Source organism: Bradyrhizobium sp. HKCCYLRH3059, assembly GCF_051168035.1.
GTDB lineage: Bacteria > Pseudomonadota > Alphaproteobacteria > Rhizobiales > Xanthobacteraceae > Bradyrhizobium.
In genome coordinates this window covers 454,771-511,163 of record NZ_JBNPUF010000006.1, presented here as the reverse complement: position 1 = coordinate 511,163, position 56,393 = coordinate 454,771, and the positions used below count along the sequence as shown (strand labels likewise).

Below are 56,393 nucleotides of genomic sequence, written 5' to 3'. Positions count from 1 at the left end.
CTTGTTGCATCGCGCCGCCGCACGCATCGCCAGACGAATCCAGCGACATCAGCGACGTCATCTGCGCTTATTGCAGCGATGGGCCGCAGCAGCAATATCGGCGTTCGCAGCAGGTCATGCGCAGCGCGAGTCTCGGCCACGGCGAACGCCCGTCAGCTCGGGCTGGCCGGGGGTTCTGAAGGGCCCGCGGCTGCCGCAAATTCGAGGATTTGGCGCCAAGTCATTGAACTCTCTACGCATATAAATATTCCATAATATACCTTATGCGAATTGGCCATGGACGGTGGAAGCCGCACATCGGCCCGCCCAGCGCACGTCGGCGCCTGTGCGAAATCGCCCCCGCCTCGTCACCCCGCAGTCTTCGTTTGGTCAAAGCCCAGAGGTCAAAACCGCATCCTTCAGGATTGGGCACGGGCGTATCGTGAATGGGATCCGAAGACATGCCAGTTCAGTCGACGTCGAAGGAAGTTGATCCGGGTGATGTCGCGCTGCCGCCTGACGACGCTGTCTGCGAGGAGATCTATCAGCGGGTGCTGGCCGAGGTGCGCGCACGTATCGATCAGCGGATCGCCGACATCGAGGCCCAGGCCGCTGCTGATGCGGTCGAGGCTGTCGAACCCGCTGCGGGCAGCGAGCACGTGGAAACGCCTCCTCCGCCCCGGCGCCGGCCCGTATTGCGGGCCATGATCACGCTGATGGCCTCGGCCGGGCTCATCGGCGCTGCCATCACCCTGGCGCGGGACCATACCGAGACCATCACCTCCGTCACCGACCGGATCGAAGCGGCGGTTCAATCCATCCGGCGTGAGAACGCTCAGGCGGCGAATCCGCCGGTGGCACTGGAGACGGCGGCGAACGGATCGAGTGCGGCCGAGACGGCCCCTGCCTCACCATCACCAGCCGTTTCACCAACACCGGAGACGTCATCATCGACCTCAACGCGCGCCAGCGATCCATCCTCCGCGATGGCGGAGGCTACGCCGGAGCATGACGTGCCGTCTGCTCCCGACCGGGACGTCGCGCCGCTGATCGACAAGATCGCGCATGACTTGGCCGAACTGCAGAGCGGGTTTCAGGAGTTCAAGTCCGGCCAGGAACAGGCCAACCGCGATCACGCCAGGGCGATCGAACAGCTGCAGGCCAGCCAGGACCAGCTCGCACGCGCGTTCCGCGCAGCGAAGACCGAGCCGACGACCGTCGGCGCCGCGGCGCGCCTCGCGCCCCGGCCGCCACAGGCGCGCCCGCCTCGTTTCCCGTAGCTCCGAACTCATGAGAGATCCGGGCAGGGAGCAGGGATGTCCCTGCTCCCTGCCCCCGTCCCTCACAGATAGTTCGCCGCGGCTTCGGCCTCGAACCGATCCGGCGGGCCTTCCCAGACGATCTTGGCATGATCCAGCACGTAGACGCGGTCGGCGTGCGGGAGCGCGAAGGTGACGTTCTGTTCGCCGAGCAGCACCGTGATCTTGGTGGTCTCGCGCAGTCGATCGAGCGCCTTCGACAACGTCTCTAGGATCACCGGCGCAAGTCCGAGCGTCGGCTCGTCGAGGATCAGGAGCTTCGGCTTCATCATCAGTGCGCGCGCGATCGCCAGCATCTGCTGCTCGCCGCCGGACAGCGTGCGCGCCAGCTGCGGCTGCCGCGACTTGAGGATCGGAAACAGACCGAACAGCCATTCGAGCCGCTCGGCACGCTCGGCGTCGGACAGCGCATTGCCGCCGAGCTCTAGATTTTCGCGCACGCTCATGTCGCCGAACAATTCGCGCGTTTCCGGACACTGCACGATGCCTGAGCGGGCGATCTGCGCCGCCGTGCCGCCGGCAAGGCTGCGCCCTGCCCACTTCACGTCGCCCGAATACGGCACCAGGCCCGAGATCGCGTTGAACAGCGTCGTCTTGCCGGCGCCGTTGAGGCCGACGACCGAGACGAACTCGCCCTCATGGACGTGCAGCGAAACGTCCTGCAGCGCCTGCGCCTTGCCGTAGAGCACGCCGACCTTGTCGACCTGCAGCGCCGGCGTGACGTCCTTGAAGCTGGCCTCCGGCCGCGCGGTCGAGACCAGCGCGCCGCCGAGATAGACCCGGCGGACGGTCTCGTCCTGCATAACCTCGGTCGCCCTGCCCTCGGCGATCTTCTCGCCGAGATACATCGCCAGCACGCGGTCGACCAGCGCCGACACGCTCTTGACGTTGTGGTCGACCAGCAGCACCGCGTGGCCGTCGTCGCGGAATTCGCGGATGAGCTCGGAGAAGTCGGCGACCTCGGACGCCGTGAGGCCGGCGAAAGGCTCGTCGACCAGCACCAGCTTCGGGCTGCGCGCGACAGCCTTGGCGAGCTCGAGCCGGCGCAGGTCGGCAAATGCCAGCGTCGGCGGCCGCCGGTCGATGACGCTGCCGAGGCCGACGCGCTCGGCGATCGCGCGTGCGCGCGCATCGACGTCCTTGTCGGCGAACAGCCGCGTCAGCTTGTCCGGCAGCAGCGCGACCTTGATGTTCTCCAGCACGGTCTGGCGCGCCAGCGGCCGCGAATGCTGGAACACCAGCCCCACGCCCATGCGCGCGATGCGGTGCGACGGCAGGCCGGCGAGCTCGATGCCGTCGAGCCTGACCGAGCCCGCGGTCGGCCGCTCGACGCCCATGACGCTCTTCATTGCGGTCGACTTCCCCGAGCCGTTCGGCCCAATCAGGCCGAGGATCTCGCCGGGATGGATCGAGAAGCTGAGATTCTTGACGGCGACGAGGCCGCCGAAGCGCTTGGTGAGGCCGCTGACTTCCAGCATCGGAGCGCTGCTCATGCCTTGCGTCATGCCTTGGCCCCTCCCCTGATCATGCCGAGGAAGCCGTCGGGGAAGAACAGGATGACCACGAGCGCGATCACCGAGACGATCAGGGTTGCGAGCTCGCCGAGCGGCCGCAGCAGCTCGCCCATGCCGATCAGGAAGATCGCGCCGATCGCGGCGCCGATGACGGTGCGGCGGCCGCCGAGCACCGCGGCGATGATGATCTGCACGCCGACGCCGACATCGACAAAGGTCGAGACCGAGGCCGTGCCCATGTAGAACACCATCAGTGCGCCGGCGAGCCCGGAGAAGAACGCGCTGACGACGAAGGCGGCGAGCTTGTGCTTGGTGACATTGAAGCCGAGTGCGCCGGCCTGGATCTTGTCCTGCCCGCTCGCCTGCAGGATCAGCCCGATGGCGCTGCGCGACAAGCCGAACAGGATCGCACCGCTCACCAGCATGAAGCCTAGCGCGATCCAGTAGTTGGTCTTGGCATCGATCGAGATCACGTCCGGCACGGCGAGGCCGATCTCGCCGCCGGTCAGCCCCGCGGCGACGACGATGAAGTTCTGCAGCATCAGCACGGCGACCAGCGTCGTCAGGCCGAAATACGGCCCGCTGACGCGCAGCGCCGGCAGCGCCAGCACGACGCCGCCGACGACCGCCGCCAGGGCGCCGGCGGCGATGCACAGCCAGATCGACAGGCCCGGCGAGAAGTGCGCATCGAGAATGCCGGCCGTATAGGCGCCGACGCCGATCAGGAAGGTCGGTCCGAAATTGACCTCGCCAGCGAAGCCGAACAGCAGGTCCCAGGACATCGCGAACACGGCCGTGTAGTACGCGACCGTCAGCAGCCCGAGGACGTAGCCTGAGACGTAGGTCGGGAGGACAAGAGCCACGATCACGGTCAGGAGCGCGATCCAGAACAGCCGCGACGTAACGAATGCAGGCATGCTCACCTCCGTCCGAACAGCCCTTGCGGGCGCAGATACATGACGACGACGAGCAGCAGCAGCGCCGGGATCGTCCGGTAGGCCGGCGAGATCAGATAGGCCGTTCCGGTCTCGAGATAGCCCACCACATAGGCCGCGATCAGGGAGCCCGACACGCTGCCGAGGCCGCCGAGCACCACGATCGAGAACGCGCTCGCCGTCAGCGGCCCGACGCTGTAGGAGCTGACCCCCAAGAACATGCCGAGCAGGATGCCGGCCACCCCCGCCAGCAGGCCGTAGATGGCCCAGACGGTGAGGTAGATCGACGATAGTTCGATGCCCAGCAAGGTGACGCCGCGCGGATTCATCGACGCCGCCATGACAGCCTTGCCGCGCCTGGTGCGGTTGACCAGGAACCACAACAGCCCGATGGCGACCCAGCAGATCACGGCGGTGAAGTATTCGTTGCGTGGCGTGCGCACGCCGAACACCGTGGTGACGCCCTCGACGATCGGCAGCACGGTCTTGGCATTGTTGGTGAAGAAATATGCGATCGCCTCCTGGATGATGATGCCCCACAGCAGCGTCGCGGTCAGGATGAAGATCTCCTTCTCCGATTCAGCAATCACCTTGGAGCGCTGGATCGGCCTGACGGCGATGAAGTAGGTGGCGAAGGCCAAAATGAAGCCGGCGAGGATTCCGATCAGCGCGCCGGTGTAGGGCCCGACACCGAATTCGCTGGCGGCAGCCCAGGCTGCAACCGCGGCGCCGACCATGATGGCGCCGTGGGAAAGGTTGAGCACGCCCGAGACACCGAAGATCAGCGTGAAGCCGGTCGCGCCGAGGGCATACAGCGCGCTGATGGCAAAGCCATCGATCAAGATCTGCCAGAAAAGCATTGAAAATCGACCTGCAACGTCAGACTGAGGCACCAAGAAAATGGGCCGCTCCTTGAAGGAGCGGCCCGCGATGCGTCAGTTGCTGGCCGCCTTGAGCTTGATGAAGGACGGCCAGGTGGCGGTGCCGGCGGCGAGCTCCTTGGGCCAGACGTTGACCTGCTTGCCGTTCTGCCATTGCAGCATCAGCCCGGTGATGTAGCCCTTTCCGGTCCGCAGCGCGTGCGGGTTCGGGTCGCCCTTCGGCTTGAAGGCGATGCGGCCGATCGTCCCGACATAGTCGGTCGCTTCCATCGCCTCGACCATCTTGTCGGGATCGGTGCCGCCGGCCCGATGGATCGCATCCGCGATCATGTAGACGTCGTCATAGGAGGTGTAGCCGGCATAGGACGGGAAGTTTCCGAACTTCTTCTGATAGGCCTCCACGAACGGCAGCGTCTTCGGCGTCACCGCGACGCCCGGTCCCGACACGGCATTGTACATGACGCCCTCGACGGCGCCGTTGGTGTCTTTCCAGAAGGTCGAGTTGGTCGCCTGCGAGGAAATGCCGAACATCGGGATCGGCACCTGCTGGCTCTTCCACTGCACGGTCGGCTGGGTGCCGACATGCGAGATGCCGGTGATCATGACGTCCGGCTTCAGGCCCTCGATCTTGTTGAAGATCGGCGTGAAGTCGGTGGTGTCAGGCGACATGCGGATGTGGTCGACGACCTTGAGCCCGATCTCCGGCAGGCATTTCTCGTAGCCGGCGTCGAGCGGCGTCGTCCACGCCGCGTCCTCGCTCATGATCACCGCGGTCTTCATCTTGTAGGGCTCGACCAGCAGGTCCTTGGCCGCGTCGCAGACGAGGCCGGCCAACGAGGTCGAGGTCAGATAGCCGTGGAAGGTGTATTTGAGCTGGTCGTAGTTCTTGGCGATGTTCTGCGTGATGACGTCGGACGCTGCACCGGGCGTGATCATCAGCGTCTTGAGGCGCCCTGCCCACGGCTCCAGCGCCAGCACGACCTCGGAGATGTAGCTCGCAATGACCGCGTTGACCTTGTCCTCGCTGACGGCGCGCTGGAAGGCCCGCACCGATTCCGCCGAGGAGGAGTGATTGTCGTAGACGACGATCTCGATCTTGCGCCCGTCGATGCCGCCCTTGGCGTTGATCTCCTCGGCGGCCAATTGCGCTGCGGGTGCGATCGACGAGCCGGCGACGGCCTGTGCCTCGGAGATGACACCGATCCTGATCGGGTCTGCGGCCGAGGCGGCCGAGGAGACGAGCGCAGTTGCGCAGCTCGCAAGCAAGATGGACTTGAGCGAAATCATGAAACCTCCCGAATCCTTATGCCTCTGACGGGCAGGCTCGACTTTGGTCTCCCATATGCCAGTGAGCAAGGGAACATCCGAGACGTGCTCTGCGCTCAGCGCATTGTGATAGCGCGCCGCGCTCATGGCTCACGGTATGTCTTACAGGACTGCATGGTTCCTGCGCGCCGCCCAAATATATCCGCTGCATTGCAGCAGCGGCTATTCCGAGTTGAAGAGGGCCACGTCCTTACGACGAGGCGATCCCTTACGACGGGGCGATTCCTTACGACGAGACGGTGCCCTTTGACCTACATGAAGCTTCTCGACTGAAGCGGCAACCTCAACTCAACCAAACTGACGCACGTGCCCAAGCATCTCGTGCACGTCGTAGGTCATGACGGCGAGAAGCGCCGCGAGCGCGAGATAAGTCCCGGCATATTCGAGCTTCGTCTGCAGCGTCGTGCCATAATAGGCGACGTTCTCGGGCGCGCCGGGATCGTAGCGCCAGGCCTTCATCAGTTGCGGGGCTGCGAGGATGGCGATGATGATCAGCATCGGGCTCGGCCGATAGAGCATCAAGGCCAGCAGCATGGGAACGCCAAGCAGCCAGATGCGCGGACTCAGCACGCTGGTGACGCGGCCGCCGTCCAGCGGCGAGATCGGCAGCAGGTTGAACAGGTTGAGGAACAGGCCGAAATAGGCGATCGCAAGCAGCAGATTGCTGTCGTCCGATCGCGCCCACAGATAGACCGCAAGCGCGGCCGCGGTCCCGACTAGCGGACCGGCGAGTGCCACATAGGCCTCCGTCTCGACGTCGACCGGCTGCTCCTTGAGCGCGATCCAGGCGCCGACGAACGGGATGAAGGCGGGAGCGCCGACGTCGAGGCCGCGCTGACGTGCGGCGACGTAGTGTCCCATCTCATGGGCAAACAGGAGCGCAATGAAGCCGGCCGCATAGCGCCAGCCCCAGATGCCGGCATAGACGACCAGCGACAGCAGCATCGTGCCGCCGCTCATGGCGAGCTTCCCCCATTTCAGGCCGGAGAACAGGATCAGCAGGAGAGCCTTCACGTCGGCCCGCCCGCGTTGTCGCCGCGCGGCTTGCGGCGCAGGAAGTTCATGACAGCGGCCCCGGCGCCGACGACGGCGAAGATGATGATCTTGGCGAACTTCAGGACGAACGCACCGGCCAGCGCCAGCAGCCCGAGCTTCTTCGCGGCAACGCCGCCGACCAGCGCCAGCAATCCATATTCGGCGATCCGATCCGTGCTGGCGCTGAAGTCCTCATAACGCTTGCCGGCATTGTAGGAGAGATCGGACAGCAGCTCGTGCGCCACCGCCTTGTCGCCCGCGATCCGCTCCGAGCCGGACAGGAGGTTCAGGCTGAAATAGCCGTCACGCCCGAGTGCGTAGGTGTTGTAGTTGACGTTCTTCGGCGCATCGTCGGGCTGGCCCTTCTCCTTGGCGAGCAGCGACCAGACGAGACGATGCGTCGTGGCGTCGTAGGCCGGCGGCTCGACCCAGCCGACCACGGCCATTTCCGGAAATCCGCGCGCCGCACGGTCCTTGTTCGCCTCGTCGGCGCCGGCGCGAAGGTTGCTCAGCAGATCGTCCGCGTTCCAGCTCTTGGCGTCGTCGTCTTTGATGTAGCCTTCCTTGATGTGCTTGATCACCACCATCCAGTCGTCGTTCTGGCGTCTGCCGACGACCAGCCCGACGAAGGTCGCGTCGTTGACGACGTTGCCGAGCGCGCGAAGGACCCGCAGGCCTTCGTTCTTCGGGACGTAGAAGTAGTCGGCCGGCAGCTTCAGCGTGCCCTGGTCGATCAGCACGATGTCGCTTGGTCCGTCGGTGCCCGCTTGGCTCGCCGCCTGCCAGGCCGCCATCAGTTCAGCCTTGCGCGTGGCCTCATCCAGAGGCACGGCCTGCGCGTGAGCGGACAGGACGACGAACGCTGCGCACAACATTGCGCGCGCAATGACAATCAAGCTTTGCACCGGCCCCAATCCCCCCAAGAACATCGGTCGGATAGTACCTCGAAGGCTCGGCAGCGCGCAACAAGAGGGCGATTCAGGCCTCTCGAAGCGATCGACTGGCGCTGCAGCGAGGGAGAGATGGTCCGAAAAGGCCCCCTCCTCGTCACGACGCTGTCTTGCTTTCGGCCAAAGCGGCGGGTCGAGTCACGTTTGAAAATTCAAAGAGAACATCGGCGTCGGCGGCGGGCCAAGGGTTTGGGGATCAGCAATGCAGTCCACACAGAACGTGCAACAGATTGATCAGAGCGAGATCGGCCTCGCCCCTGGGAAGCCCGAGAAGACAAGCTATGATCAACTGTACCGGCGGGTCCTGCGTGAGGTGCTGACCCGAATCGATACGCGGCTCGCGGCGATCGAGAGGCCCGGCGTGGCGGCGGATGCCGCGGCGGCAGCGAGCACGAGCGGGGCGGCAGACGCCGGGGCCAGCCGCTGGGCGCGGATGAAGGCACCGCTCGGCAGGCTGCGCGGGCGCAACGCCGTGGGTCTCGCTCTGCTGGTCGTGCTGGTCGGTGGCTCGGTCGCCTGGTCGCAGCGCGACGCCGGCACCTCGCTGATGGACCGTTGGATGCCGGGCGCCAGCGAAGCTCCGCAGGACGAGGCGTCAGCCCAGCAGGGTAGCGAGGATGCCATGATGTCGAATGCCTCGCTGAGGGGAGCGGAAGACACCACCGGCCCCCGCGAGCCCGCGACGTTGATGCAGAGGATGGCGCGTGACATCGCCGATCTGCAGCAGGGCATCGAACAGATCAAGTCGACGCAGGATCAGGCCAGCCGCGATCACACCCGCGCCATCGAGCAGCTACAAGCCGGCCAGGATCAGCTGATGCGTCTGGTGTCACGAATGTCCAACCAGTCGGTGCAGGCACGCGGCACGGTGCCCCCAGGCCCGCCCCAGCAGATCATCGTGACGCCGCAGCAGCGGACCACCACGGGAATGGCCCGGCCGCAGCCGGCGCAGCCGCAGGGCTCGACGTTCGGGACACTCTTTACCCGCAACACCTCGGGCATTCAGCCGCCGATGCCGCGTTGATGGTGTGATCGGCCGTGCTCACCGGTGGCGGTCTTGGCCGCCGCCGATGCGCGCTTGCCGATCGGCCCCTTATCTGCCTCTTACGAGCAGGTGTGAACGCGCCCGTCGTAGCCGCGGTAGGTGCCCTTCTCCGCGTCATAGGTGCGGAAGCTCTTGCAGTTCACACCCCGCCTCTTCGCCTCCCGCTTCATTTCGCTCTTCTGTTCGCTCTTGGGCTTGCGGACGCGTTGCTCGCGCTTGGCGGGCTTGGCGTCGTCCTCGGCATGTTGGGCATGCGCGTGGCCGTGCCGTCCGGGCTTGGCCGACGGGGACGCGGTGTCCTGCTTCGCAGCCGCCTTCCCCGGCGTGGCCGCGGAAGAAGCTGCGGCCGGCGGCGCGGATGTCTTGGGCTCGGCCGGCGCAACCGCGGGCTTCACCTCGGCGGCGGCAGCCGGCTTTTCGGCGGGCGCCGCGGCTGCGGGCTTGCTCTCCGCAGCCTTCTCTTCGGCTTTCTCCGGTGCGGGCGCGTCCTTGGCGACGGCGGCGGGCTGAACGGCCGGAGCGGGCTCTGCCGGTTTCGACTCGGTCACGGCCGGCTTCTGGCCGACGTCGGTGCCGGAGTTCGGTTCGACCTTGGTCTCGGATTTGGCCTCGGCCGGCTTGCTCTCGGCCGCAGCATCCGTCGCGGCTTTTTCGGTTGATACTTCGTCCGCCGGCTGCTGGCTCGCGCTGTCTGTGGCCTGAACGGGCTTGGTGTCCGCAGCGGCTGGCTCGCCGGGCTTCTCGGCCGTCTTCTCGGGCTCGGCCGCAGGCTTGCCGGCGGCATCCGAGGGCTGCTCGGCGGGCCTGGTTTCAGCAACCGCGGGTTTCGGCTCGGACTCTACGGGCTTTTCGGCCGTCGGCGCGGCAGACTGCTCCGTGGCGGGCTTGGCCGCATCGTTCGCGGCTCCCTGGGCCCAGGCGCTGGAGCCAGCGATCACTCCGAGGACGCAGAACAGAACGCCCGCGCGGACGGCTGGCGGACAAACAACGGAAACTTGCATGCTGGAAAACTCGCTTGAGGGGCCGGCAGATTGCCGGTTTACGTCATCTGCAGCCAGCTTTCGCCACGAAAACGGCATGCGCGCAAAAGAGTCGCACGAGGTGTGCTTTCCGCATCATGGATTTGCAATCGCGGCGTGAAGGCCGGCGCGCCGACACTCAGTGCGTCGGATGCCGACGGCACATCGGCCGCCTGAATGGCGCGGATTGCGTCCGGCTGGACCCCGGGTGGCGTCGCGGCGCTTCACACGCTCACGGCGTTCCGGCTTATCACGTGATGGTAGTACGACGCGCTGAGCTTGGGCGTGCGCACCTGGGTGTCGAAGTCGACGTGATAGATGCCGAAGCGCTGCTTGTAGCCGAACACCCACTCGAAATTGTCCAGCAGGCTCCACAGGAAGTAGCCCTTCACGGGCACCCCCTCGGACGTTGCGCGCTGCAGCTGGGCGAGATAGTTGCGCAGATACATCACGCGGTCGAGGTCGTGGACCTTGCCATCGGCGGTCAGCTTGTCGTCCGAGGAGGTGCCGTTCTCGGTGATGTAGATGGTCTGGAGATTCCAGATCTTGGCGGCGAGCTTCGGCACCCAATAGGCCGTCTCCGGACCGAGCAACAGCCAGGGTGAGCTCATGTGCGGGAACGAGGACGGCATCGGCAGCACGTCGAATCCGGCCGCGCGGTCCGACGCGACGACATAGGCTTGCGGCGCGTAGATGTTGAGGCCGACGAAATCGACCGGCGCCGAAATGATCTTCAGTTCGTCGGCGGTGAATTTCGGCGCATCCTTGCCGGACCACGCCAGGAAACCCTCCGTGTAGCGCCCCTCGAGGATGACGTTGAGGAAGCCGGCATTCAATTCGCGCGTCGCGATCTCGGCGGCGCGGATGTTCTCCGGCGTGTCGATCGCCGGCAGGCAGGCCGTGATGTTCTCGGCCATGCCGACGCGCATGCCGGCGCGCCCGCCGGAGCGGATGGCCTGGACGGCGAGGCCGTGCGCCAGCGCCACGTGATGGCGCGCCTGGTTGACCTGCTGCTGCGGCAGCTTCAGTCCGGGCGCGTCGACGCCGAGGCCATAGCCGAACGGAACGAAGCGGCCGCATTCGTTGATGGTGAAGATGGTCTTCACACGGTCGCCGAGATGCTCGGCGACGTAGCCCGCATAGTGCGCAAAGGCCCTGGCCGTGTCGACCGAGAGCCAGCCGCCGACGCGGTCCTGCAGCGCCTGCGGCAGATCCCAATGATACAGCGTTGCGTACGGCGTGATGCCGTTGGCCAGGAGCTCGTCGACGAGGCGGTTGTAGAAGTCGAGGCCCTTCGGATTGGGAGTCAGCCCCCCGTCGGGAAACAGCCGGGGCCAGGCGATCGAGAACCGATAGGCCCGGCAGCCGAGCTCCTTGATCAGCCGCACGTCGTCCTTGTAGCGGTTGTAGTGATCGCAGGCGACGTCGCCGGTGCTGCCGTCCTCGATGTTGCCCTGCAAATGCGTGAACACGTCCCAGATCGACGGCCCACGGCCATCGGCCGTTGCTCCGCCCTCGATCTGGTACGACGACGTCGCCGTCCCCCACACGAAATCGGCGGGAAACCGCCGCCCGGCATCCTCCTTCACCGCGCCCTCCTCCGCTTGCGCCGGGCCATTGGCCGCCCCGAGGGCGGCCAGCCCGGCCAGCTTTGCAAGATCACGGCGGGAGACGTCGTTCGGCATTGATGAACCTCAAACCTCTGTTGCTATCGTGCCCGATCGGGACGGCGAAAGCATCACGAACCATATCTGCGCTCCGATTTGAACAGTCCGAGGTGGCGGCAAGGGAGCGGCCTCGATCACATCTGCGTCCGGAATCGGCGCGTCAATGACCGACGGCGCCGCGCTCGGCATTGTGACCGCCGCACGGCTGCGGCGGCGTTGAAACGCGACTGCTCGCACCGTCGGTTTGTAACGTCCTCGGCTCGACAGCGGTGCCCGATTACGCCTATGGTTGTGCCATGACGGATCACGACCACCATCACGACCATCCGCACGATCACTCGGACCTGTCCGAGACCGATCTGCGGGTCCGCGCGCTCGAAAGCATCCTGACCGAGAAGGGATATATCGATCCCGCTGCGCTCGACGTGCTCATCGAGACCTATGAGAGCAAAGTCGGTCCCCGCAACGGCGCCCAGGTCGTGGCGCGTGCCTGGACCGACCCGGCCTATCGGGCACGCCTTCTTGCCGACGCCACGCCGGCGATCGGTGAGCTCGGCTATGCCGGCCGCCAGGGCGAGCACATCGTGGCGGTCGAGAACACGCCGGATCTGCACAACATGGTCGTGTGCACGCTGTGCTCCTGCTATCCGTGGCCCGTGCTCGGCCTGCCGCCGGTCTGGTACAAGTCGGCGCCCTATCGCGCCAAGGCGGTGAAGGATCCGCGCGGCGTCCTGAAGGATTTCGGCTTCGACTTGCCGCCGACGACGAAGATCCGGGTGTGGGATTCGACGGCCGAGGTCCGCTATTTCGTGCTGCCGATGCGTCCCGCGGGGACCGACGGCTGGAGCGCGGAGCGGCTCGCCGAGCTCGTCACGCGCGACAGCATGATCGGCACCGGCCTGCCGAAGCAACCGCACGAGGTCGGCCGCTGATGGATGGTGCGCATGACATGGGCGGCGTCGCCGGCTTCGGCCCGGTCCGCCCCGAGCCGAACGAGCCGGTGTTTCACGCCGAATGGGAGCGCCGCGCGTTCGCCATGACGCTGGCGATGGCGACCCCCGGCGGCTGGAACATCGACATGTCGCGGTTCGCGCGCGAGAACCGTCCCCCAGACGACTACCTCGGCATGAGCTACTACCAGATCTGGCTCGCGGGCCTCGAACGGCTGATGCAGGAGCGGCATCTGGTCGACGCCGATGAGATCGCCGCCGGCAAGGTGCTGCATCCGGCCAAGCCCGTCGCCAAGATCCTCACTGCAGATGCCGTCGCGCCGACACTGCGTCGCGGTGGCCCGACCGAACGCGTGGCGACGCAGCCGGCGCTGTTCGCCGTCGGCGACAGTGTTCGGGCCAAGGACATCAATCCGTCGACACACACGCGGCTGCCGCGCTACGTGCGCGGCCATCTCGGCCGCGTCGCGGCGGTCAGAGGCATGCACGTGTTTCCGGACAGCAACGCCCATGGCGGCGGCGAAGATCCGCAATGGCTCTACACGGTGGCGTTCAGCGGTGCCGAGCTGTGGGCCGATGCGCCCGATCCGCTGCTGGAGGTTACGGTCGACGCTTTCGAGCCCTATCTGGAGCCAGCCCGATGAAACCGGACCGTGAGGCGGCGGTCGCGGCGACGCGCGCCCTGCCCGGCATTCCCGTCGATGACAGCGGGCCCGTGTTTCGCGAGCCGTGGGAAGCGCACGCCTTCGCGATGGCCGTCACGCTGCACGCCCGCGGGCTGTTCACCTGGCCCGAATGGGCCGCCGCGCTCGCGGAGGAGATTTCACGCGCGCAAGCGGCCGGCGACGCCGATTGCGGCGATACGTATTATCGACACTGGCTGGCGACGCTCGAACGTCTGGTCGCCGAGAAGGGCGTCACCTCCGCCGATGCGCTCGCGCGCTACCGCGACGCCTGGGATCACGCGGCCGATCGCACCCCACATGGCAAGCCCATCGAGCTCCGGCCCGAGGATTTTGCCGGCTGAGCGTTTCGCAAGCGTCGCGAGGATGCTTAATGCCCGGTGAGCGGGCGATCCTGCTTTTGATGGTGCGGTCTTAACGGCCGGCTATTCATGCCGCGAACAGCCGTATTCGTTCGAAATTGAACATTCATCAGTGCATCCGTAGCGTCCCGCATCTTCTTTGCTGAAGTTGAGGGGACGTTGAAATGCCCGCGCCAGAGTTCGCCACCATCGTCGACACGCTCGCCGGCGTGCGTCAGGACTATCACGAGAAGCTCAAATCGATTCCGCAATACGAGGCCTTCCTGCTGATCGAGAGCTCGACCGAGAAGGCCGCCGGAGCCCTGCACGGCACCGAAGCGTCGGGCTCCTCCATCGCCACCGACGTGATCGACTCGCTGCAATATGCGCGCAACCGGTTCGAGCAGCACATGGCCTCGATCCCGGAATATCGCGTGCTGGTGGCGATCGACCGCGTGATCAAGGAGATCTCGCAGCATCTCGGCCTCGCGCCGCATGATGATGCCGCGGCCACAGAGAGCCTTGCCGCGGCCGCCGAACAGCCCGCCGAAGCCGCCGAGGCGGTGGCCAGCGCTGCGAGCGCCGACACGGATGCTCCCGCCGAAGAGGCCGTGGACCCGGCGCCGGAGCAGGCAGAAATGGCCGAGGACGAACCGGCCGCAGCGGAGCCGGTCGAGGCCGAGGCCCCGACCCTGCGTATCGTCGACAAGCCGGCGAAGTCGCCGTCGATCGTGCCCGCCGATCACGACGGTGCCGCCCACGACGACGACATCGTGGTGCTGAACGCGCCTGCCTGGGAGAAGAGCGGCAGGGACGCCAGTCACGACATCACTGCGCGCCTCGTCGCGCAGGCGGCCTCCGCCGCAGCCAATGAGGCCGATGACGGCCACGACCTCGCCGATGCGGATCTCGTCATCGTCAGCCAGCGTGAGCCGTCGGACAACGAAGCCGCCTGAGCGCTCGTCTGTCGCGCAACTCTCCGCGGGGCCCGAGGGCCCCGCTTCCGATTCAGGATGGCCCGCCCGCCGCGATGTATTCGCGCCATCCTTTGGCGCGCAGCTCGCAGGCGGGACACTGTCCGCAGCCATGCCCCCAATCGTGCCGCGCGCCGCGCTCGCCGAGATAACAGGTGTGCGACCGGTCGCGGATCAGGTCGACGAGGCCGGCGCCGCCGAGGTCATGCGCCAACTGCCAGGTCGCGGCCTTCGACAGCCACATCAGCGGCGTGTGCAGCTCGAACGCGCGCGCCATGCCCAGGCTCAGCGCGCTCTGCAGCGCCTTGATGGTTTCGTCGCGGCAGTCAGGATAGCCCGAATAGTCCGTCTCGCACATGCCGCCGACGATGTGGCGGATGCCGCGGCGATAGGCGAGCGCCGCCGCAAAGGTCAGGAACACCAGATTGCGGCCCGGCACGAAGGTGTTGGGCAGGCCGTCAGCGCCCATCTCGATCGCGACGTCGCGCGTCAGCGCCGTCTCGGAGATCGCAGCCAGCGTTGGAATGTCCAGCGTGTGGCTGTCGCCGAGCTTGGCCGCCCAGTCGGGACGCAGGCGCGCGATGCCCTCGACCAGCCGGTCGCGGCAGGCGAGCTCGATCGCATGGCGCTGGCCGTAGGCGAATCCGATCGTCTCGACGCGCGCGAAGCGGTCGAGCGCCCAGGCCAGGCACGTCGTGGAATCCTGCCCGCCCGAGAACAGCACCAGGGCTGTCGTGTCCTGCTCACTCATGGCCCCCCGCTTAGCATCATCGACGGGTCGGGCCAACCCGCGGAGCGATCCCGCGTAATCGCCCTTTTTGCTGGGAGCCGCGCGCGGCTTGGGGCATACAGGACACGATCGAACGATGCTGTCAGGACCTGCCCATGATCCCCTCCCGCGACATCTCACGCCTGATCGAGATCATGGCGGCGCTGCGCACGCCGGTCACCGGCTGCCCGTGGGATATCGAGCAGACGTTCCGGACCATCGCGCCCTACACCATCGAGGAAGCTTATGAGGTGGCCGATGCGATCACGCGCGACGATCTCGACGATCTGCGCGAGGAGCTCGGCGATCTCCTGCTGCAGGTGGTCTATCACGCCCGCATCGCCGAAGAACAAGGCGCGTTTGCATTCGGCGACGTCGTCGAGGGCATCACGAAGAAGATGATCCGCCGTCATCCGCATGTGTTCCCGGACAAGGACGGCAACGTCACTCAGCCCACCAAAGGCACATGGGACCGCATCAAGGCCGAGGAGAAGGCCGAGCGCGCCGCGCGGCGGCCGCCCGAGGCGCAGACGGGCAAGTCCTCGCTGCTGTCAGGCATCAAGGCCGGACAGCCTGCGCTGGTCCGCGCGATGGAGCTGCAGCGCAAGGCCGCGACCGTCGGTTTCGACTGGAACGATCCGCGCGCGGTGTTGCAGAAGATCCGCGAGGAAGCCGACGAGATCGAGGCCGCGCTCGACAACAAGGATGCGACCGAGCTGACCGAGGAGACCGGCGATCTCCTGTTCGCGCTGGTCAATCTTGCCCGCCATGCCGAGGTGGATCCGGAGACCGCATTGCGGGGCACCAACGCCAAGTTCGAGCGCCGTTTCGCGCACATCGAACAGGCGCTGACGGCCAAGGGCCGCACACTCGAACAAGCGTCGCTCGACGAGATGGACGAATTGTGGAACGAGGCGAAGCGACTGGAGAAGTAGCGTCCCCGTCTCCGAAGCCGTGATCAGCCGCCCTTGCGCGACAGCACGGCCTTTGCGATCTCGACGAAGCGCTGCGCGGCCGGCGACAATCCAAAGTCGGCGCGGCTCAACAGCGAGACATGCCGATGGATCGTCGGCTGCGACAGCGGGATCGCGGCAAGCGTCGGAAATTGTGCCTTCGGCAGCATGTGCGCGGGCAGGATGCTGATGCCGGCGCCCTCCGCCGTGAGCGCCAGCGCGGTCGTGATCAGCGACACCTCCCACGCCGGCTTCAGCGCCCGCCCCGTCTGCGCCAGCGCTTCGTCGATCTGACGGCGGATGCGCGTGCCGTGACGCATCGTGATCAGATCGGAGCCCATGATGCCGTCCCACGTCAGACGGCGGTGCTTCTCGAACCGACCGTCCTTGATGCCGATGGCCGAGAGCCGACTTTGCATCAGGGTGTCAATCCGGACCTCCGGCACGCCGTCGTCCTCGACGCTGCCGAGGCCGAACTCCGCATGCCCGGCCATCACGATCGCGAGGAGTTCGTCGGGCGCGACATCACGCAGATCGATCCTCACCTCGGGATGGCGCGATCGAAACGTCGCAAACACGCGTGGCAGCAGCGCCGACGCGACGCCCGCTGAGACCGCGATGGAAATTCGGCCGGCCTTGATCTCGGCAAGGTCGCGCATCCGCTGCGACAGCCCCTGCGTCCCCGCCAGGATGCGTTCCGCGGCGGTGATCGCCTCACGGCAGGCCGCCGTCGGGTGCAGCGCCCGCGTCGTGCGATCGAACAGCTTGAGCTGAAAGTTCTCCTCGATCTGCCGGATCAGCAGGCTGATCGCCGACTGCGTGACGCGCAGCTCGGCGGCCGCCCTGGTGATGCTGCCGAGCCGATACACCAGGACCAGGGCCTCCAATTGCCGCAAGGTCGGGGGCATTAGCTTTCCTCATGAATGAATGAGAATTTTGTGGCTAATCGAAAGAGTTTGATCATGCAACATATTTGCAAACAGCCGGCGGCTGCTGCGAAGCGCGCCAGGCAACAACAAGCACATGGGGAGGGACATTTGACGCAAGCGATCAATCTCACGCGCTACGTCGACGATCGGCCGCTGTCGGGCTTCCAGATCAGGGTGATCTGCCTGTGCGCGCTGGTCGTCGGGCTCGACGGCTTCGATGCCCAGGCGCTCGGCTTCGTCGCCCCTGCCCTCAGCAAGGACCTGCATCTGGCGCCGGGCGCGTTGGGGCCCGTGTTCGGTGCGTCCCTGTTCGGCGTGATGATCGGCTCGCTGGTGTTCGGCGCGCTGGCCGACTATCTCGGGCGCAAATGGCTCGTCGTCGCCGGGGTTCTCGTGTTCGCGCTTGGATCGCTGGCGACCACCCAGGCCACCAGCGTATCCGACCTCGTCATCATTCGGTTCCTCACCGGCCTCGGGCTCGGCGGCGTCCTGCCCAACACGATCGCTCTGACCGGCGAATATTCGCCGCAGCGTCGCAGGACCCTGTTGATCATGCTGATGTTCATGACGGTGTCGCTCGGATCGGCGATCGGCGGAGCGGTCGCGGCGAAGCTCATCACCGCCTATGGCTGGCAGATCATCTTTCTCATCGGCGGCATTCTGCCGCTCATCCTCTGTCCGGTTCTCATTATCTGGCTGCCGGAATCGCTCTCGCTGCTGGCTCTCGACGACAACAAGAATGATCGCGTGCGCGCGCTGCTGAGGCGGATCGATCCGTCGGACCGCCTCCCCGCCGACGCGCGCTTTACGATCATCGAGGAGAGTGGCAAGGGCTTCCTGCTGCCGCAGTTGTTCACCAAGCGGCGCCTGCTCCCGACCCTGCTGCTGTGGGTGATGTTCTTCATGAACATGATGGACATCTATTTCCTCAACAGCTGGCTGCCGACGCTCACACATGGTGTCGGGCTTGACGTCCAGGCGGCGATCGCCGTCGGCATCGCCTTCCAGCTCGGCGGCATGCTTGGCACCGTCGGGCTCGGCCTGCTGATCGAAAAGTTCGGCTTCGATCGCGTCCTGTTCGCGACCTACGTTGCCGGCTTCCTCTCGATCATCACCATCGGTATCGCGGGAGCCTCGTTGCCGGTTCTCGTGCCGGCCGTCTTCATTGCCGGCGTCGCGGTGATCGGCGGACAGATCGGCTGCAACGCCTACGCGGCGCGCATCTATCCGACCTACATCCGCGGCACCGGCATCGGCTGGGCACTGGGCATCGGCCGCTTCGGCTCGATCCTCGGCGTCACGATCGGCGGGTTGATGCTCGCGGCGAAATGGGACGTGTCCTCGCTGTTTCAGGCCAGCGCGGTGCCGCAGCTGTTCTCGGCACTGGTGATCCTGGGCCTTGCCGTCCTCGGCATGCGCGGCAGTCTTCCGACCGCCGAGGGCACGCAGAGGGATGCGCTTTCGACAGCCGAGCGTGCCTAGGTTCAGAGCAGAAGAGAGCTGACATGAAGACGATTCAAACCCAGGTGCTCATCGTGGGCGCCGGTCCGGTCGGACTGACCGCCGCCATGGATCTCGCCTCGCGCGGCATCGAGGTCGTGGTCGCGGAGATCAGGCGCGCCGGAGAGCCGCCCAACGTAAAATGCAACCACGTCTCCGCGCGCTCGATGGAGGTGTTCCGCCGCCTTGGCATCGTCCAACAAGTGCGCGAAGGCGGCCTGCCGGCCGACTTTCCCAACGACTGCGCCTATCGCACCACGGTCGTCGGCCGCGAGCTGACGCGCATCCCGATTCCGTCCCGCAAGGACCGCTATACGGCGACCGGTGGACCCGACACCGATTGGCCGACGCCCGAGCCGCCCCATCGCATCAACCAGATCTATCTCGAGCCCATCCTGTTCGCTTGCGCCGAGGCGCAACGCGGCATCACGATCCTGAACCGCGTCGAGGTCGATCGGTTCGACCAGGATGAAAACGGCGTGATCGCGCGGGCACGCGATCTCGACGCCGGCCGAGACATCACCATTTCGGCCGATTATCTGATTGGCTGCGACGGTGGCCGCTCCGCGGTGCGCAAGCTGATCGGCGCGCGGCTCAGCGGCACCGATGTCGTGCAGCGGGTGCAGTCGACCTACATCCATGCCCCTGCGCTGAAGGACCTGATCACCCAGAAGCCGGCCTGGATGACGATGTCGCTCAACCCGCGGCGCTGCGGCACCACCGTCTCCATCGACGGCCGCGACAACTGGCTGATCCACAACCACCTCGCGGCCGAGGAAGTCGAATTCGACAGTGTCGATCGCGATTGGGCGTTGCGCACCATTCTCGGTGTCGACGACCGTTTCGAGTACGAGGTCATCAGCAAGGAGGACTGGATCGGACGCCGCCTGGTGGCGGATCGCTTTCGCGATCGCCGTGCCTTCATCTGTGGCGATGCGGCGCATCTGTGGATTCCCTATGCGGGCTACGGCATGAATGCCGGGATCGCCGATGCGGTCGACCTGTGCTGGATGCTCGCCGGCGTGCTGCACGGCTGGGCTGCCCCTGCCCTGCTGGACGCCTATGAGGCGGAGCGGCAGCCGATCACCGAGCAGGTGTCGCACTTCGCGATGAACCATGCGCTCGCCGTGATGAGCCAGCGACGCAGCGTGCCTGCCGAAGTCGAAATGGACGGCCCCGTGGGCGATGAGGCGCGCCGCAAGGTGGGACAGGCCGCCTACGACCTCAACGTGCAGCAATATTGCTGCTCCGGCCTGAACTTCGGCTACTACTACGACCGGTCACCGGCCATTTCGTACGATGGCGAGACGCCGCCGCCCTACGGCATGGGCCATTTCACCGCGTCGACCGTGCCGGGCGCACGCTCCCCGCATGTGTGGCTCGCCGATGGCCGCTCGCTGCTCGACGCGCTCGGCCCGGCCTATACGCTGGTCCGGTTCGATCCAACCATCAATGCCGAGGCGCTGGTCGAGGCCGCAGCCCGCCAGGGCGTTCCCTTGACGCTCGTCGACGTCGACCGGGCCAAGGGCGGCTACGACTTCGCTGACAGCCTGCTCGTGGTGCGACCGGATTCGCACATCGCCTGGCGCGGCGCGGCCGCACCTCAGGAGCCCGACGACCTGTTGGACCGCCTGCGCGGCCTCACAACCCAGGCTGAGGCCGTGCGCCGTGACAATGCCGTCGTCGCCTGATCCTCGCCACCGCGCCATGACACGCCACACCACCGCGCACTACTTCCTCGAGGCGCTCGTCGAGAGCGGCATCGACTACATCTTTGCCAATCTCGGCACCGATCATGTCTCGCTGATCGAGGAACTTGCACGCTGGGACAGCGAAGGTCGACGGCACCCCGAGGTGATCCTGTGCCCCCACGAGGTGGTCGCGGTGCACATGGCGATGGGCTATGCGAGCGCGACCGGCCGCGGTCAGGCCGTGTTCGTCCACGTCGATGCCGGCACGGCGAACGCGTGCATGGCCATTCAGAACGCCTTTCGCTACCGGCTGCCGGTGCTGCTGTTCGCTGGGCGGGCTCCGTTCGCGCTGCATGGCGAGCTGCCGGGAGGACGTGACACCTACGTCCACTTCGTGCAGGAGAGCTTCGATCAGGGCAGCATCGTGCGGCCCTATGTCAAATGGGAATACACCCTGCCGTCGGGCGTCGTCGTCAAGGAGGCGGTGGCCCGCGCTGCCGCGTTCATGCACAGCGATCCGCCCGGCCCGGTCTACATGATGCTGCCGCGAGAAACCCTTGCCGAGACCTGGGACGAACAGGCGATGCCGGCCTACCCGGCCGCGCGCTATGGCAGCGTCAAAGCGGGAGGCATCGAGCCGGAACGCGCGCAGGCGATCGCGGACGCGCTGATGAAGGCGGACAATCCGATCGCGGTGACCGCATATCTCGGACGCAGTGCCGAGGCGGTTTCTGTGCTGGAGCGACTGGCGCTGGTCTGCGGAATCCGGGTCGCCGAGTTCAATCCCATCACGATGAACATCTGCCAGGACTCCCCTTGCTTTGCGGGCGCCGATCCTGCCGCGCTTATTGCTGGCGCCGATCTCGGGCTGCTCATCGACATCGACGTCCCCTTCATTCCGCAGATGCTGAAGGCGGCCGATCGGCTGCGCTGGATCCAGATCGACATCGACGCCCTGAAGGCGGACATCCCGATGTGGGGATTTGCCACCGACCTCCGCATTCAGGGCGATTCGGCCGTCATTCTTCGGCAGGTCCTGGAGCTCGTCGTCGCACGTGCCGACGATACATATTTGAGGAAGGTGCGCGACCGGATCGCGAGCTGGCAGCCAACCCGCAAGGCCGCGCATGCGAGACATACGTCGGCGGCCGCGCAGAAGGGCTCAATCGGCGCGATCAACCCGGCCCATTTGTTCGCGCGGCTGCAGGCGCATCTGTCGGAGCACGACATCGTTGTCAACGAGGCGGTCCGCAACGCGCCGGTCCTGCAGCAGCAGCTTCGCCGCACCAGGCCGATGACCTATGTGGGCCTGGCGGGCGGCGGCCTCGGCTTCAGCGGCGGCATGGCGCTCGGACTCAAGCTCGCCAATCCCTCAGCGCGCGTGGTGCAGATCGTCGGCGACGGCGCCTATCATTTCGCCGCGCCGGATTCCGTCTACGCCGTAGCGCAGCAATATCAGCTTCCGATCCTGACCGTGATCCTCGACAATAACGGCTGGCAGGCGGTGAAGGCATCGGTTCAGCGCGTCTATCCGGACGGCGCGGCACAGCAGACCGACTCATTTCTTTCCCGGCTCTGCACCGGCCGTCAGGACGAGCAGCGTCGTCTCGCCGACATCGCCTGCGCATTCGGCGCCCATGGCGAGCGGGTCGACGATCCCGAGGCGCTCGATGCAGCCATCGAACGCTGCGTCGCAGCCGTCGATGGCGGTCGCGCCGCAGTGCTGCACGTCGACATCACGCCGCTTTAGTTCGATCGAGCGCGACCAAATGGCGGTCTGATCCGGCGCGACGGTCAGTTGTGCAGAGATGTAGACGACCAGTGCGGCCTACCCACAGCAGCAAACAACAATCCGCTGCACCACGACATCACGTTTGACGCTATCAGCGCGTACCGCTCTTTCTGCGCGGTACCTGTGACGATTGGCGAGAAGCCCAGCGGGATCGAGGCCACGCTTCTTGACAGTCGAGCGGTGCCAACGACGATCTACAACACCTCCTTGCCTACATCGAACTCGCCCCTGCGGGCGCGGCCACTCTGGACGTGGTCTTGCCTGAAGGTGTCGACAGCTGTGGAACGACACGGAGAAAGCAACTGGACACGAGGCATAAAACGCATCATGCGGAGCTTCGAGACAGACCAGGTGAATCTTCCAATCTGGCTAGGGACGCCTCTAGATCAGCGATTGCGCTCCCATATCGCGCGCTTGCCACGCTCCGGGCCCTAAGCAGGTGCGCCCGCGCTTCCTCCAGACGCTTCACGTGCAAGCAGGCCCGCACACGTGCAGCATGTATCGGAAACCTATGCCCTCCATAGCGACTGGCGCGTTCGAAAAACCGCATTGCGAGATCCAGATCAGATCTACAACGAGCAGTTAAGGTGCCTAGCATCGTCCAGAACTCTGCTTCATCGACACCGAAGAGCACGTCGTGGCCGAATGCGTCTTGTCCAAAAAAGCGCCGCCGCGCATCCGTCAAGATGTTCGCGAGTTGGTTCGGAGCTTCGAGATCCGTCTCAAACTTGGATAACAGATTAATATCGAACCACTTTTCATCCACAATGGAACTGCAAGCAATCCAAGCCTTGAAATTGTGGGCATGATCGAAGCCCTGACGCAATGCCTCCGAAAGAAACGAGAGTGCATCATTCACAATTGTCAATCCTCTGCTTCGATCTTGCGAATATGCAGCAGTCGAAGCCTCGCCTATGACGTGTGCCACACGGCTCAACGCAGGACGAAATCCGAAATCGATGCCCGTCCAAAATGCGTCTATCGACTTGGTATATTGAAATGTTTGTCGATAGAAGATTGGACGATATTTCGCAGCCGCGCCGTACTCTAAAAGCTCGGGGCTCTCTAAGGTTTGGCCTATAGCGGCTATTCGTTCATCGTACTCCGCGACCGACCTCAGGGGGAGCAATCTTGCTTTCGAGTATTCCACGAGCAAAGACTGCAGCAACGCCGACGAGGATCTAACGAGAGAAAGGCTGCGTTTCGCGCAGCGTTCAGCTTCGCTGAACGAGCGTTCTTGGTGTGATTGAAGTCGCTGCAAGCGACCTCGCCACCTGACCACGGATGACTTTACAATTAAACTATAAGCCAACGCGTCACGATCGTCAGCTGAACTACTAACGGAATCGAGCTTGTCGTTCAGCGACTTCGCCAGCGTTAGCTTTTTCTGTGCATCGAATACACCGTATTCATCCCTTAAGAAAAGCAGCATAAGCGAAACCGCGACGGGCACTTTTCGCGGGTCCACTATCGTTTTCAGTATAGCGATGCTCGCCTGCAGCCCCTTCTCCCATCGAGACGAGGAATAGTCGTTCTCCAACGACGTAGTTTTGAGCTCAAGTCGCGCCAGCTCCACCCATTGCACGGCAGTTTCAACCAAGGGATTGAGCGCAATGTCGCCCAGGACACGCTCTGCCTGCCGGAGAAGACTGCGCCCCTCTTTTGGTCCACTCAGGGTCGCCTCATTCATCAGGTCATATATTCGACCGACCCTGACATCTTGCGCCAACTCGTGGTGGTCGAACCTAAATGGACTACTCTGAAACAAGTCGTCCACGAATCTGGCGACGTGACGAGCCTTGTTAATGACCATCTGGAAAAGAATCGCCGGCGGGTATTCGCTCGGCTTCTCTTGATCGATCAGGTGATGGTGCTTTCGGCAAAGCAGCATCAAGTTGTTCTCAGAATCGAGATCGACGTGCGGAAACGACGCTTTGAATTCGGATCGACTACCCTCATTCACCGGCAGGATGTGACAGAGCTCGCCGATCATCTCGATGTGCCCATTGGACCATCTTGCTGCGATTTCCCCACAAGCCCCGTACTCACAGCGGCCAATCGATCTCATAAAGATCGAGGTTCGGACACTCTGTCGGATTTTTTCTCTTGAGGCCATACGCGCAACCCGCATGTCGCTCGACAAAATAATCTGATTTAGACAAAAGGCGCTTCTGAACGGCGTGGCTGTTGGCAGCTCTTGATACAAGGCAATATTGAGAATTAACACGTTTTAGTTGTAAGTTTTCCATGTGTAAAGTCATCTGCGTCTATGAGCGGAGATGGCTGTGAGAGCCGTTCAATCGGCTGCATCCGTTTGATTCTGCTGCGCGATGATGCTGATGTGGCTTACTAGGCGACCGCCGGAGACGCTCAAAGAATATAGAGAATAAGCGCTCAAATCAGCTGATTTGGATGATTGCCGCTCGATCGCGGGGCAATCGATAGTGGTCGGGTACCTTTACTGTTTCACGCCACCCGCGGCACGCCGTGATAGCGCTCGACCACGATGTCGCGCTTGGTGGCGTCGACGCGCACGGTCATGTCGTAGCGGCCTTCGTTCAGCTCCTTGGCCAGCACCTCGGCGTTGCGATGCAGCCAGGAGATGCCGGCGCCGTCGGCCGCGTCGATGGTGAGATCGAGCGTGGTCCGCGCCGCCGCGAGACGGTCCTCGATCGTCTGCAGGAGCGCGTCGACGCCGTCCCCGGTCTGGGCCGAGACCAGCAGGCATGGCCGCTCCGGCGGCCGACGCCCGGCGATGTTGGCGAGGTTCTCGCGCGCTGCCTGGTCGAGACGGTCGATCTTGTTCCAGACCTCGATGATGGTGTCGGTGGCCTCGGGATCGATGCCGAGCTGGCTGAGCACCAGCTCGACATCGTGCTGCTGCGCCTCGGCATCCTCGTGCGACATGTCGCGGACGTGCAGGATCACGTCGGCCTCCAGCACCTCCTCGAGCGTGGCGCGGAAGGCGGCGACGAGCTGCGTCGGCAGGTTGGAGATGAAGCCCACGGTGTCCGACAGCATCGCCTTGCCGCCATGCGGCAGCGTGATCGCGCGCAAGGTCGGATCAAGCGTCGCGAACAGCATGTCGGCGGCCTGGACGTCGGCGCGCGTCAGGCGATTGAACAGCGTCGACTTGCCGGCATTGGTGTAGCCGACCAGCGCCACGACGCGATACGGCACGCGCTGGCGTCCGGCGCGATGCAGCCGCCGCGTCGCCTGGACCTTCTTCAGCTCGTTCTCGAGCCGCGTGATGCGGTCGCCGATCAGGCGGCGGTCGGCCTCGATCTGGGTCTCGCCGGGACCGCCCATGAAGCCGAAGCCGCCGCGCTGGCGTTCGAGATGGGTCCAGGACCGCACCAGACGGCTGCGCTGATAGTTGAGATGCGCGAGCTCCACCTGCAGCGCGCCCTCCTTCGTCTTGGCGCGGCGGCCGAAGATCTCCAGGATCAAGCCGGTGCGGTCGAGCACCTTGGTGTTCCAGGCCTTCTCGAGGTTTCGCTGCTGGATCGGCGAGAGCGCGCAATCCATCACCACCAGCTCGACGCCATGGCCGGCGATCACGCCGGCAATCTCTTCGACCTTGCCCTTGCCGAGATAGGTCGCAGGGCGGATTTGCCCGATCGGCGCGAGAATGGCCTCGGCCACCGTCAGGTCGATGGCCCGCGCGAGGCCCGCCGCCTCGTCGATCCGTGCCTCGAAATCACGCATGTCGGATTGGCCTGCTTGCGCGCCATCGTCGCCGCGGCGCGCTCGCAAGTAGGGGCCGACCACGATGACGAGCCCGGTCCCCTTGTTGTCATCCGGCCTCGACAGGCCGATGGTCCCTTCGCGATCGCGGGGTTCCAATCAGGTCACTCTCACGTCAGGTCACACTCACGCAGACGCGTCCTCGCCGCCCTCGAACAACTGGATCGGCGCGCCCGGCATGATGGTGGAGATCGCATGCTTGTAGACGAGCTGCGAGTGACCGTCGCGCCGGAGCAGCAGGCAGAAATTGTCGAACCATGTGACAATCCCCTGCAGTTTCACGCCATTGACCAGGAAGATCGTGAGCGGCGTCTTGGTCTTGCGGACATGGTTGAGAAAGGTGTCTTGTAGGTTTTGTGCGCGGTCGGCCGCCATTGTTGTTATCTCGCAGTCTTGTGCTTTTTCTTATTGAACCTTCGATGACCCGATCGCAGGCCCCGGATTCATCGAGGTGACCCATGGTCCATTGAGATCCCCCTCGAGGGACCATGGGATGCCGGATTAGAAGACAGGCGAGCATATTAGGCAAGCCGCTTGCAAGGAGGCCGGTTCCAAAAGAACCGGATTCATCCGTAAAATTCCGGAAATGGACGAATTTTCCAATGTAAATTCGTCCAGTCGGCAAGTTTGGCCGAGCTGGAGCCTCAGCCGACGCCGAGCGCCTTCAGCTTGCGATGCAGGGCGGACCGCTCCATGCCCACGAACTCGGCCGTGCGCGAGATGTTGCCGGAGAAGCGGCTGATCTGGGCGATGAGATAGTCGCGCTCGAACACCTCGCGTGCCTCGCGCAACGGCAGTCCCATGATGTGCTCGCCATTGTTGCTGGTCGGCATCGCCGGCACCATCGATCCCACATCCGGCGGCAGCATGTCGGCGGTGATGATCACCTCCGGTCCGCCGGCGGCCAGAATCATGACCCGCTCGACGTTGTTGCGAAGCTGACGGACGTTGCCGGGCCACACATGCGACTGCAGCACGGCCATGGCGTCCTGGCCGATCTGCCGCTTCGGCAGGCCGGTCGTGGCCGAAATCTGCTCCATGAAATAGTCGATCAGCTCCGGAATGTCCTCGCGGCGCTCCGATAGGGGCGGAACCCTGATCGGCACCACCGACAGACGGTGATAGAGATCCTCGCGGAAACGGCCGGTGGCAATCTCCTCCTCGAGATTCCGTGCGGTCGAGGAGATGATGCGCACGTCGACGTGCACCTTGGTGGTGCCGCCGGCGCGCTGGAACGTCTGATCAACCAGCACGCGCAGGATCTTGTTCTGCGTCTCGCGCGGCATGTCGGCGATCTCGTCGACGAACAGCGTGCCGCCGTGGGCCTCTTCGAGCGCGCCGGTCTTGCGCGCCTGCTCGCCATTGGACTGCTCGATGCCGAACAGCTCCTCCTCCATCCGCTCCGGCGTGATCGCGGCGGCGTTGATGACGACGAACGGGCCCTCGGAGCGCGGCGACTGAGCGTGCAGCGAACGCGCGGCGAGCTCCTTGCCCGAGCCGGGAGGGCCGACGATCAGGATGCGGCTGTTGGCCTTGGCGGCGCGCTCGATGGTCTGGCGCAACTGGTTCATCGATGGCGAGCGGCCGGTCATGCTGCTCGCGGTCGGCGCCAGCTGCTTGAGCTCGCGCACCTCGCGCTTGAGCCGGGAATTCTCCAGCGCACGCGTCGCCACCAGAATCAGCCGGTCGGACTTGAACGGCTTCTCGATGAAGTCATAGGCGCCGCGCTTGATCGCGGCGACCGCCGTTTCGATGTTGCCGTGGCCGGAGATCATCACGACCGGAAGGTCGGGATGGTCCTTCTTGATCTGCTCGAGGAGCTGCAGACCGTCGAGCTTGGAGCCCTGCAGCCAGATGTCCAGGAACACCAGGTTGGGACGGCGGCTCGTGATCTCCGCGAGCGCCGAATCGCTGTCGCGCGCGGTTCGCGTCGTGAAGCCTTCGTCATCCAGGATGCCGGCGACCAGCTCCCGGATATCGGCTTCATCGTCGACAATCAGAATATCACTCGCCATGGGTCACGCCTGTCTCGTCAGCTGCCGGTTGCGGCTTGGATTTTTGGTTCATCATTGGTCGTTTGAACCGTGTCAGCGGTTTCGCCGCCGGCCTCGGTCTTCGGCGCATTGTCAGACGCCGCCGCCTGCTCCTTCGCGCCCGTCTTCGCGGCCTGGCCGGAGACGGCAAAGCGCAGCCGCATCCAGGCGCCGCGCTGGCCGGCGCGGAAATCGGACGCGTCCTTCAGCTCGAGCTTGCCGCCATGGTCTTCCAGCACGCGGCCGACGATCGCGAGCCCGAGGCCGGTGCCCTTGGCGCGCGTCGTGACATAGGGCTCGAGCAGCCGCTGCCGCGCCACCTTCGGCAGGCCGATGCCGTTGTCGATGACGTCGATCAGCACGTCCTCACCCTCGCGCGAGGCGACCACGTCGATACGGCCCTTGCCGAGCTCCGCCTCGGGCACCACCTCGATCGCCTCGGTGGCGTTCTTGATGATGTTGGTCAGCGCCTGCGAGATCAGGCGGCGATCGAACTGCGCGCGCAAGGGGTCCTGCTTGATCTCGGTCTCGATGTCGATCTCGGGATGCGCGACCTTCATCAGGAACACGGCCTGCCGCACGGTGTCGGCGACGTCCTCGCCCTCCATCACCGGCTTCGGCATCCGCGCGAACCGCGAGAACTCGTCGACCATTCGCCTGATGTCGTCGACCTGCCGCACGATCGTCTCGGTACATTGCTCAAATATCGCCTTGTCCTCGGTGATGACCTTGCCGAATTTGCGGCGAATTCGCTCTGCGGACAGTTGAATTGGCGTCAGCGGATTCTTGATCTCATGCGCGATGCGCCGCGCGACGTCGCCCCAGGCCGAGGTGCGCTGCGCCGACACCAGCTCGGTGATGTCGTCGAGCGTGATGATGTAGCTGTCGCGCGCCTGGTTCGTCTGCTCGGCGGTGACGCGCACCGACAGATTGCGCTCGTGGCCGTCGCGCTGGATCGTGATCTGGCCCTGCACCAGCCGCTGCTTGCCCTCGCGCGCGGTCTTCATCATGTCGTCGAGCTCGGGCAGCACGTCGGAGAGCGGATGATCGAGCACCTCCTGCTCGGCATGTCCGATCAGCTTCTCGGCCGAGCGGTTGAGGATGCCGACGCTGCCGGAGGCATCGACGCCGATGATGCCGGCGGAGGCCGACGACAGCACCGCCTCGATGAAGCGGCGCCGGCTGTCGATCAATTCGCTGGCGCTGACCAGCTCGTCGCGCTGGGTGCGCAGCTCCTGGGTCATCTTGTTGAAGGTCTGGCCGAGCTGGGCGAGATCGCCCTCCGAGCGATGCACCGGGACCTGGACGTTGAGATCGCCGGTCGACACGGTGTTGGCGGCATTCATCAATTGCCGGATCGGCGCCACCAGCCAGTTGGCGAAGTTCAGCCCGATCAGCACCGAGGCCATCAGGATGGTCAGCGCGATCACCGCGAACATCAGCGCGAAGGCGATCTGGATGCCGAAGCGCCGCGCCTCGACCTGGGCGTATTCGGCGACCGACAGCTCGGTCTGCTTGAGCTGCTCGACGACCTGCGGATCGAGCGGACGCGCGACGTAGAGGAAGGTGTCGTTGAACGCGCGCAGCCGGATCACCGCGGCGACGTAGTTCGACTCCGGCAGGACCGCGATCTCGGGCTCCTCCTCCCGGACATTGTTGAGGAACTCCGGCGCCGGCGGCGAATAGGCCAGTTGCACCCCGCCGGTCTCGGCCCAGACGATCGGGTTGGTGTTCTTGTCGATGATCATCGCGCCCGGCAGGTTGCGCGAGGCGGCGCTGGCAGTCAGCAGCTCGCGGAAGCTGGCGCGGTCCTGGTCGAACAGCGGCCTGGCGCGTGCGATGTCGGTCGCCATGCCGATGATGTCGCCGCGGATGAACTGCGCGTGCTCCTGCATGTAGGCGCGCGCGATGGTCAGCGAGTTCTGGATCGCGACTTTCGCTGGTCCGGAGAACAGCCGGTCGAGGCCGCGATCGATGGTGACGTTGGCCGCCACAGCGACCAGCACCGCCGGCAGGACCGCGATCACCGAGAACAGGCTGACGATCTGCACGTGCAGCCGCGCCGCCGCCCGGCCGCGCCGGCGGGCCTGCACCACCTGCCAGACCTCGCGGATGATGATCCCGACCAGGACCAGGATCGTTCCGGCGTCGATCAGGTAGAAGGTCTTGACCACGTCGGTCGTGGGCTCGACCGGGGTCAGCCCGACCAGCACGATGAAGGTGAGGAAGGCCGACAGCAGCGCGAGCGCCACGGCCACCGGCGCCAGCCAGGTACGCCAAGTCCAGCGCCGGCCCTCGGTGGACGACGCATCGAAGGGGGTGGCCGATGTCTCTGCGCTGGTCATTCCGGCAAGGTGGGTGATGCTGAACGCGGCACGTCCGGGAATCGGACTGATGCATTCCTACCACGCTGTTGCCAAATTGCGACAAATCCGCGGCGCCGGAGCGCGTCGCGGATTTGTCTACATTAATTCTCACCTGAGGCGGGTCCAAGCCCGCCGTAGAGGTATCATATCACCATCAAGCGCCGCTGCGGTACACTTGAATGTCGAGGTCGCGGATCTTCTTGCGCAGCGTGTTGCGATTGAGGCCGAGGAGATCGGCGGCGCGGATCTGGTTGCCGCGCGTCGCCGCCAGCGCTGCCGTCAGCAGCGGAATCTCGATCTCCTTGAGGATGCGGTGGTACAGCCCCGGCGGCGGCACGCCGTTGGGAAATCCCTGGAAGTGCGAGGACAGATAGGCCTCCACGGCTCCGCCCAGATTGTCGATCGAGGTCGGCGTGTTCGAGCCGGTGGTCACCGCCGGCGGCGCCAGCTCGCCATCGATGACTGACGCCGTGATGACGTCCTGCGGATACAGCGCGGCCAAACGCCGGGCGAGATTCTCCAGCTCGCGGACATTGCCCGGCCAGCGGTGCTGCTTGAGCCGCTCCAGCGCCGCGGCATCGAGCTTCTTCGGCGGCAGCCCGTCCTTCTCGGCCAGCGCGAAGAAGTGGCGGACGAGATCCGGCAGGTCCTCGATGCGTTCGCGCAGCGGCGGCAGCCGCAGGGGCACGACGTTGAGGCGGAAGAACAGATCTTCCCGGAAAAGCCCCTGCTGGATCAGGATGCGCAGGTCCTTGTTGGAGGCGGCGACGATGCGCACGTCGGTCTTGATCGGGGTGCGGCCGCCGACGGTGGTGTACTCGCCCTGCTGCAGCACGCGCAAAAGCCGCGTCTGCGCCTCCATCGGCATGTCGCCGATCTCGTCCAGGAATAAGGTGCCGCCCTCGGCCTGCTCGAAGCGGCCGGAGGCGCGGGTGTTGGCACCGGTGAAGGCGCCGCGCTCGTGCCCGAACAGTTCCGACTCGATCAGGTCGCGCGGGATCGCCGCCATGTTGACCGCAACGAACGGGCCGTTGCGGCGCTTGCCGTAATCGTGCAGCGCGCGCGCCACCAGCTCCTTGCCGGTGCCGCTCTCGCCCGAGATCATCACCGTGAGATCGGTCTGCATCAGCCGCGCCAGCACGCGGTAGATGTCCTGCATCGCCGGCGAGCGGCCGACCAGCGGAATCGATTCGAACTCGCCGTCGTCGGGCTGGCTCGCCGCGCGCTCCTTCGGCTCGGCCAAGGCACGGCCGACGATCGCGATCAGCTCCTTCAGGTCGAACGGCTTCGGCAGATACTCATAGGCGCCGCGCTCCGACGCCTTGATGGCGGTCATGAAGGTGTTCTGCGCGCTCATGACGATGACCGGCAGGTTCGGCCGCATCTTCTTGATCCGCGGCAGCAGGTCGAACGCGTTCTCGTCCGGCATCACCACGTCGGTGATGACGAGATCGCCCTCGCCCTGGCTCACCCAGCGCCACAGCGTCGCGGCATTGCCGGTCAGCCGCACCTCATAGCCGGCGCGTGACAGCGCCTGGTTCAGGACCGTGCGGATGGCCGTATCGTCGTCGGCAACGAGAATGCTACCTGCAGGCATAGGTGGTCCTCAATTTGATCCCTGTGAGGCATGCAACGGCGTCCCCGAAACGTCATCGCCATGGCTGTGATTTGGGCTTTGGTCTGGTTGTTTGGTTGCGCTGTACATCGGCATCAGCACCCGGAAGGTCGTCTTGCGCGGCTGCGACTCGCACTCGATGATCCCGCCATGGTCGCCGACGATCTTCGCGACCAATGCAAGTCCGAGGCCGCTTCCGGTCGGCTTGGTGGTCACGAACGGATCGAACAGATTGGGCATCAGGTCTTCCGGCACGCCGGGGCCGTTGTCCCTGACGCAGAACTCCAGCGGCAGCGACACCCGCGATTTCTTGCCGGGCACCGACAGGCGCACGCCCGGGCGGAACGCCGTGGTGAGCTGGATTTCCGCATCCGAGCCGAGATCGACGACCGCTTCCGCGGCATTCTTGACCAGGTTCAGGAACACCTGGATCAGTTGATCCTGGTTGGCGAGCACCGGCGGCAACGACGGATCGTAGTCCTCGACGAAGCGGATGTTGCGGGCAAAGCCGGACTGCGCCAGCCGCTTCACGTGATCGAGCACGGAATGGATGTTCACGGGCCCGCGCGCCACCGGGCGGTCGTCGCCGAACACCTCCATGCGGTCGACCAAAGTGACGATGCGGTCGGCCTCGTCGCAGATCAGCCGGGTCAGCATGCGATCCTCGGAGGAGGCCTGCTGCTCGAGGAGCTGCGCGGCGCCGCGGATGCCCGACAGCGGGTTCTTGATCTCGTGCGCGAGCATCGCGGCCAGTGCGATCACCGAGCGCGCGGCGCTGCGATGGGTGAGCTGGCGGTCCATCTTGTCGGCGATGGTGCGCTCCTGCAGCATGACCACGATATGGCCGGGCCGCTCCGGCAGCGGCGCGACGTGCAGGTCGACGAGCCGATCGGCGCCGGTGCGCGGCGTGCCCAGATCGACCTTGTACTCGTTGACCGGCGCGCTGGTGGTGCGGACCTGATCGATCAGCGCCAGCAGCGGAGAGCCGAACGGCACCAGCTTCTTCAGCGACTGCCGCTGCAGAAACTGGGTGGAGGAATCGAAGAACGATTCCGCCGCCATGTTGGCGTCCATGATCATACCGTCCGGGCCGATGACGAGGACCGGATTCGGCAGGGCGTTGAGGATGGCGTCGCCATCCGATGGAAGTCGCTTGCGCTGTTCTGCGGCTGAGCTCATGCGGCTGCACTCCAGGCAAAATCGTCGAAGGCCTCACGCAGCGCCCGATGCACCAAGGACGGCTGCTCGGACGTCAGGATACGGTCGCGCCAGGCCTTCAGTTTTTCGGCCGGCGCTTGCGCGTGCTGGGCGGCGACGTCGAGCCCCCAACTGAGATGCTTGCGGGCGTGGCGCAGGCCGACACGCGCGCCATAGTGACGGCAGATCTCGTCATAGAGCGCGGTGAGAAGACTGAGCTGCTGCGCCAGCTCCGGCGCGCCCTCTTCCGCACCGCCCTCGAGTCGGCGGCCGATCTGGCCGGGCAGCCAGGGCTGGCCTTGCGCGCCGCGCCCGATCATCACGGCATCGGCGCCGGAGGCGTCGAGCGCCTCGCGCGCGTCCTCATAGCTGGTGATGTCGCCGTTGACGACGACCGGCAGATCGACGGCGTCCTTCACGGCGCGCACCGCGCTCCAGTCGGCTTCGCCCTTGTAGAACTGCTGCCGCGTACGGCCGTGCACGGTGATCAACTGCACGCCCGCGGCCTGCGCGCGGCGCGCCAGCTCCGGCGCATTCAGGCTGCGCTCGTCCCAGCCGAGCCGCATCTTCAGGGTCACGGGCACATCGACTGCCTCGACCGTCGCCTCGATCAAGGTCAGCGCATGATCGAGATCGCGCATCAGGGCCGAGCCGGACTGGCCGCCGGTCACGTGCCGCGCCGGGCAGCCCATGTTGATGTCGATGATCTCGGCGCCGCCATCCTCGGCGACCTTCGCGCCCTCGGCCATCCAATGCGCCTCGCAGCCGGCGAGCTGCACCACATGCGGCCCGACGCCGCTCGCCTCGCAGCGCAACCGGGATATCCACCGCCCGCGCACGAGATCGTCGCTCGCAGTCATCTCGGACACCACCAGCCCGGCGCCGAGCTCGGCCGCGAGTCGGCGGAACGGCGCGTCGGTGATCCCCGACATCGGCGCGAGAATGGCCCGGTTGGCGAGCGAAACGTCGCCTATCTTCAAGGCTTTGGCTTGTGTATTGGCCGGACCGGTCACGAACGACTCTTAAAGCTCTTTGGACGCATCATCGCGTCTGCGCTGCACTCTCAAGCACAAATCTTGTGCAGTCAAGCGTCATGCCTACACTTTAGCCAAGACGATCGGCATTTCAAGTGCAGCGCAGCAAAATATGCTTGTTCGGCAGTCATGGTAAACCCGTGAGCCGCCGGATTTTTGCATGGCTCGGCAAGGTGCTCGCAGGCGGCAGGTGCGATCGCCCCCCCCTCAACGCGCCAGCGGATCCCGGCGCTTGTGTCGCGATCGCAGGTGCCGTTCATGCGACGTGTGATCCTGCTCGCTTAACATCTTCTGCAGATGTAAGAAGCCGCGAACCCCATCATCCTCATCAGCATCGATACCCTGTTCCCATGACGACTTCTCAGCGGACTGCAGCCATTCTCGTCGCGGCCGGACGTGGCCTGCGCGCCGGCGCCGGCGGTCCGAAGCAATATCGCATGATCGGCGGCCGCACGGTCATCCATCGCGCGCTCGCCGCCTTCGCCGATCACCCCGAGGTGGCGGTGGTCCAGCCGGTGGTGAACCCCGACGACATCGACATCTTCAACACAGCCGTCTTCGGCCTGCGCCACGAGGCCCCAGCGCATGGCGGTGCGACGCGACAGGCCTCGGTGCTCGCGGGCCTGGAAGCGCTGGCGCTGCACAAGCCCGACATCGTGCTGATCCACGATGCCGCGCGTCCGTTCGTCACGCCCGCCGTGATCTCGCGCGCGATTCGAGCGGCCGGCAAGACCGGTGCGGCGATTCCCGTGGTGCCGGTCACCGACACCATCAAGGAAGTCGGCACGGGCGGCGACATCACCGCGACACCGGAGCGCGCGAAGCTGCGCATCGCCCAGACGCCGCAGACCTTCAAGTTCGACACGATCCTGGAGGCACACCGCCGCGCCGCGCGCGACGGCCTCACCGAGTTCACAGATGATGCGGCGATCGCCGAATGGGCGGGATTGACCGTCGCGACCTTTGAGGGCGATGTTTCCAACATGAAGCTCACCACACCGGAAGATTTCGTGCGCGAGGAAGCGCGCCTTGCCGCGCAGCTCGGCGACATCCGGACCGGCACCGGCTACGACGTCCACGCCTTCGGCGAAGGCGACCATGTCTGGCTGTGCGGCCTGCGTGTGCCGCATAGCAAGGGGTTCCTTGCCCACTCCGACGGTGACGTCGGTCTGCACGCTCTGGTTGATGCAATTTTGGGCGCCCTGGCCGATGGCGACATCGGCTCGCACTTCCCGCCCTCCGACATGAAGTGGAAAGGCGCCGCATCCGACCAGTTCTTGAAATACGCCATCGAGCGCGTGACCGCCCGCGGCGGCCGCGTCGCCAATCTCGAGGTCACGATGATCTGCGAGCGCCCGAAGATCGGCCCCCTGCGCGACCAGATGCGCGCCCGCATCGCCGAGATCACCGGCGTCGACATCTCGCGCATCGCGGTGAAGGCCACCACCAGCGAGCGGCTCGGCTTCACCGGCCGCGAGGAAGGCATCGCAGCGACGGCGAGCGCGACGATCCGTCTGCCGTGGAGCGCCTAGAGGCGCACCACCCTGTCACCGTTCATGGAGCTTTCGATCTGACGGTCGGATGAGGACAACGCAGCCATGGCCAGCGAACGTCAAATCGGCTCTACCAGCGCGCTGGCCCGCTCGCTGCTCGACCTCTGCCGGTCGCGCAAGCTGATGATCGCGACCGCCGAGTCCTGCACCGGCGGCCTGGTCGCCGCGGCCCTGACCGACATCCCCGGCTCCTCCGATGTCATCGACCGCGGCTTCGTCACCTACTCGAACGAGGCCAAGCGCGCGATGCTCGGCGTCGAGGCTTCGACGCTGCAGACCTTCGGCGCCGTCTCCAAGGAGACCGCGATCCAGATGGCGGTCGGCGCGCTGGAACGCGCCGACGTCGACCTCGCCGTCGCCATCACCGGCATCGCCGGCCCCGGCGGCGCCACCCCCGGCAAGCCGGTCGGCCTGGTCCATTTCGCCGTCGCCGCCCGCGACGGCCGCATCACCCACCGCGAACACCGCTTCGGCGCCATCGGCCGCAGCACCGTGCGCACCCGCTCGGTGCTGGAAGCCCTGCGCCTGCTGATGGAGCTGGCGCGGCCACAGGTCGCTGCCAAGCCGAAACGCGCGGCGGCGACGCGACTACGTCCGCGCGTGGCCCGCACCCCGCGGCTGCATCCGGTCAAGCGGCCGAGGCGGCCCCGGACGTAGTTGGAAGTGACGCGCGCGGCTCTCGCCGCATCGTCATCGCGAGCGCAGCGACGCGATCCAGTTCTACCGACCTGCATCGTCGAGCTGGTGCTCCTGACGGATCGATCGCGAACCGAACCGCGGCTGGAATTGCGCATCATCGGCGCGGTCGAGGTCAGGATCGGACACCTGGACCGCATGGACGGTTTCCGTCTGGACGTCAGGGACATCGGTCATTGGCACCGGGAGAGAATGCGCTTCGAGGTGGTCGATGACGAATCGCAGTTGCTATCTCTGCAATGTGCCGATTTTGAATTCCTCCTGATCGGTTACGCTGAAGGCACGATCAATTGAGCATCGAAAGTGCGCCTCGCAATGATGATAAACGGAGAGTTGCCGCACGATCTCGAAAGCGTGATTTAACAATGTTGTCATGAATCAAGCTTGGGCTGGCGTTGAACCGTCAAGGACATCGCGACGACGGACGCGAAGCGCTCCTGACAGCATGACAAGCTCGCTAGACCATCGCGCACCGCGAACTTGATCGACGCAACCCTCGCGAGAGCGCGCCGAGCTACATGTCAGGAGGAGATCATATTGCTAGACCGCACATTCGCTGCCCTCTCGTTCGTCCTCCTACTCCTGACCTCCTCCGCCCAAGCCGCTGGCTTGCAGCTCTTGGAGGTCGATCACGGATTCCACGGCATGATCTGGACGCCTTGCGCCGCAGACGCCGGTAGCGTGCCGGTTGGAAGCCTCGCGATCCCAGGGCTGGAGACACTGCCCGGGGTAAAGAATTGTCCAATCAATGGCACGAAGCTGCCATTGGTCGTCATGTCCCACGGTCGCGGCGGCTGGATCGGTGGAAACCACGATGTTGCGGAAGCGCTGGCGGACGCGGGATTCATCGTCGCGGCGATCAACCATCCCGGCGACAGTGTCGGTGACCTGGCGCAGCGCGACAGCCTGTCGGTCTGGCTCTCACGGCCGCAGGACATCATGCATCTGATCGATTTCATGTTGAACGATTGGACAAGCAGAGCCGCGATTGATCCGGACCGGATCGGCTTCTTCGGCTTTTCGCGCGGTGGCTACACCGGAACCGTTCTCGCCGGCGTCGACCCGGACTTTCAAAGGGTGGCGCACTACTGCACGCAACAGAACCCGTTCTGCGAGCAGGTCCGCAATGGCGAGTTTCCCAGAAGCTGGCCGCACGACGAGAGGATCAAGGCGGCCGTGCTGGCCGACGCCGCCCACACGGTCGGATTCACGCGAGCAAATCTCGCGAGCATCAAGATTCCCCTCCAGGTCTGGCGCTCGGAGCTCGGCGGCAACGGGGTCGATCCGGAAGGGACCGCCCGCGTAACCGCGAGCCTTCCCGGCACGCCCGAGGTCCACACCGTGCCCGCCGCGCATTTTGCTTTCCTCGCGCCGTGCTCCGCGGAGCTCGCGGCCGCCGTCCCGCGCATCTGTGCTGATACGCCTGCGGATTTCGACCGCGCGGCGTTTCACCGAGAGTTTGACGCCCAGGTCGTCAGGTTCTTCTCCGAGAAGCTGGGCAAGTAGGATCCGTGGCAGAACCTGCGTTCCGCCGCGTCGCTCTCAAGCGCGCCAGAACGGGCGCCGGCACAGCCGCCGCGCCTCGTCGCGTGTCAGGCCGTAGTCCTGCAGCACCTCGTCGGCGATCCGCGGCAACTCCCGGGCGAAGCGGCGGCGCTCGCGCCAGCGCTCCCACCAGAGCCGCAACCATGACGCGGGCTTGAGGTCGGCGCAGCTTTGATGGGGAGCCGGTGGCGCCAAGTAGTAGATCTTGGCGCCCGGCCTGGGCGAGATGGGATGGCGCGACAAGGGATCACGACCGAGCGCGCAGAGCCCCGGCGATCGCGAGGCGCCGCGGAGCATACGCTCCTCGATGGCGATGACCCTCGGATCGTCGGTCGTGCTCGGCATGGCGGGCTCCCCTTCAAATGAAGAACCTGCCGGCAACAAAAAAGCCGCCAGGTCCCTGGCGGCTGTTCGGATCAAATGCTGCAAATCGTCAGATTGAGCGCGATCCTCCCGCCGCCAGCGAGCTACGGTGCGTGATGCGACCAAAACGATGGGGGGCGGCGGTGATCATGGCCGGCTCTATAGCCGATCCATCTGAGGTTGTCATCCATCGAATGGATGCGAGGCCGAGCGGCCTCCCCCAAATTTGCTCAGGACGGAAAAGCACCGACGGTCCGCGCAAGTTGCCGCGCCAACGGTCCAGGCAGAGCCTCATCGAAAATCCGGCTCAGCGTGCGGTAATACCAGATCGTGCCATCCCTTCCACCGGTGAAGCGTTGCCACACGACGTCGCCGACCTCATCAAGGTCGCTCGCGATCGCTTCCGCGTTGTCAACCTTGTCAGCGAGCGAGACCAGCAGCGATGACACCGGCTTGAGCGGCAGCCGGGCGAGATAGGCTTCCTTCCGCGGGCGCCATTCGGGTTTCGGATCGACCCAGGAATCCGTGCAGTCCGCGACGATCCCGGCGACGCCATCGCCAAAACGCCGGCGGATCTCATCCAGCGTGGCCTGCCCGCCCTGGTCCTCGGCGGCGTCATGCAACAGGCCCGCGATGGCCTGCACCTCGCTGCCGCCCGCCGACAGCACGCGGCTGGAGACGCTCAGCAGATGCGCGATGTAGGGTACGTTGCTGCCCTTTCTCAATTGGGTCCGGTGCAGCCTTGTCGCATAGACGAGCGCTTCGTCGTAGAGATGAGAGAGTGACATTGCTTGCTTTCTTCTCTGGCTGACGCAGGGTCAGACCGATGGTTCGTCGTTGGTCACTATCGGCATTGTTCCAATCATTGGGCACCACGTCGAGCATCATCCTAGCCGACCCGTCGGGCAAATCAGCTGGCGTGCGCAATAGCGGAGAGCCCGTTTCCGGTGTCTTGCTGCGATCAAAGCGCATCGCGAGGGCGTGCGCCAAGACACTGATTTCCTCAATCCGTTCAATGTCCGACTCACTGTCCAGTCCTACCGACGAAAATATTCTCGTTTCTATTTTCCAGAACTCGTGTTTCCCTCCCCTCATCCCGCCTCGACACGAGGGGCGTATCGCGATCGTCACGACACGCGAGGTGGGAAGGCGATGGCCGCCGAGGGGCCGCAGCGCGTCTTGGACGTGCGGACGAACGGCTCTTGGCGGACGTGAAGTCGCAGCGTCCTGACACCCCGAAGCTGGTGTCACGCCGGTGGAGATGATGATCCGCCGGTCACGGGGGCAAAACAGCCGGTCCCCGGGGAGACTGCGTATAAGCGTGAAGACCGTCGCGCGGGGAATGCCGGGATGTCTCGGCTGCACCTGTGGTACCTGCCGCCTGCATTTTTTTCCGCAGGCGGGCCGTGGGGGCGGCGAGCTCCCGGCATTCCCTGCGCCCTCGTGATCTGAGAGGGCCGATCGAGATGCACAGCCCGGGCGTGATGGCGCCGCGGAGGATGCGGCTGCCTGTCCGCTCGATGCCGTCCCCCATCATCCAGATCGCCCACGATTATCGTACGCGCCGCCCTGGCCTAAAGGTTTTGGTTAATTTTGTCCTGCTACGTCTCGCGCATTCTTCTCTGACAGTGGATTCGGGACCCCATGGCTTTCTTCTCCGGCAAGTCGGCTGATCGCACGCATAACCTCCTGATGACGGAGCTGTTCGAACGTCATCGCGACGCCATCCTGGTGATGTCCGACGGCAAGATCATCGCCTGCAACGAGACCGCGGTCCGATTCGGCGGCTTCCGCAGCAAGCAGGACCTGCTGTCGCGTTCGCCGGCGACCATGGCGCCGGAGTTCCAGCCCGATGGCAAGCGCTCCGCCGACGTGGTGCGCGAGATGGATGCCAAGGCCAGGCGCGAAGGCCACGCGACGTTCGAGTGGACCACCAAGCGCGCCGACGGCAGCCCGGCGCTGGTCCAGATCACGCTGGTGCCGACCCAGGTCGAGGGCCAGACCTACGTCATGAGCTTCCGCCGCGATCTCTCCGACCTTGTCGCCGCACGCGAGGAGAAGAAGCGCGCGCTCGACCGGATCGCCAAGGATTTCGAGACCTCGGTCGGCGCCATCGCCAATGCGATCTCCGGCGCCTCGCGCGAGGTCGAGACCACGGCGGCCTCGCTGACGACGACCGCGGATCAGGCCGCGCAACGCGTGGCGCTGGTGGCGTCGGCGTCGAACTCCGCCTCCTCCAACGTGCAGTCGGTGGCCGGCGCCACCGAGGAGCTGTCGACCTCGGTCAGCGAGATCAACCGCCAGGTCGCGACCTCCTCGACCATCGCCGCCGAGGCGGTCGAGGCGTCCTCGCGCACCAACGACCTCGTCAACAGCCTGGCGGACGCGGCGGCCAAGATCGGCGCGGTCACCGACATGATCAACGCGATCGCGAGCCAGACCAACCTGCTGGCGCTGAACGCGACCATCGAGGCGGCACGCGCCGGCGATGCCGGCCGCGGCTTCGCCGTCGTGGCCTCGGAGGTGAAGAGCCTGTCGAGCCAGACCGCCAAGGCGACCGACGAGATCAGCGCGCACATCAGCGCGATGCAGCGCGCCACCAGCGATACGGTGGCTGCGATCCAGGGCATCGGCGGCACCATCGGCCAGATCAGCGAGATCGCCAAGACCATTGCGACCGCGGTCGATCAGCAGGGCCACGCGACGCAGGAGATCGCCCGCTCGGTCAGCCAGGCCGCCAGCGGCACCCGCGAGGTCGCCACCAACATCGGCTCGGTCAGCCAGACGGTGGAATCGGCCGGCGGCGCCGCCCGGCAAATGCTGGGCGCAGCCGGCCAGCTCGCCAAGCACGCCGACGAGCTGCGCGGCAAGGTGAAGGACTTTTTGACCGCCGTGCAGGCGGCGTAGGTTTCGGTCGCGGCTCGACGTGTCCGCGATTGCACGGCTCCGCGAAGATGTCGCGGAGCAGCTGTTTGAAGACGTGGATAGGATTTTGAAGCCAAGTTGCGCTGGCCACGGCTTCGTGGGTGCAACTTGCTGTGAGTTGGCAGGCCGCCAGCCTCACCCTCCGCTGTCATCCCGGGCAAGCCGCAGCGGCGCAACGCGCCGCGGAGGCGCCGACCCGGGATCCATACGCCGCAGCAGATGTGGTTAGACGAGCTCGGAGTTACCTGCCTGCCGCCACAAGCAGTCCTGTGGTTATGGATCCCCGCTTTCGCGGGGATGACGACGGAGGGTGAGGCGCCCTCTATCGTCTACCACTGGAAGACATGGAGAAAGACTTACGTCGACGACACCGCGGGCTTGCGGCCGTAGATCGCATCGGCGCGCTTTTCGAACGCCGCCGACATGCGCGCGAAGACGGTGTCGAACATCGAGCCCATCAGCATCGCCAGCATGCGGCTCTTGAACTCATAGGCGATGAAGAACGTTACCTCGCAGGCGCCCTGCTCGCGCGGCTCGAAGCTCCAGCGGTTTTCCAGGCTGGAGAACGGCCCGCTGACATACTCGACCAGGATGTTGCGCTTGGCCCGATCCAGCGTCACCCGGCTGGTGAAGGTCTCCTTCACGAGCTTGAACGACACCGTCATGTCGGCGACGACGACCTCGGTGCCGTCAGGCTTCTGGCTGCGCTGGCGCACCACCAGCTTCTCGCACAGCGGCACGAACTCCGGATAGCGCTCGACATCGGCGACGAGGTCGAACATCTGCTCGGCCGTGTGCGGCACGCGCCGCTTGTTGGAAAATCTCGGCATCTCGTCTCGATCAGCGCGCCATGGCTTCGCGCGCGGCCTTCAGCTTGGCGAAATCCTCGCCGGCGTGGTGCGAGGAGCGCGTGAGCGGGCTCGCCGACACCATCAGGAAACCCTTGGTGTAGGCGACGGTCTCATAGCCGGAGAACTCCTCCGGCGTGACGAAGCGCATCACGGCGTGATGCTTCTTGGTCGGCTGCAGATACTGGCCGATGGTGAGGAAATCGACCTCGGCCGAGCGGAGGTCGTCCATCACCTGCAGCACCTCGTGGCGCTCCTCGCCGAGGCCGACCATGATGCCGGACTTGGTGAAGATGGTGGGATCGATCTCCTTGACCCGCTGCAGCAGCCGGATCGAGTGGAAGTAGCGCGCGCCGGGCCGAACCGAGAGGTAGCGCGATGGCACGGTCTCGAGATTGTGGTTGAAGACGTCGGGCTTGGCGGCGACGACCTGCTCCAGCGCGCCGTCCTTGCGCAGGAAGTCGGGCGTCAGCACCTCGATCGTGGTGGTCGGACATTTCGCGCGGATGGCGCGGATGGTCGCGGCGATATGGCCGGCTCCGCCGTCGGCGAGATCGTCGCGGTCGACCGAGGTGACGACGACATGGGCGAGGCCGAGCTTGAAGGTCGCCTCCGCGACGTGCTCCGGCTCGCCGGCGTCGAGCGCCTCGGGCAGGCCGGTCTTGACGTTGCAGAAGGCGCAGGCCCGCGTGCAGGTGTCGCCCATGATCATGAAGGTGGCGTGCTTCTTGTCCCAGCACTCGCCGATATTCGGGCAGCCGGCCTCCTCGCATACGGTGACGAGGCCGTTCTCGCGCACGATGTTGCGGGTGTCGGCGTAGCCGCGGGTGGTCGGCGCCTTGACGCGGATCCAGGCAGGCTTCGCCGGCGAGATCGAGTCCGGCCGGTTCGCCTTCTCGGGGTGGCGGGGGCGCAGCGGCGTGTTCGCGTTGATGTCGACGATGGTGACCATGGGATTCGCACAAACCTCTGTTGCGCCCTAGCTATTCCGTGCCGCGGCGCGCCGCAACCGGCTGGCCGAGGATACCAGGGCATGGCAGATATGGGCAGCGCGGAACAGCGCTCAGCACGGCGGATTTCCTTGAGAATGGCGCAAAAACCGGCAAAAGCCCCCGGGGTTTCACGGCCCCGGCGCAATGCTACGGCCAAGCGGCTGACGCGGGCGTTCTTCGCCCGCGAGGTGCTCGCGGTGGCGCCGGAGCTGATCGGGGCGACCTTTCTGGTCGACGGCGTCGGCGGGACCATCGTCGAGGTCGAGGCCTATCACCACACCGACCCCGCGGCGCATTCGTTCCGGGGCCCGACGCCGCGCAACCAGGTGATGTTCGGTCCGCCCGGTTTCGCCTACGTCTACCGCTCCTACGGCATCCACTGGTGCATGAACTTCGTCTGCGAGGTGGAGGGCTCGGCGAGCGCGGTCCTGATCCGGGCGATCGAGCCGACCTTCGGGATCGACGAGATGCGGCGGCGGCGCGGGCTGGAGGATGTCAGGGCACTATGCTCGGGGCCGGGCAAGCTGACCGAGGCGATGGGGATCACGATCGCGCACAACGGCCTGCCGCTGGATGCTGCACCGATCGAGCTGTTCGCCCGACCTGAGGATGTAGAGGTCGTCACCGGCGTCCGCATCGGCATCACCAAGGCGGTCGAGCTGCCGTGGCGGTTCGGGCTCAAGGGCTCGCGGTTTTTGAGCAAGCCGTTCGCGCGCTAAGCCCATCGCAGTCGTTCCGGGATGGTCCGAAGGACCAGACCCGGAATCTCGAGATTCCGGCTTCGATGCTTCGCATCGCCCCGGAATGACGGAGGAGGGAGAACGACGTCACGCGCCCTGCAGCCGCGACAACGCCTCCTGGAACTTGGCCTTGCGCGCCAATGCCGCCTCGCGCTTTTCCTTCTCCTCCTCGACCAGTTCCTCGGGCGCGTTGGCGACGAACTTCTCGTTGCCGAGCTTCTTGTCGACGCGCTCGATATCGGCCTCGGCCTTGGCGATTTCCTTTCCAAGGCGGGTGCGCTCGGCGGCGAGATCGACGACGCCCTTGAGCGGCAGCGCGGCGACCTCGCCGCGCACGACGAGCTGGGCGGAGCCTTCGGGCGCCGTATCGGCGAAGGAGATGTCGGAGAGACGCGCAAGGCGCTTGATGACCTCGCTCCAGCGCGGTGCGCGCTCCCTCGTCTCGGCGGAGGCACCGACGAGCGCGAGCGGCATCAGAGTCGCCGGCGGGATGTTCATCTCGGCGCGGACCGAGCGGATGGACGTGACGAGATCGACCACCCAGCCGATCTCGGCCTCGGCCGCCTCGTCCTTGAAGCTGGCGGCGTCGAACGAGACCAGCAGCGGCGGCACCAGGGGGTCGCCGAAGCTGGCGGCCGACAGCGCGGCGATCTCGGCGACCGTCGGCCTGTCGGTGCGGTGCGGCCAGGGTGACAGGGTCAGCAGACCGTCGCGCTTGGCGGTCGACTCCCACAGCGCCTCGGTGATGAAAGGCATGAAGGGATGCAGGAGCTTGAGGATCTCGTCGCGCGCCCAGGCCACCATCGCGCGGGTCTCGGCCTTGGCGGGGCCGTCCTCGCCGAGCAGGGTCGGCTTGGAGAGCTCGACATACCAGTCGCAATAGACGTCCCAGACGAAGCGGTAGATCGCATTGGCCGCGTCGTTGAAGCGATACGCCTCCAGCGCCTCGGTGACCTCGCGCGTGGCAGCGGCCGCCTCATGGGCGATCCAGCGGTTCAGCGTCTCCTTGGCGGAGCCCGGATCGAAGCCGTCCGGCACGGTGCAACCGTTCATCTCGGCGAAGCGGCTGGCGTTCCAAAGCTTGTTGGCGAACTTGCGGTAGCCGTCGACGCGCTGGGTCGACAGCTTGATGTCGCGGCCCTGCGCCGCCATCGCGGCCAAGGTGAAGCGCAGCGCATCGGCGCCGTGCTCGTCGATCAGCGCCAGGGGATCGATGACGTTGCCTTTCGACTTCGACATCTTGGCGCCCTTCTCGTCGCGGACGAGCGCATGGATGTAGACCGTCGAGAACGGCACTTCCTTCATGAAGTGCAGGCCCATCATCATCATGCGGGCGACCCAGAAGAAGATGATGTCGAAGCCGGTGACCAGCACGTTGGTCGGATAGTAGCGCTTCACCTCGGGCGTGGCGTCCGGCCAGCCGAGCGTCGAGAACGGCCACAGCGCCGAGGAGAACCAGGTGTCGAGCACGTCCTCGTCACGCGTGATGAAGCCTTCGCGCTTGTTGCGGTCGAGCGCCATCTCGCGGCCCTGCTCCGCCGTGATGACCTCCTGCTCGACGTAGTAGCCGATCGCGTGACCGACGGCCTCCTCCTCGGTCTCGGCGACGAACACCTTGCCGTCAGGGCCGTACCACGCGGGAATCTGGTGACCCCACCACAGCTGGCGGGAGATGCACCAGGGCTGGATGTTCTCCATCCAGTCGAAATAGGTCTTCTCCCAGTTGCGCGGCACGAACGTCGTCGCGCCCGACCTGACGGCCGCGATCGCCGGCTGCGCCAGGGTCTTGGCGTCGACGTACCACTGGTCCGTGAGATACGGCTCGATGACGACACCGGAGCGGTCGCCATGCGGCACCATGTGCGTGTTCGGCTCAACGCGCTCGAGGAAGCCGAAGGACTCCAGCCGCTCCAGGATCTTCTTGCGCGCAGCAAAGCGCTCGATGCCGTGGAACTCCCTGGCGAACTCCTCGGAGCCCTCGGGAAGGCCGCGCAGATAGTCCTCGTTGTCGACCAGCGCGATGCAGCCTTCGCGATCGAGGATGCTGATCTGCGGCAGGCCGTGGCGGCGGCCAACCTCGAAGTCGTTGAAGTCGTGCGCCGGCGTGATCTTGACCGCGCCGGTGCCCTTCTCCGGATCGGAATAGGTGTCGGCAACGATCGGGATCTCACGCCCGACCAGCGGCAGGATCACGCGCTTGCCGACGAGGTGCTGATAGCGCTCGTCGTCCGGATGTACCGCGACCGCGCTGTCGCCAAGCATGGTCTCGGGACGCGTGGTGGCGACGACGATGAAGCTGGTCGGATCCTCGGGGCTGAACGTCGTCCCCTCGATCGGATAGCGCAGGTACCAGAGGTTGCCCTTGACCTCGATCTGCTGGACCTCGAGGTCCGAGATCGCCGTCAGCAGCTTCGGGTCCCAGTTGACCAGCCGCTTGTCCTTGTAGATCAGGCCGGCACGGTGCAACTCGACGAACACCTTCACGACGGCCTTGGACAGACCCTCGTCCATGGTGAAGCGCTCGCGGCCCCAGTCGCAGGAGGCGCCGAGGCGCTTAAGCTGGTTGATGATGGTGCCGCCGCTCTCGTCCTTCCACTGCCAGACGCGCGCGAGGAACTTTTCGCGGCCCATCTCGCGGCGGCCGGGTTGCTGGCGCTCCATCAGCTGACGCTCGACCACCATCTGGGTGGCGATCCCCGCGTGGTCGGTGCCCGGCTGCCACAGCACGTCGCGGCCGCGCATACGCTCGAACCGGCACAGGATGTCCTGCAGCGTATTGTTGAGCGCGTGCCCCATGTGCAGCGAGCCGGTCACGTTCGGCGGCGGGATCACGATGGTGAAGGGATCCGCATTGCGCCGATCGGGGCGACCGGCGGAGAACGCGCGGGCATCCTCCCAGACCAGGGACATGCGACCTTCGAGATCGGTGGGCTGATAATTCTTATCGATCATGGCATTTCCAGCGGCGCGGGGCCGGCTGTCCAATTCGGGATGTCGCGGAACTCGTCCGGGCCTTTTGTGACACGACCTGAAAAAGCTCGCGCAAGCTGTTGGTGCTTGGGCTGTTTTCGGACTGATGTCCGACCGCGGACCGCGCTCCTGGAAGAGCCCTCTCGATCCGTCCGGCAGGGATCAGCTTGACAGGGCTAGAAAGCCGCCGCGGCGCGCCAAGTCAACAGCAGCGGCGAACATTGACGGATAGCGTCTACCGCCCGCCGCGGCTCACTCCAGAACGGAACACGAGATCGTGCCGTCCTGGCGTCAGCGGCCGCGCGAGACGCGCTCGATCTCGGCCTTGACGATGCGCTCCACCAGGGCCGGAAGATTGTCATCCAGCCACGATTTCAGCATCGGACGCAGCATCTCCTTGACGAGGTCCTCGAGCGTCCGGGCGTTGTTGCTCAGCACCGTATTGGCCAGCGCGTTGAACGCCGATTCGACGGCGTTCACCGTCGATGGGGCCAGGATCGGCTGCTTCGGTGTGACTTGCTCGAACGCGGACTCGAAGCTGGCAGCCTTCTGATTGAGCCGCCCGGCCTCGATGAACTCGATATCGTCCCGCGGATCCACCTTTCGGAAGGATGCCGCGGCGGGGGCTGGCGCTGGAGCGGGAGTCGGTGGGGCCACTGCCATGTCGTCGGTCAACTCGAGTACTTCAGGTTCGGGCTCGGGTGCTACCGGCCGAACCTCTGCGACCGGAGTCGTTTCATCCAAACCCGCCAGCAATGCGTCAATGTCATCCTGGTTGTTGCTTGCGGACGCCGCCGGCGGTGCGGGAGGCGGAGGTGCGGGCTTGGCGGGAGCCGCAGCAGCGATCTTCGAAGGTGGGATGTCGTTCATTACCGGCTTCGCAGCCGGGGCCGCCGGCTTCTCGGCCTTGACCGGCTCCGGCGCGGCGGCCTTGTCTGCCGCCGGCGGCTTACCCTCGTCGTCGGCAATGATACGCCGGATCGACGCCAGAATCTCCTCCATGGAGGGTTCTTGGACCTTCGCAGGCTGCGTCATTTCCGACTCCAAATCAGCAACGCTGCCGTACGAACCGGCTCAGCGCAAAAGTCCCGGGCGCCGGCCCCAAGTGGCTTGGACTTCTCAACGGACATGCCAACTTGTCTCCGGACAAGGCCTGATCGATGCAAAACAACAGAACGATACTGCCCATGTCGGAGTCTATTCTTGGAAGAACTTCCGACGCAGTCCGAATCGTTCGGCGGCCATTTTGAGGCTATGTCATGGCAACAAATGAATGCAAGCAACGCTGGCCGCGAACCCGGTGGAGCACGGAGGTCGCCCGTCAAGCGTCGCCCATTCGTCACAACCACAGCATGTGCCACAAAAAAATCCCCCGGCCAAGGACCGAGGGATCAGGGTCGATATTAAGAATGTACTAACGACCATCCGGCGTCCGTACACCCGCCCAGTTATCCCGGACCTGCTGGTAGTGCACGCTGGGATCGTAGGTGGTCGTCGGCAGGTTCAGCACCTGCGGTGACAGCCGCCCCACGGTCTGAAGCACCGTATAGGATGCCACCACGCGGTCATGCTGGGCGTTCACCAGCGAATTCCGCGCGTTGACCAGCGCCTGCTGAGCGTTGAGCACGTCGAGGGTGGTGCGCTGCCCGGCCTTGGCCTCTTCGCGGACACCATTGAGGGCGATCTCGGAGGCTGAGACCTGGGCCTGTGCCGACTGCACCTGTGCCTTGCCCGCGAGCAGCTTGCCCCAGGCAGATACCACGTCGGAGCGAGCCTGATCGCGGGTCTGCTCCAGGACCAGACGCTGCTGCGCCAGCGACTCCTTGGACTGCCGGATCAGCGCGTATTCCGCCCCTCCATTGTAGATCGGGACGTTCACCGAGGCGACAGCCGACGCGCTGAACCCACGATAGGATTGCAGGCTCGACTCATAGCCCTGCTGCGCCTGAGCCTGGACGTTTACGGTCGGCAGCAGAGCACCCTCGTTGATCCTGACCTGCAGATACTGGACGTCGATGCCGTACATCGCCGAGGTTACGTTCGGGTTTTCCGTCAGAGCCGTTTCGACCGACTGCTGGAGGGTTGCCGGCAAATAACGGTCGACAGGAGAGCCCGGCGCCAAGTTCTGGGGATCGTTGCCGATGATTCGGCGGAAGTTCGAGCGGGTCGCCGTTAGTTGGGCCTCTGCTGTGAGCTGCTGCGTGCGGCCGGCGGCGAGCTGAGCCTCGGATTGCGCGACGTCGGTGCGGGTGACCTCGCCGACGTTGAACCGATCGCGGGTCTGCTTGAGCGTCTGCTCCAGCACCCGCGTGTTGCTGCGCTGGACCTCGACGATCGCCGCATCGCGCAGATAGTCCATATAGATCGTGGCCGCCGCTAGCAGCACCTGCTGCTCAAGAATGCGGAGAGCCTCGCGTTGCGCCGAGACGTTCGCCTCAGCCTTGCGCACGCCGTTTGCCGTCTGCTGACCGTTATACAGATTCTGGTTGACCGTCAGGCCGACGCTTCGCGGCCTCTGCACGCCGTTCACGGCCGGCGTCGCGGGTGCCGCTTGCAAATCCGTATACTGAATGCCCGCCGTCGCATTCAGACTGACCTTCGGCCGATACCCCGAGAGTGCCTGCGGAACGCCTTCGTCGACCGCACGAGCCTGGGCCCGCGACGCGTTCAGTTGCGGGTTGTTCTGATAGGCACGCACCAGCGCAGCCTCGATCGTGTCGGCCAGCGCAGGCGTCGGGCCTGCACAAGCCATCACGAGGACCACAGCCGCCGCTGCGGTGACGAGCTTCACCCCAAACATCCCTGTTCCATTCATTTGTTACCGGCTCGAACGCCAGAGCCGGGCCGTAACCTGTTGAAGAGACTCCCGCGCACCTCGCACCTTATTCCCCATGCAAGCGCAACGGAACCACCCAAGCCTGGAACCCGTATCGAAAACTGTCAACGTGCAGCATCCAGGCCACACTTCTGATTTAAAACAGAATTTTGCCCGCCCGCGGCCGCGAAGACGACGCACCAAGCCGTGCTGCGCGACGGGCGGCTCGGCAATTCAGAGGGGTCGCTAAGGACCTCGTCGGACGACTTAAAAAACGAACTCGGGGACCCGCTCGAGACCGGAAATGACCGGCGCCGCAGCATCGAACAGAACCCTGCTGCCGATATCACCATGCGATCGCGTAAAGATCATGGCGCGGGCGGGACGCGCGGCGGCGAAGACGCCGACCAGGCGGCCGCCCTCCTTCAATTGACGGCAAAGACCGTCCACAGCGACCTCGGTCGCTCCATTGAGGAGAATCACGTCGAAGCGGCCGTCCGCCGGATCACCCTGCGCGGCCGGCGCGACTCGAATCGTAACCGGGCAGCCATCGACGGCGGCAAGCAGCTGCTTGGCGCGCCCTTCGATGGCAGAATCGACCTCAGTCGCCGTCACGCTGCCCGCCAGTCGGGCGGCCAGCGCGGCGAGATAGCCCGTCGCGCATCCAACCACCAGCACGCTGTCGGTCGGCTTGATCTCGGCAGCCTGCAGCAGTTTTCCCGTCAGCATCGGCTTGATCAGATACCGCTTGGCCGAGGCGGTTTCGGAGACGTCGAGATCCAAGTCGAGGTAGGCCAGCGCCTGCCGATCTGTGGGAACGTAGGCTTCCCGCGGCACGGTCAACAACGCATCCAGCACGCGGTGATCGGTGACGTCGTTGGTCCGGACCTGACCATCGACCATTTTCTGGCGCGCCGTCGCGAATGAAGACATGAGCAGACCTGCAAGCAAAGCGGATGGACCGCGGACGATCTGCGCAATCTTTTGGTACAAGGCCCTGGAAAAGGCAACATGCGGGTTTCAACGGAGCCGCTGGGACGCCACCTGTGAGTGAGCCGACCGCCGGCTACTCGATCACCACGGCCAGTCGCCCGAGCAACTGCGCGATCTCGTCAATATGTTCGGAATCACCGCGCGTCATCATGTCGGCCAACCGCGTGAGACATTCGTCATCGCTGAGACGCTCGACCTGGTCGGGAATCAACGAGGGCGCGGAGACTGCTTCAGCGAATGGGACGACGGTGTTTGGCATCTACGACACTCCATGACCGCGGGCACTGGCCGGTTCCAGCAAACTATCGGGGCCGGTTTGCTCCCTTCCAAGTGAATTTCCTGTCATCGAACTGTGGGCGACCGCTGCCCAGCAAGCGTTCAAAATCAATCTAACCATCTGAAATTTCGGTATTTTATTCCTGAGCCCGCAATCGTCGCAAAGATGCGATTTCGTTCTATGCAAGGCGAAACGGCTTTGTTATACGCAGCCGCATTCGCGAACATTGCTTCGCCTGTTCCTCGGTAGCTCAGCGGTAGAGCATTCGACTGTTAATCGAATGGTCGCTGGTTCGAATCCAGCCCGGGGAGCCATTCTGGCCATGCCGAATGGTTCTATATATCCTCCCAATCCCTCTTTCTTGTGACGCGGGACATCCGCCGATTGGCCGCGAACGTGCGCCGATCTTCGCTGTCTTGCCTTGACCGCGCATGGAGCGTCGGGCAAGCGGGGCGCATCTCTTGCAAGTGACGACCAGCGATGCCGATTTCCGATCATCTGAGAGCCGTCCGCAGCAAGATCGGCCATGATCTTTTGGCGACCACAGCGGTTTCCATCTCCGTGTTCGACAACCAGGGCCGCATTCTGCTCGGGCGCGACGCGGAGACGGGCCTCTGGACGTTGCCCGGCGGCGCCATCGATCCGAATGAGCACCCGGCCGACGCGGCCACCCGCGAATGCTTCGAGGAGACCGGGCTCGTGGTCCGGCCGATTCGCCTGCTCGGGGTGTTCGGGGGCCCGGAGTTCCTCATCCGCTATCCCAACGGTGATCTGACCTACTACACGGTGATCGCCTTCGAGGCCGTCATCGAAGGCGGCGCGCTTGCGCCCGATGGCGAGGAGATCGCGAGCCTTCGATTCGTCGATCGTGGGGAATGGGACCAGCTCCCGGTGTCGCCATCGAGCCGGATCATCTCGCGGCAGGCGCTCCAGCACGACCCCACCCCCTACTTCGCTGCCGCGAGCTGGCGGCCCGAAAGCTGAACCGGACTCGAGTCGTTGGATCCTGTCGCCGCAATTCTCATGCTGATGGCCGGTCTGCTTCACGCGAGCTGGCATGCCATCGTCAAGACCGGCAGCGGCCTCTCCCTCCTCGCTGGCATGGGTCTGGTCAGCAGCGCCCTGATCCTGCCCTTCCTGTTTCTCGTTCCCGTTCCGGCACTCGCTACCTGGCCGCTCATCGTGGCCTCGCTGGTCTTGCACGCGGGCTACAAGGCGAGCCTCGCAATGGCCTACCGTTCGGCCGAGCTTGGACGCGCCTACCCGATCGCGCGTGGCATCGTTCCGCTGTTCGCAACGCTATTTGCCTCGCTGGGTCTGCAGCAACTGCCACGGAGCGGGCAGTTGATCGGAATTGCCGTCATCGTCCTCGGCATCACCGGCCTGGCGAGCGACCGAATCCACGGTCCGATCGACCGCCGCGCGTTCTGGGCCGCCGTCAGCGCCGCCGCACTGATCGCCGGCTATTCGGTCGTCGATGCGGCAGGCACCCGGCAGACCGAAGGCTGGGCTTCGTTCACGGTCTGGATGATCGTACTCGACAGTGTCGTGTTCTTTCTCGTCGCGATGATGCTGCGAGGACCTGCGCTGGTGTTGGAGATCCGAGACGCCTGGATCCCGGTGCTGATCGCAGGCACCCTGGGGCTGACGTCGTTCGTGGTATTCCTTTGGGCCTTGAGCCGCAATCCGATTGCCAATGTGGTCGCGTTTCGCGAATGCAGCGTCCTGTTTGCGACGCTGATCGGCGTGCTGTTCCTGAAGGAGCGTGCAACGCCGCGACGACTCTGCTGTGCAGCGCTGATCGCAATGGGGCTGGTCGCGGTCGCCCTGCTCAAGCCGGACTGAGATTCTTCAAACAACCGGAGCCATCACCCCCGGACATCATAGTTCCATCTTCATCGCATGATGCACAACAGAAGGCCGGCCAGCGGCCCCGGACAGGAAGTTCCGTAAAACCCCTGGTTGCCGAATCGCGACAACTAATTCAGTGTTAACTACTTTGCCATTTTCGAGCCTCAGCCTATTGTCCTTGTAGCGTGAGCGTCCTTCAGTCCTGCTGATACTGAGGTGGCCCATGCCTACTGTCCTCATTATTGATGATGATTGTGCCACGCGCGCTGCGCTGGAAACATTATTGAAGAAGAAGCGGTTCTGCGTGTTTCTCGCGCCGGACGGTCCGACCGGCATTCGATTGATCGGCAGCGTGTCCTTCGATGCCGTCGTGATCGACATGTTCATGCCGGGCATGGACGGCATCGCAACCATTCGCGAGCTCATCAAGCTCGATCCCACGGTCCCGTTCATCGCGATCTCCGGTTACGCGTTCACCGACAAGAAACTGGGTGCTCCAGACTTCCTCGGTATGGCAATCAAGCTCGGAGCGACGGCAGCGTTGCAGAAGCCGTTCGACATCCTCGATCTGCTCGAAGCGGTCGATCGTGCGATCGAGGTGCGCCAACGACTTCTGAGCGAGGCGCGGCACGTCGCTCCTCATCCACGTCTGTCAGGAAGGGCTCATGATGAACATCCTGGTCGTTGATGACGAAGTCGGCGTTTGCTGTGTCATCCAGCACCTTCTGGTTCGCGAGGGCTACGCGGTCACTGCCGTCACCGACGGTCGGCTGGCCATGGATGCCGTGTCCCGCGATGATTTCGCCGCGGCTCTGATCGATCTCAACTTGGCCGACATGGACGGCAACGAGGTCATCCGGGCTGCACGGGCGGCCCGGCCCACGATGCCCATCGTGATGATGTCGGGCATGGTGCTGGAATCAGGACGCGGGACGCCTGATTTGCTCGGCCCCTCGCCCAGAATGGTCGGCCTTCATCGTTTGGCGAAGCCGTTCAAGCCGAAAGACCTGTCGCAGCTGATGCGCGACATTCTGGTGCAGGACACCGAGCTTCTCGCCGTCGCGGTTTGACCGCCAGCGATTCTGCCGCTTGCGTCGAGCCGGACGTTTGGAGCGGGTCGCCTCTTCGGCCTTTGCCAGTGAAGCGGCCTGCGACTCGCGGCAGGCGTTGCGGATCTCTTGCTCCCGGTCGGCTACGGGCCGGATCGTGATCGCTGCACGGCATCACCTGCCGCGCGGGCAGACGGGTCACCGACGACGCGAAGCCTTGGGATGTGAGCCCGTTCACACTGGAACAAAGCGGACCGCGGTATATTTGGAACGAAGGGCACCGCTAACCAATTGGGTCCGTCGTGCCCGATCGTTAGAATTTGAACGATCCGCTCAATTTGAAAAAAGTGGAATTTCGCCATCGTGGCTCGCAGTTTGCGCGAGGGCGAGATGAGCGAAGCCGAATACGAGTTGTTGATGGACGTTGTGAGAACCGCTATTGCGCCCGAGACCGAGACCGATTCCATGGCCCGCTTGTTCTCAATTCTGCATTTCCCCACGGCGGCCAACGACAACCAGGGCGCCTGGCCGCTGATCCCGTTTCCGGACGGCTGGTTCGCGGCCTGCTGACGCGCGATCTTCTGTCGTCATGCAAGCCAAGGGATCGGCACGCCGGAACGCTGCCGCGGTCTTCATTTTCTGAGATGGCGACTGCCGAGGCCGCCGCCCTTCAGATAACCGGCGCTACTTCCTGACTGCGAATACCCAGACGACGCCGCCCTGCGGGACGTTGTCCTCCAGACCGATGTCGCCTTTCGAGAGCGCATCCTGGATGCGCTGCGCATCGACGCCCCAGCCGGATTGCACGGCGATGTACTGCGTGCCATCCGCCTCATAGGCGACGGGCATGCCCATGATGCCCGAGTTCGTCTTCTGCTCCCACAGCAGCTCACCGGTCTTGGCATGGAACGCCCGGAACATCCGGTCGTTGGTGCCGCCGACCAGAACGAGATCGCCCGCCGTCGCGGTCACCGACCCGAACAGCTGGGATTTCGGGAAATTGTGCGACCACACCTTCTTGCCTGTCGCCGGATCCCAGGCCTGCAGCTCCCCGAAATGGTCGGCACCGGGCCGCACCGTGAGCCCGATGTCCTCGGCCTTGGTGCCGAGCCAGAGCTGGCCGGGAACGAGCGGCAGCTTCTCCCCGGTGAAGCCGCCGCAGAAATTCTCGTTCGCCGGCACGTAGACGAAGCGCGTCTTCTGGCTGTAGGCCGCGGACGGCCAGTCCTTGCCGCCCCACAACGAGGGACAGAAGTCGACACGCTTGCCGAGCGTCGGCTTGTGCGCGGGATCTACGATCGGCCGTCCCGTCTCGGGCTCAATTCCCTTCCAGACATCGGTGTGGACGAAGTTCCAGCCGTTGACGTAGTTGATTCGCACCGGCGTGCGCTCGAGCACCCAGAAGATGGCGTCGCGTCCGGGATGGATCAGGCTCTTGAAGCTGCGGCCGTCCCGCTGCAGGTCGACCAGCATCGGTGCATCGACCTCGTCCCAGTCCCACGAGTCGTTCTGGTGATACTGGAAATGCGTCTTGATCTTTCCGGTAGCAGGATCCAGCGCGATCACCGAGCTGGTGTAGAGATTGTCGCCGGGGTGCAGGCCCCCCGGCCAGGGCGCGGCGTTGCCGACGCCCCAATACACCGTCTTGGTGTCCTTGTCGTAGGTGCCGGTCATCCAGGCAGACCCGCCGCCATTCTTCCAGTCGTCGCCGCTCCACGTGTCATGCCCGGGCTCGCCTTCGGAAGGAATAGTGAAGGTGCGCCAAAGCTCCTTGCCGTCCTCGGCGTCATAAGCGGCAACATAGCCGCGGACGCCGAACTCGCCGCCGGATCCGCCGACCATCACCTTGCCGTCGACGATGAGCGGCATCAGCGTGAGATATTGTCCCTTCCTGTAGTCCTGGACCTTCTTGTCCCACAGCACCTTGCCGGTCTTGGCGTCGAGCGCGACCAGATGATCGTCCGTCGTGGCGAGGTAGAGCTTGTCCTGCCACAGGCCGACGCCGCGATTGGTCGGATGCAGCTGGAACAGATCCTCCGGGAGCTCGCGCTTGTAGCGCCAGTACTGGTCGCCGGTCTTGGCATTCAGCGCGATCACCTGCCCCATCGGCGTCGTGATGAACATGACGCCGTTGTTGACCAGCGGCGGCGCCTCGTGCCCCTCGACCACGCCGGTGGCAAAGGTCCAGACCGGCACCATGTCCTTGACGTTCGTGGTGTTGATCTGGTCGAGCGGACTATACCCCTGGCCATCATAGGTCCGGCGATAGAGCATCCAGTTGCCTGGCTCGGGATCTTCGAGCCGCGTGGGCGTGACAGGACTGTAGTTGTCGATCGGGCCGGCCACGGCTGCCGGTGTGGCGAGACAGGTGAACGCCAGGGTGCTCGATAGCAGCCATTGCTTGATCGCGGTGGACGTGATGGACATGGACAAACCTCCCCTGCTTCGTTTTTCGATTCACTTGTTGTCGTGACGGGTGTCGAGACGATGCGAGTTCCGATAGGCACATGGGATCTCATCAGCCCTGTTGGC

General features: G+C 65.0%; 50 protein-coding genes and 1 tRNA gene (1 of these 51 running past the window's edge). 22 read left to right on the top strand and 29 right to left on the bottom strand.

Going from position 1 to position 56,393, the window contains the following annotated elements; translation table 11 throughout:
• The first annotated feature begins 530 nt into the window (after positions 1 to 530).
• Complete coding sequence (locus tag ACQR13_RS21505; protein ID WP_434863213.1) at positions 531 to 1,259, top strand: hypothetical protein; 729 nt, start codon at positions 531 to 533, stop codon at positions 1,257 to 1,259.
• A gap of 62 nt (positions 1,260 to 1,321) precedes the next feature.
• Here ACQR13_RS21505 and ACQR13_RS21500 read toward each other — a convergent pair whose 3' ends face one another.
• From ACQR13_RS21500 to ACQR13_RS21475, 6 genes are all read right to left on the bottom strand, one after another.
• Positions 1,322 to 2,791, bottom strand: coding sequence for an ATP-binding cassette domain-containing protein (locus tag ACQR13_RS21500; protein WP_316167984.1), 1,470 nt, complete (start codon positions 2,789 to 2,791; stop codon positions 1,322 to 1,324).
• 8 nt (positions 2,792 to 2,799) lie between these two features.
• Positions 2,800 to 3,729, bottom strand: coding sequence for a branched-chain amino acid ABC transporter permease (locus ACQR13_RS21495; protein ID WP_431335318.1), 930 nt, complete (start codon positions 3,727 to 3,729; stop codon positions 2,800 to 2,802).
• 2 nt (positions 3,730 to 3,731) lie between these two features.
• A complete protein-coding gene (locus ACQR13_RS21490) occupies positions 3,732 to 4,607 on the bottom strand; it encodes a branched-chain amino acid ABC transporter permease (RefSeq protein ID WP_316167986.1) in 876 nt (291 codons plus the stop codon).
• 75 nt (positions 4,608 to 4,682) lie between these two features.
• Entirely contained in the window at positions 4,683 to 5,915 is a 1,233-nt protein-coding gene (locus tag ACQR13_RS21485) for an ABC transporter substrate-binding protein (protein ID WP_434863212.1), read from the bottom strand.
• A gap of 327 nt (positions 5,916 to 6,242) precedes the next feature.
• A complete protein-coding gene (locus ACQR13_RS21480) occupies positions 6,243 to 6,968 on the bottom strand; it encodes a site-2 protease family protein (protein ID WP_434863211.1) in 726 nt (241 codons plus the stop codon).
• Positions 6,965 to 7,819 carry a DUF2167 domain-containing protein gene (locus tag ACQR13_RS21475; RefSeq protein ID WP_315711920.1) on the bottom strand — a complete coding sequence of 285 codons (855 nt, stop codon included), beginning with the start codon at positions 7,817 to 7,819 and terminating at the stop codon, positions 6,965 to 6,967. The genes ACQR13_RS21480 and ACQR13_RS21475 overlap by 4 nt, the downstream gene beginning before the upstream one ends.
• A gap of 322 nt (positions 7,820 to 8,141) precedes the next feature.
• Here ACQR13_RS21475 and ACQR13_RS21470 point away from each other — a divergent pair, with 322 nt between their 5' ends.
• Positions 8,142 to 8,963 carry a hypothetical protein gene (locus ACQR13_RS21470; RefSeq protein WP_315711919.1) on the top strand — a complete coding sequence of 274 codons (822 nt, stop codon included), beginning with the start codon at positions 8,142 to 8,144 and terminating at the stop codon, positions 8,961 to 8,963.
• 80 nt (positions 8,964 to 9,043) lie between these two features.
• On the opposite strand, the gene ACQR13_RS21465 is transcribed toward ACQR13_RS21470, so the two are convergent.
• Together ACQR13_RS21465 and ACQR13_RS21460 are read right to left on the bottom strand one after the other, a co-directional pair.
• Positions 9,044 to 9,985: a hypothetical protein gene (locus ACQR13_RS21465; RefSeq protein ID WP_434863210.1), complete on the bottom strand. Its 942-nt coding sequence runs from the start codon at positions 9,983 to 9,985 to the stop codon at positions 9,044 to 9,046.
• A gap of 242 nt (positions 9,986 to 10,227) precedes the next feature.
• On the bottom strand, positions 10,228 to 11,688 hold the full coding sequence (locus tag ACQR13_RS21460) for a GH1 family beta-glucosidase (protein ID WP_434863209.1): 1,461 nt from the start codon (positions 11,686 to 11,688) through the stop codon (positions 10,228 to 10,230).
• Positions 11,689 to 11,966: 278 nt separating this feature from the next.
• On the opposite strand from ACQR13_RS21460, the gene nthA reads away from it, so the two are divergent.
• The 4 genes from nthA (at position 11,967) to ACQR13_RS21440 (ending at position 14,600) form a co-directional block, all read left to right on the top strand.
• A complete protein-coding gene (gene nthA, locus ACQR13_RS21455) occupies positions 11,967 to 12,602 on the top strand; it encodes a nitrile hydratase subunit alpha (RefSeq protein WP_315827603.1) in 636 nt (211 codons plus the stop codon).
• Entirely contained in the window at positions 12,602 to 13,264 is a 663-nt protein-coding gene (gene nthB, locus ACQR13_RS21450; RefSeq protein ID WP_315751546.1) for a nitrile hydratase subunit beta, read from the top strand. Before nthA ends, nthB begins: the two co-directional genes overlap by 1 nt.
• Positions 13,261 to 13,647 (top strand): nitrile hydratase accessory protein, encoded by a 387-nt coding sequence (locus ACQR13_RS21445; RefSeq protein WP_434863208.1) that lies wholly within the window; start codon positions 13,261 to 13,263, stop codon positions 13,645 to 13,647. Before nthB ends, ACQR13_RS21445 begins: the two co-directional genes overlap by 4 nt.
• Before the next feature lie 182 nt (positions 13,648 to 13,829).
• Positions 13,830 to 14,600, top strand: a complete 771-nt coding sequence (locus ACQR13_RS21440; RefSeq protein WP_434863207.1) for a hypothetical protein — start codon at positions 13,830 to 13,832, stop codon at positions 14,598 to 14,600.
• 52 nt (positions 14,601 to 14,652) lie between these two features.
• Here the strand turns inward: ACQR13_RS21440 and queC are convergent, their stop codons facing one another.
• Entirely contained in the window at positions 14,653 to 15,369 is a 717-nt protein-coding gene (gene queC, locus ACQR13_RS21435; RefSeq protein ID WP_434863206.1) for a 7-cyano-7-deazaguanine synthase QueC, read from the bottom strand.
• Between the two features lie 134 nt (positions 15,370 to 15,503).
• Here queC and mazG point away from each other — a divergent pair, with 134 nt between their 5' ends.
• The gene (gene mazG, locus ACQR13_RS21430) at positions 15,504 to 16,322 is read left to right on the top strand and encodes a nucleoside triphosphate pyrophosphohydrolase (RefSeq protein WP_315751542.1); all 819 of its coding nucleotides are present in this window, start codon (positions 15,504 to 15,506) and stop codon (positions 16,320 to 16,322) included.
• Between the two features lie 23 nt (positions 16,323 to 16,345).
• Here mazG and ACQR13_RS21425 read toward each other — a convergent pair whose 3' ends face one another.
• A complete protein-coding gene (locus ACQR13_RS21425; protein ID WP_434863205.1) occupies positions 16,346 to 17,248 on the bottom strand; it encodes a LysR family transcriptional regulator in 903 nt (300 codons plus the stop codon).
• Positions 17,249 to 17,377: 129 nt separating this feature from the next.
• Here ACQR13_RS21425 and ACQR13_RS21420 point away from each other — a divergent pair, with 129 nt between their 5' ends.
• The 3 genes from ACQR13_RS21420 to ACQR13_RS21410 are packed head-to-tail and all read left to right on the top strand — an operon-like array spanning position 17,378 to position 22,210.
• Positions 17,378 to 18,751, top strand: coding sequence for an MFS transporter (locus ACQR13_RS21420; protein WP_434863204.1), 1,374 nt, complete (start codon positions 17,378 to 17,380; stop codon positions 18,749 to 18,751).
• A 23-nt stretch (positions 18,752 to 18,774) separates the two neighbouring features.
• A complete protein-coding gene (locus ACQR13_RS21415) occupies positions 18,775 to 20,460 on the top strand; it encodes an FAD-dependent oxidoreductase (RefSeq protein ID WP_315751539.1) in 1,686 nt (561 codons plus the stop codon).
• A gap of 16 nt (positions 20,461 to 20,476) precedes the next feature.
• Positions 20,477 to 22,210 (top strand): thiamine pyrophosphate-requiring protein, encoded by a 1,734-nt coding sequence (locus ACQR13_RS21410; protein WP_434841050.1) that lies wholly within the window; start codon positions 20,477 to 20,479, stop codon positions 22,208 to 22,210.
• Positions 22,211 to 22,577: 367 nt separating this feature from the next.
• On the opposite strand, the gene ACQR13_RS21405 is transcribed toward ACQR13_RS21410, so the two are convergent.
• The 8 genes from ACQR13_RS21405 to dusB all read right to left on the bottom strand — a co-directional run bounded on the left by ACQR13_RS21405 (position 22,578) and on the right by dusB (position 34,142).
• Positions 22,578 to 24,245: an HNH endonuclease signature motif containing protein gene (locus tag ACQR13_RS21405; protein WP_434841051.1), complete on the bottom strand. Its 1,668-nt coding sequence runs from the start codon at positions 24,243 to 24,245 to the stop codon at positions 22,578 to 22,580.
• 473 nt (positions 24,246 to 24,718) lie between these two features.
• Positions 24,719 to 26,098 (bottom strand): GTPase HflX, encoded by a 1,380-nt coding sequence (hflX, locus tag ACQR13_RS21400; protein WP_315711897.1) that lies wholly within the window; start codon positions 26,096 to 26,098, stop codon positions 24,719 to 24,721.
• Positions 26,099 to 26,125: 27 nt separating this feature from the next.
• Entirely contained in the window at positions 26,126 to 26,374 is a 249-nt protein-coding gene (gene hfq, locus ACQR13_RS21395) for an RNA chaperone Hfq (protein ID WP_006613906.1), read from the bottom strand.
• 269 nt (positions 26,375 to 26,643) lie between these two features.
• Entirely contained in the window at positions 26,644 to 28,014 is a 1,371-nt protein-coding gene (locus ACQR13_RS21390; RefSeq protein WP_434841052.1) for a sigma-54-dependent transcriptional regulator, read from the bottom strand.
• 17 nt (positions 28,015 to 28,031) lie between these two features.
• Positions 28,032 to 30,377 (bottom strand): ATP-binding protein, encoded by a 2,346-nt coding sequence (locus tag ACQR13_RS21385; protein WP_434841053.1) that lies wholly within the window; start codon positions 30,375 to 30,377, stop codon positions 28,032 to 28,034.
• 175 nt (positions 30,378 to 30,552) lie between these two features.
• Positions 30,553 to 31,995, bottom strand: coding sequence for a nitrogen regulation protein NR(I) (gene ntrC / locus ACQR13_RS21380; protein ID WP_315711890.1), 1,443 nt, complete (start codon positions 31,993 to 31,995; stop codon positions 30,553 to 30,555).
• 9 nt (positions 31,996 to 32,004) lie between these two features.
• Complete coding sequence (locus ACQR13_RS21375) at positions 32,005 to 33,192, bottom strand: two-component system sensor histidine kinase NtrB (protein WP_315751120.1); 1,188 nt, start codon at positions 33,190 to 33,192, stop codon at positions 32,005 to 32,007.
• Positions 33,189 to 34,142, bottom strand: coding sequence for a tRNA dihydrouridine synthase DusB (dusB, locus tag ACQR13_RS21370; RefSeq protein ID WP_316175428.1), 954 nt, complete (start codon positions 34,140 to 34,142; stop codon positions 33,189 to 33,191). The genes ACQR13_RS21375 and dusB overlap by 4 nt, the downstream gene beginning before the upstream one ends.
• Before the next feature lie 452 nt (positions 34,143 to 34,594).
• Between dusB and ACQR13_RS21365 the strand changes: the two genes are divergently transcribed.
• The 4 genes from ACQR13_RS21365 to ACQR13_RS21350 all read left to right on the top strand — a co-directional run bounded on the left by ACQR13_RS21365 (position 34,595) and on the right by ACQR13_RS21350 (position 37,999).
• Complete coding sequence (locus ACQR13_RS21365) at positions 34,595 to 35,776, top strand: bifunctional 2-C-methyl-D-erythritol 4-phosphate cytidylyltransferase/2-C-methyl-D-erythritol 2,4-cyclodiphosphate synthase (protein ID WP_316192953.1); 1,182 nt, start codon at positions 34,595 to 34,597, stop codon at positions 35,774 to 35,776.
• 66 nt (positions 35,777 to 35,842) lie between these two features.
• The gene (locus ACQR13_RS21360) at positions 35,843 to 36,454 is read left to right on the top strand and encodes a CinA family protein (protein ID WP_315711887.1); all 612 of its coding nucleotides are present in this window, start codon (positions 35,843 to 35,845) and stop codon (positions 36,452 to 36,454) included.
• On the top strand, positions 36,455 to 36,787 hold the full coding sequence (locus ACQR13_RS21355; RefSeq protein WP_316192954.1) for a hypothetical protein: 333 nt from the start codon (positions 36,455 to 36,457) through the stop codon (positions 36,785 to 36,787).
• Between the two features lie 351 nt (positions 36,788 to 37,138).
• A complete protein-coding gene (locus ACQR13_RS21350) occupies positions 37,139 to 37,999 on the top strand; it encodes an alpha/beta hydrolase family protein (RefSeq protein WP_315711884.1) in 861 nt (286 codons plus the stop codon).
• Positions 38,000 to 38,035: 36 nt separating this feature from the next.
• Here ACQR13_RS21350 and ACQR13_RS21345 read toward each other — a convergent pair whose 3' ends face one another.
• Both ACQR13_RS21345 and ACQR13_RS21340 read right to left on the bottom strand, forming a co-directional pair.
• A complete protein-coding gene (locus ACQR13_RS21345) occupies positions 38,036 to 38,383 on the bottom strand; it encodes a DUF1127 domain-containing protein (protein ID WP_315751116.1) in 348 nt (115 codons plus the stop codon).
• A 248-nt stretch (positions 38,384 to 38,631) separates the two neighbouring features.
• A complete protein-coding gene (locus ACQR13_RS21340; protein WP_315751115.1) occupies positions 38,632 to 39,189 on the bottom strand; it encodes an HD domain-containing protein in 558 nt (185 codons plus the stop codon).
• A gap of 856 nt (positions 39,190 to 40,045) precedes the next feature.
• Between ACQR13_RS21340 and ACQR13_RS21335 the strand changes: the two genes are divergently transcribed.
• Positions 40,046 to 41,308: a methyl-accepting chemotaxis protein gene (locus ACQR13_RS21335; protein ID WP_315711879.1), complete on the top strand. Its 1,263-nt coding sequence runs from the start codon at positions 40,046 to 40,048 to the stop codon at positions 41,306 to 41,308.
• A gap of 374 nt (positions 41,309 to 41,682) precedes the next feature.
• Here the strand turns inward: ACQR13_RS21335 and ACQR13_RS21330 are convergent, their stop codons facing one another.
• Together ACQR13_RS21330 and lipA are read right to left on the bottom strand one after the other, a co-directional pair.
• Complete coding sequence (locus tag ACQR13_RS21330) at positions 41,683 to 42,156, bottom strand: type II toxin-antitoxin system RatA family toxin (protein ID WP_315751114.1); 474 nt, start codon at positions 42,154 to 42,156, stop codon at positions 41,683 to 41,685.
• 10 nt (positions 42,157 to 42,166) lie between these two features.
• Positions 42,167 to 43,126, bottom strand: coding sequence for a lipoyl synthase (gene lipA / locus ACQR13_RS21325; RefSeq protein WP_315827589.1), 960 nt, complete (start codon positions 43,124 to 43,126; stop codon positions 42,167 to 42,169).
• 135 nt (positions 43,127 to 43,261) lie between these two features.
• Between lipA and ACQR13_RS21320 the strand changes: the two genes are divergently transcribed.
• Positions 43,262 to 43,885 carry a DNA-3-methyladenine glycosylase gene (locus tag ACQR13_RS21320; protein WP_316192955.1) on the top strand — a complete coding sequence of 208 codons (624 nt, stop codon included), beginning with the start codon at positions 43,262 to 43,264 and terminating at the stop codon, positions 43,883 to 43,885.
• A gap of 108 nt (positions 43,886 to 43,993) precedes the next feature.
• Here ACQR13_RS21320 and ACQR13_RS21315 read toward each other — a convergent pair whose 3' ends face one another.
• The 5 genes from ACQR13_RS21315 to ACQR13_RS21295 all read right to left on the bottom strand — a co-directional run bounded on the left by ACQR13_RS21315 (position 43,994) and on the right by ACQR13_RS21295 (position 50,943).
• Positions 43,994 to 46,858 (bottom strand): valine--tRNA ligase, encoded by a 2,865-nt coding sequence (locus ACQR13_RS21315; protein WP_315751111.1) that lies wholly within the window; start codon positions 46,856 to 46,858, stop codon positions 43,994 to 43,996.
• Between the two features lie 309 nt (positions 46,859 to 47,167).
• Positions 47,168 to 47,911 carry a PopZ family protein gene (locus ACQR13_RS21310; RefSeq protein ID WP_315751110.1) on the bottom strand — a complete coding sequence of 248 codons (744 nt, stop codon included), beginning with the start codon at positions 47,909 to 47,911 and terminating at the stop codon, positions 47,168 to 47,170.
• Between the two features lie 379 nt (positions 47,912 to 48,290).
• Positions 48,291 to 49,676: a TolC family outer membrane protein gene (locus tag ACQR13_RS21305; RefSeq protein ID WP_315751109.1), complete on the bottom strand. Its 1,386-nt coding sequence runs from the start codon at positions 49,674 to 49,676 to the stop codon at positions 48,291 to 48,293.
• Positions 49,677 to 49,958: 282 nt separating this feature from the next.
• Positions 49,959 to 50,624 carry a protein-L-isoaspartate O-methyltransferase family protein gene (locus ACQR13_RS21300; RefSeq protein WP_315712619.1) on the bottom strand — a complete coding sequence of 222 codons (666 nt, stop codon included), beginning with the start codon at positions 50,622 to 50,624 and terminating at the stop codon, positions 49,959 to 49,961.
• 133 nt (positions 50,625 to 50,757) lie between these two features.
• Positions 50,758 to 50,943, bottom strand: a complete 186-nt coding sequence (locus tag ACQR13_RS21295; protein WP_315711872.1) for a hypothetical protein — start codon at positions 50,941 to 50,943, stop codon at positions 50,758 to 50,760.
• A gap of 257 nt (positions 50,944 to 51,200) precedes the next feature.
• On the opposite strand from ACQR13_RS21295, the gene ACQR13_RS21290 reads away from it, so the two are divergent.
• The 6 genes from ACQR13_RS21290 to ACQR13_RS21265 all read left to right on the top strand — a co-directional run bounded on the left by ACQR13_RS21290 (position 51,201) and on the right by ACQR13_RS21265 (position 54,431).
• Positions 51,201 to 51,275, top strand: a tRNA-Asn gene (locus ACQR13_RS21290).
• A 166-nt stretch (positions 51,276 to 51,441) separates the two neighbouring features.
• On the top strand, positions 51,442 to 51,945 hold the full coding sequence (locus ACQR13_RS21285; RefSeq protein ID WP_315751108.1) for an NUDIX domain-containing protein: 504 nt from the start codon (positions 51,442 to 51,444) through the stop codon (positions 51,943 to 51,945).
• A gap of 15 nt (positions 51,946 to 51,960) precedes the next feature.
• A complete protein-coding gene (locus ACQR13_RS21280) occupies positions 51,961 to 52,806 on the top strand; it encodes an EamA family transporter (protein ID WP_315711870.1) in 846 nt (281 codons plus the stop codon).
• A gap of 229 nt (positions 52,807 to 53,035) precedes the next feature.
• Positions 53,036 to 53,500, top strand: a complete 465-nt coding sequence (locus tag ACQR13_RS21275) for a response regulator (protein WP_315711869.1) — start codon at positions 53,036 to 53,038, stop codon at positions 53,498 to 53,500.
• Positions 53,478 to 53,882 carry a response regulator gene (locus ACQR13_RS21270; protein ID WP_315711868.1) on the top strand — a complete coding sequence of 135 codons (405 nt, stop codon included), beginning with the start codon at positions 53,478 to 53,480 and terminating at the stop codon, positions 53,880 to 53,882. The genes ACQR13_RS21275 and ACQR13_RS21270 overlap by 23 nt, the downstream gene beginning before the upstream one ends.
• Before the next feature lie 369 nt (positions 53,883 to 54,251).
• Positions 54,252 to 54,431, top strand: a complete 180-nt coding sequence (locus ACQR13_RS21265; RefSeq protein WP_315711867.1) for a hypothetical protein — start codon at positions 54,252 to 54,254, stop codon at positions 54,429 to 54,431.
• 114 nt (positions 54,432 to 54,545) lie between these two features.
• Here ACQR13_RS21265 and ACQR13_RS21260 read toward each other — a convergent pair whose 3' ends face one another.
• Together ACQR13_RS21260 and ACQR13_RS21255 are read right to left on the bottom strand one after the other, a co-directional pair.
• On the bottom strand, positions 54,546 to 56,288 hold the full coding sequence (locus ACQR13_RS21260) for a methanol/ethanol family PQQ-dependent dehydrogenase (protein ID WP_315751107.1): 1,743 nt from the start codon (positions 56,286 to 56,288) through the stop codon (positions 54,546 to 54,548).
• 91 nt (positions 56,289 to 56,379) lie between these two features.
• Positions 56,380 to 56,393: the final stretch of a ubiquinol-cytochrome c reductase iron-sulfur subunit gene (locus tag ACQR13_RS21255; RefSeq protein ID WP_315751106.1), read on the bottom strand. The gene runs 562 nt beyond the window's last position; 14 of the gene's 576 nt are visible here — the last part of the coding sequence; its start codon lies off the right edge, out of view — the gene reads right to left on this strand; it ends in the stop codon at positions 56,380 to 56,382.

What these genes read in the sequence shown, in the direction of transcription:
- ACQR13_RS21500 (WP_316167984.1), bottom strand. Translation starts at nt 2,791, where the DNA reads ATGAGCAGCGCTCCGATGCTGGAAGTCAGCGGCCTCACCAAGCGCTTC.
- ACQR13_RS21495 (WP_431335318.1), bottom strand. Translation starts at nt 3,729, where the DNA reads ATGCCTGCATTCGTTACGTCGCGGCTGTTCTGGATCGCGCTCCTGACC.
- ACQR13_RS21490 (WP_316167986.1), bottom strand. Translation starts at nt 4,607, where the DNA reads ATGCTTTTCTGGCAGATCTTGATCGATGGCTTTGCCATCAGCGCGCTG.
- ACQR13_RS21485 (WP_434863212.1), bottom strand. Translation starts at nt 5,915, where the DNA reads ATGATTTCGCTCAAGTCCATCTTGCTTGCGAGCTGCGCAACTGCGCTC.
- ACQR13_RS21470 (WP_315711919.1), top strand. Translation starts at nt 8,142, where the DNA reads ATGCAGTCCACACAGAACGTGCAACAGATTGATCAGAGCGAGATCGGC.
- ACQR13_RS21465 (WP_434863210.1), bottom strand. Translation starts at nt 9,985, where the DNA reads ATGCAAGTTTCCGTTGTTTGTCCGCCAGCCGTCCGCGCGGGCGTTCTG.
- ACQR13_RS21460 (WP_434863209.1), bottom strand. Translation starts at nt 11,688, where the DNA reads ATGCCGAACGACGTCTCCCGCCGTGATCTTGCAAAGCTGGCCGGGCTG.
- nthA (WP_315827603.1), top strand. Translation starts at nt 11,967, where the DNA reads ATGACGGATCACGACCACCATCACGACCATCCGCACGATCACTCGGAC.
- nthB (WP_315751546.1), top strand. Translation starts at nt 12,602, where the DNA reads ATGGATGGTGCGCATGACATGGGCGGCGTCGCCGGCTTCGGCCCGGTC.
- ACQR13_RS21445 (WP_434863208.1), top strand. Translation starts at nt 13,261, where the DNA reads ATGAAACCGGACCGTGAGGCGGCGGTCGCGGCGACGCGCGCCCTGCCC.
- ACQR13_RS21440 (WP_434863207.1), top strand. Translation starts at nt 13,830, where the DNA reads ATGCCCGCGCCAGAGTTCGCCACCATCGTCGACACGCTCGCCGGCGTG.
- queC (WP_434863206.1), bottom strand. Translation starts at nt 15,369, where the DNA reads ATGAGTGAGCAGGACACGACAGCCCTGGTGCTGTTCTCGGGCGGGCAG.
- mazG (WP_315751542.1), top strand. Translation starts at nt 15,504, where the DNA reads ATGATCCCCTCCCGCGACATCTCACGCCTGATCGAGATCATGGCGGCG.
- ACQR13_RS21425 (WP_434863205.1), bottom strand. Translation starts at nt 17,248, where the DNA reads ATGCCCCCGACCTTGCGGCAATTGGAGGCCCTGGTCCTGGTGTATCGG.
- ACQR13_RS21415 (WP_315751539.1), top strand. Translation starts at nt 18,775, where the DNA reads ATGAAGACGATTCAAACCCAGGTGCTCATCGTGGGCGCCGGTCCGGTC.
- ACQR13_RS21410 (WP_434841050.1), top strand. Translation starts at nt 20,477, where the DNA reads ATGACACGCCACACCACCGCGCACTACTTCCTCGAGGCGCTCGTCGAG.
- ACQR13_RS21405 (WP_434841051.1), bottom strand. Translation starts at nt 24,245, where the DNA reads ATGATCGGCGAGCTCTGTCACATCCTGCCGGTGAATGAGGGTAGTCGA.
- hfq (WP_006613906.1), bottom strand. Translation starts at nt 26,374, where the DNA reads ATGGCGGCCGACCGCGCACAAAACCTACAAGACACCTTTCTCAACCAT.
- ACQR13_RS21390 (WP_434841052.1), bottom strand. Translation starts at nt 28,014, where the DNA reads ATGGCGAGTGATATTCTGATTGTCGACGATGAAGCCGATATCCGGGAG.
- ACQR13_RS21385 (WP_434841053.1), bottom strand. Translation starts at nt 30,377, where the DNA reads ATGACCAGCGCAGAGACATCGGCCACCCCCTTCGATGCGTCGTCCACC.
- ntrC (WP_315711890.1), bottom strand. Translation starts at nt 31,995, where the DNA reads ATGCCTGCAGGTAGCATTCTCGTTGCCGACGACGATACGGCCATCCGC.
- ACQR13_RS21375 (WP_315751120.1), bottom strand. Translation starts at nt 33,192, where the DNA reads ATGAGCTCAGCCGCAGAACAGCGCAAGCGACTTCCATCGGATGGCGAC.
- dusB (WP_316175428.1), bottom strand. Translation starts at nt 34,142, where the DNA reads ATGTCGGGGATCACCGACGCGCCGTTCCGCCGACTCGCGGCCGAGCTC.
- ACQR13_RS21365 (WP_316192953.1), top strand. Translation starts at nt 34,595, where the DNA reads ATGACGACTTCTCAGCGGACTGCAGCCATTCTCGTCGCGGCCGGACGT.
- ACQR13_RS21360 (WP_315711887.1), top strand. Translation starts at nt 35,843, where the DNA reads ATGGCCAGCGAACGTCAAATCGGCTCTACCAGCGCGCTGGCCCGCTCG.
- ACQR13_RS21350 (WP_315711884.1), top strand. Translation starts at nt 37,139, where the DNA reads ATGATCTGGACGCCTTGCGCCGCAGACGCCGGTAGCGTGCCGGTTGGA.
- ACQR13_RS21345 (WP_315751116.1), bottom strand. Translation starts at nt 38,383, where the DNA reads ATGCCGAGCACGACCGACGATCCGAGGGTCATCGCCATCGAGGAGCGT.
- ACQR13_RS21340 (WP_315751115.1), bottom strand. Translation starts at nt 39,189, where the DNA reads ATGTCACTCTCTCATCTCTACGACGAAGCGCTCGTCTATGCGACAAGG.
- ACQR13_RS21335 (WP_315711879.1), top strand. Translation starts at nt 40,046, where the DNA reads ATGGCTTTCTTCTCCGGCAAGTCGGCTGATCGCACGCATAACCTCCTG.
- ACQR13_RS21330 (WP_315751114.1), bottom strand. Translation starts at nt 42,156, where the DNA reads ATGCCGAGATTTTCCAACAAGCGGCGCGTGCCGCACACGGCCGAGCAG.
- lipA (WP_315827589.1), bottom strand. Translation starts at nt 43,126, where the DNA reads ATGGTCACCATCGTCGACATCAACGCGAACACGCCGCTGCGCCCCCGC.
- ACQR13_RS21320 (WP_316192955.1), top strand. Translation starts at nt 43,262, where the DNA reads ATGGCGCAAAAACCGGCAAAAGCCCCCGGGGTTTCACGGCCCCGGCGC.
- ACQR13_RS21315 (WP_315751111.1), bottom strand. Translation starts at nt 46,858, where the DNA reads ATGATCGATAAGAATTATCAGCCCACCGATCTCGAAGGTCGCATGTCC.
- ACQR13_RS21310 (WP_315751110.1), bottom strand. Translation starts at nt 47,911, where the DNA reads ATGACGCAGCCTGCGAAGGTCCAAGAACCCTCCATGGAGGAGATTCTG.
- ACQR13_RS21305 (WP_315751109.1), bottom strand. Translation starts at nt 49,676, where the DNA reads ATGTTTGGGGTGAAGCTCGTCACCGCAGCGGCGGCTGTGGTCCTCGTG.
- ACQR13_RS21300 (WP_315712619.1), bottom strand. Translation starts at nt 50,624, where the DNA reads ATGTCTTCATTCGCGACGGCGCGCCAGAAAATGGTCGATGGTCAGGTC.
- ACQR13_RS21295 (WP_315711872.1), bottom strand. Translation starts at nt 50,943, where the DNA reads ATGCCAAACACCGTCGTCCCATTCGCTGAAGCAGTCTCCGCGCCCTCG.
- ACQR13_RS21285 (WP_315751108.1), top strand. Translation starts at nt 51,442, where the DNA reads ATGCCGATTTCCGATCATCTGAGAGCCGTCCGCAGCAAGATCGGCCAT.
- ACQR13_RS21275 (WP_315711869.1), top strand. Translation starts at nt 53,036, where the DNA reads ATGCCTACTGTCCTCATTATTGATGATGATTGTGCCACGCGCGCTGCG.
- ACQR13_RS21270 (WP_315711868.1), top strand. Translation starts at nt 53,478, where the DNA reads ATGATGAACATCCTGGTCGTTGATGACGAAGTCGGCGTTTGCTGTGTC.
- ACQR13_RS21265 (WP_315711867.1), top strand. Translation starts at nt 54,252, where the DNA reads ATGAGCGAAGCCGAATACGAGTTGTTGATGGACGTTGTGAGAACCGCT.
- ACQR13_RS21260 (WP_315751107.1), bottom strand. Translation starts at nt 56,288, where the DNA reads ATGTCCATCACGTCCACCGCGATCAAGCAATGGCTGCTATCGAGCACC.